The sequence below is a fragment of the Brevundimonas kwangchunensis genome, from assembly GCF_039523815.1.
GTDB lineage: Bacteria > Pseudomonadota > Alphaproteobacteria > Caulobacterales > Caulobacteraceae > Brevundimonas > Brevundimonas kwangchunensis.
In genome coordinates this window covers 645127-691895 of record NZ_BAAAGA010000005.1, presented here as the reverse complement: position 1 = coordinate 691895, position 46769 = coordinate 645127, and the positions used below count along the sequence as shown (strand labels likewise).

Genomic DNA, 46769 nt, shown 5'->3' with positions numbered 1-46769 from the left:
AGGGCGTGCTCGGCTATACGCGCGCCTCGCCCGGAACAGGGCGGCGCAAGCGATTGCGTAAATCCGTGGGAGGCAGCCATGCCAGACCACGGCTCACCGGTCCCGATTGAGTTCGGGATCACCGTTTAGGAGAGACCAATGGCCAAGAAGATTCTCGGCTACATCAAGCTGCAGGTGCCCGCGGGCTCCGCCACGCCTTCGCCCCCGATCGGGCCGGCGCTCGGTCAGCGCGGCGTCAACATCATGGGCTTCTGCAAGGAGTTCAACGCGCGCACCGAGAAGGAAGCCAAGGGCACCCCGCTTCCGACCGTGATCACCGTCTACCAAGACAAGTCGTTCACCTTCGTCACCAAGACGCCGCCGGCGACCTGGTACCTGAAGCAGGCCACCGGCCTGAAGTCGGGCGCCAAGCTCACGGGCCGCGAGACGGTCGGCAAGGTCACGCGCGCCCAACTGCGCGAGATCGCCGAGAAGAAGATGAAAGATCTGAACGCCAACGACATCGAGGCCGCGGCCAAGATCATCGAAGGCTCGGCCCGCGCGATGGGCCTGAACGTGGTGGAGGGCTAAGACCATGGCCAAGCAAGCCAAGCGCATCAAAGCCTGGACCGGCGACCGCGAGTCGCTGATGCCGTTCGCCGACGCCATCAAGGCCGTCAAGGACAACGCCAAGGCCAAGTTCGACGAGTCGATCGAGATCGCCGTCAACCTGGGTGTCGACCCGCGTCACGCCGACCAGCAGGTCCGTGGCGTCGTCAACCTGCCGTCGGGCACGGGCCGTGACGTCAAGGTCGCCGTCTTCGCCAAGGACGCCAAGGCTGATGAAGCCCGCGCCGCCGGCGCCGAGTATGTCGGCGCCGAGGATCTGTACGAGCAGATCAACGGCGGTCTGATGGACTTCGACCGCGTCATCGCGTCGCCGGACATGATGGCCCTCGTCGGCCGTCTGGGTAAGGTGCTGGGCCCGCGCGGCCTGATGCCGAACCCGAAGGTCGGCACCGTGACCCCGAACGTCGCCCAGGCCGTCAAGGACGCCAAGGGCGGCGCCGTCGAGTTCCGCGTCGAGAAGGCCGGTATCGCCCACGGCGGCATCGGCAAGGCCTCCTTCACCCAGGAAGCCCTCGAAGCCAACGTGAAGGCCTATGTGGACGCCCTGAACCGCGCCAAGCCGTCGGGCGCCAAGGGCACCTACATCAAGCGCATCAGCCTGTCCTCGACGATGGGCCCGGGCTTCAAGATCGATCCGGCCTCGCTGGGCGCCTGATCGAACTTCGACAGTCGAAAGACACGGAAACGGCGGGGAGCGATCCCCGCCGTTTTTGCTTGTGTGGTTGTCAGTACGCCGCGGTGAAGCGGGCGCGGCTGTGCCGGTGCTGTTCCAGCTCGTCGACCATGGCGGTGGCGTAGTCGGCGAAGCTGATCCGGCTTTCGCCCTTGTCGTCCACTACCAACTGGTCATCGCCCAGACGGAAGCGGCCAAGTCGAGGGCCTTCCTCAATGACGGCGGCGGGAGAGAAGAAGGTCCAGTCGACGTCCGAGACGCCGCGCAGGTGGTCGAGGAAGGTCAGGCCGCCCTGGGCGAACGGTTTCCATTCGGCGGGGAACTCCGGCGTGTCGAACAGGCGGCGGCCGGGGGCGACCTCGAGGCTGGCGGCGCCGCCCGTAACCAGCAGGCGAGGCACGCCGGCGTCGCGGATCGCCGTCAGAAGGGTCTCTGCCGTCACATCGAAATGCAGGGCGCTGATCACCGCGTCTGCGCCCTTGAGCAGGGGCGTGAGCGCGGCGGGGTCAGAGGCGTCTCCGGCGACGGCTGTCACGCCGTCCAGTGACGGGATGGCTTCGGGCTTGCGGGCGATGGCGGTGACGGCGTGGCCCCGCGCGGCGAGTTCGCGGGTGATCTCCGAGCCGGCGCGACCACTGGCGCCGAGGACGACGATATTCATGGACTGACTCCTGTGGTATCCAATGGGTACCAAGTGCGTTCAGGAGATCAGGCGTGCAAGAAGGCACCGAAACCTCACCCGGTTACTCCGGGGTGACCCTGCGGGGTGACGTGTTCTCGGCGCAGTGCCCGACGCGGGAACTGCTGGACCGGATCGCGGACAAGTGGACCGTGTTGTTGCTGACCATGCTGGAGCGCGGGCCGTCGCGGTTCAACGCGCTGAAGCGCGAGGTCGATGGCGTCTCGCAGAAGATGCTGAGCCAGACCCTGAAGCAGCTGGAGCGAGACGGTCTGGTCAGTCGCTCGGTCGACGCTGCGGCGATGCCGGTGGCGGTGACCTATGCGCTGACGCCCCTCGGAGGAACGCTGGTGGCGGCGATCCAGCCAATGATCGACTGGGCGGAGAGCCGGATCGGTGAGGTGCGGGAAGCACGCTCGCTTTACGACGAGCGTGAGGCAGCCGTGATTTCATTTGCCTCCTGAGGTTGCGAGAAGGACTATGACGTCCATCGCACGGGGGGCGTCATGCGTAAACTGGCCATCATCATCGCCATGGCTCTGGCCTGGACCGCGCCGGCGGTTGCGCAGGAGACTCCGAGCCCGGAGCGGGAGGCCCATCTTGCTCTGGCTGATCGTTATCTTGAACTGACCCAGGGCGGGGATCTGGTGAAGCAGATGCGGAACCAGATCGGTGCTCAGTTCGAGGAGAGCGAAATGCCGGCCGACCAGCGAGAGTGGATGACCGACCAGATGTCATCCATCCTTGAGGAGGTCATGGACCTCACCCTTGTCGAGCTGCGCGATGACGTCGCGGACTCGTTCACGGTGCAGGAACTGGAAGCGGCCATCGGTTTCTTCGACACGCCGATGGGACGCGCGATCGTGCTCAAGCAGGGCGAAATGAACTTCGAGATCCAGCAGGTCATGATGCCTCTCATCGTCCCTCGCTTCACCTCGATGATGGAAAAGTTCTGCATGCGCTTCGACTGCGACGCCTTGGGCGCGTCAGCGGCGAAGAACTGATTTTCTTCCGTCCCCGGAGGGCTTGACGCAAGGCCGCCGACGTTCGACGGAACGAAGATGTCGAACACCGTCGTCCGGACAGAGCGAGCGGAGCGCCGTCAGGTGGCGGCCCTGCCGTGGCGACGTGGTCCGGACGGCATCGAGATCCTGCTGGTCACTTCGCGCGAAACCCGTCGCTGGGTGACGCCCAAGGGGGGGCGCATGCCGGGCAAGACGGATGCCGAGGCCGCCGCCATCGAGGCGCTGGAGGAAGCGGGGGTGCATGGAGAGGTCGCCGCGCATCCGATCGGCGTTTTCCGGTATCTGAAGGTTCTGAAGCGCCGCGCCGCGCGCTGGTGCGTCGTCGCCGTCTACCCGCTGGAGGTCTACATCCTGCAGGGCGCGTGGAAGGAACAGGCCGAGCGCGAGCGGGTCTGGATGTCGCAGGAGCAGGCAGCAGCCTGCGTCAGCGAGCCGGATCTGGCGGAGATCATCCGGAGGTTCGCGCCGGAGCCGTCCTGAACGCTGCGGCGAAGCGACATTCCGGCTGGGCGGCGGTTGCGTCGCCGCGTCCTCATCCCCACAACCAAGGGCATGAACGCGCCCTTCAAGAGCCCCGCCGATCCGCTGGACGCCCCCGTCTGGGACCTGTCCGACCTGTATGCCTCGCGTGACGACGCCCGGGTGGCGGCCGATCTTGAGCGCGCCCGCGTGCTGGTCGGCGAGCTGAATGCCCTGCAGGGACAGCTGGTCGCCGCGCGGGCCGAGCCGGCGACGCTGGGCCAACGGCTGGATCGAACGGTCGAGCTGTATGAACAGGCGTCGGACGTTCTGGGCGGGTTGGGCGCCTACGCCTTCCTGGCCGCCTCGACCAATCGCAATGACGCGGCGGCGCAGGGCTTCGAGGCCACCGTCCGCGAGAAGCTGACGGCCATCGCCACCCCGACCATCTGGGTGACGCTGGAGGTCAATGCGCTGGAGGACGCCGAGATCGAGGCTGCGGTCGCCGCCCATCCGGCCGCTTCGCGCTGGTCGCCTTGGTTCCGCCGGGTGCGGGCGATGAAGCCGCACGAGCTGAGCCAGGAGCTGGAGACCTTCCTCGCCGAGCGTGGGCCGATCAGCGCCCAGTGGCCGCGTCTGTTCGACGAGACGCTGGCGGCGATGAAGGTGAAGTCGGGCAGGGATGAACTGACGCTGGCGGAAGCCCTGAACCGTCTGTCCGATCCGAAGCCGGCGCAGCGCAAGGCGGCAGCCGAGGGACTGAGCACGGCTCTGGGCGAGCGGGCGTCGACGATGGCGCTGGTGCTGAACACGGTGGCGGCCGACAAGGCGCTGGAAGACAAATGGCGCGGGTTCAAGCGCCCGGCCGACAGCCGGCACCTGTCGAACGAGGTGGACGGCGAGTCCGTGGACGCCATGGCCGAGGCCGTGGCCGCCGCCTATCCGGTGCTGTCGCATCGCTACTATGCGCTGAAGGCGAAGGTGCTGGGCAAGCCGGTGCTGGACCAGTGGGACCGCAATGCGCCGTTGGTGACGACCGCCCCGCGCGGTTACGACTGGGAGGCCGGCAAGGCGCTGGTGCTGGAAAGTTTCGGTGATCTGGGCGGCGACTTCGCCGACCGGGCGCAGGGCTTCTTCGACAAGCCATGGATCGACGGCAAGGCGCGCGCGGGCAAGCAATCCGGCGCCTATGCCCACCCGGTCACCGCCGACCGCCACCCCTATGTCTTCCTGAACTGGATGGGCGAGCGTCGCGATGTGCTGACGCTGGCGCACGAGCTGGGGCACGGCGTGCACCAGACGCTGGCGGCGGGGCAGGGCAGCCTGCTGGCCGATACGCCTCTGACCCTGGCCGAAACGGCCTCGATCTTCGCCGAGGGCCTGACCTTCGACCGCCTGCTGAAGACCGCACCGGCGGACGAGCAACGTGGACTGCTGGCCGGTCGGATCGAGGACGGGCTGAACACCGTGGTGCGCCAGATCGCCTTCCACCGCTTCGAGACCCGCTTCCATGACGAGCGGGCGGCGGGCGAGGTCCCGGTCGAGCGGATCGGCGAGATCTGGCTGGAGGAAATGGGGGGCTCGCTGGGACCGGCGATCACGCTCAATCCCGGCTATGAGCACTGGTGGAGCTATGTCAGCCACTTCGTGCACTCGCCCTTCTACGTCTACGCCTATGCCTTCGGCGACCTGCTGGTGGCGGCGCTGATGGAGACGCGGGCCAAAGATCCGGACGGCTTCACGCCGCTGTATCGCGAGCTGCTCGCGGGCGGCGGATCGAAGGGCTACGTCGAGGCCTTGGCGCCGTTCGGGCTGAACCCGCGCGACCCGGCGTTCTGGACGATCGGCACGAAGCGTCTGGAGCGGCTGGTCGACCAGTTCGAAACCATGGTCTGAGTTGACGCTCTGGCGTGGGCGGGCGACCGTCCGGCCATGCGCACCATGATCGTTGCGGCCGCCGCCGCCATCGCCTTTCCCGCCATCGCCCAGAGCCCGCCGCCGGCCACCATCCCTCCGGCGTCCGTGCGGGCCATGGCGGCAGGGTACAAGGCGCTGACGGTCTGCAGCGCGTTGAAGACCGCCGAGGCCGCGGGTGGCCAGCGGACGCTGGAGAGCGTGCAGGCCAATGAACTGGTCGGCGTCTATCCCGAGATCGACGCGATCGTCCGCGAGGTTCCTGCAGACGTTTCTCAGAACCGGGTGTCCGTCGCCTGGGACGGCGTCATGCCGGCCCGGGTCGCGCTGTGGAGCGAGCAGGGCGGATGCCGGATCATGCCGGTGGGTTGGGTCGGCGAGGAGACCTCGCCCCCGGCCTCATCGCCGCGGACGCAGACGCCTTTCGCCGTCGGAGCGCCGGACGACGCCGCGGCGCTGGAGCCGGTCTTCCGGCGGGCGGCCGTGGGCGGGTTTGGAGACGGCAGCAACACGACGGCCCTGCTGGTGTTGCGCGACGGCCGGCTGGTGTCCGAGTGGTATGCGGAAGGTTTCGGTCCCGACACGCCGCAGCGGACCTGGTCAGTCGGCAAGTCGATCGCCGGGACCCTGATCGGGGCCGCCGTGCAGCGGGGCGAGGTCGATGTGAACGCGCCGGCGGCGATCAGCGACTGGAGCCGCGAAGGCGATCCGCGCGCGGTCATCACCGTCGATCAGTTGATGCGCATGGCCTCCGGACTGACCAGCGACACGGCGGGCAATCGGACGGACGGGCTGTACTTTGGCGGCGTGGGCATCGACGAGCAGGCCACGACCTGGCCGCTGATCGCGACGCCGGGCCGGCTGTTCCGATACGCCAACAACGACACCCTTCTGGCCGTGCTGGCGATCGCGCCGACGTTCGAGCGACATCCGCCGGCCGAGCTATTCCGGCGTCTGGGCATGACCCACACCTGGGCCGAGACGGACTGGCGCGGCAACTACATGCTCTCCAGCCAGGTCTGGACCACGGCGCGGGATCTGGCCCGGTTCGGGCAGCTGTATCTGGACGACGGCATGGTCGGGGGCGAACGCATCCTGCCCGAAGGCTGGCTGGGCTACGTCTCGGCCCCGACCGGACCCCAGCCGACGGGCGAGCAGGGCTATGGCGCGACCTTCTGGCTGATGAACACGTCCAACGGCGTGCCGGCGGACACCATCTCGGCCAACGGCAACCGCGGGCAGTACGTCATCATCGTGCCAAGCCGGAACATCGTCATCGTGCGTCGCGGCGAGGATCCGACCGGCAAGCGGTTCGAGCCGGTCGCCTTCACGCGCGAGGTGCTGGCCGCGCTGGACTGACGGAAATGTCGGCGGCGACTTGAGCGGGGCGGCGGGGCCGGTATAAGGGCCGACGAACCGACTTCAGATTCCCGGACCCGACCCTCATGGCCGACAACCACGCTCACGACGACTACGTTCGCGGCTCGATGGAAATCAGCGAGCAGAAGTCGACCTTCGACCTGTTCATGGGCATGTCGAAATACGGCTCGCTGGCGATCGCCGCGTCGCTGGCCTTCCTGACGATCTGGTTCATGCCGAAAGGCAGCTTCTTCGGTGGCCTGATCGTGTTCGTCGTGATGATGGCCGCAGGGATCTTCTTCCTGCGCAAGCCCAAGGCCCACTGAGGCCTTTCGGCGTGGATCCGTCCACGCCACTTTGACGCATCCTCTGCAACAGGCCTAACGTCCCTTCGTCGAGACAAGACGGAGGGATTCGCTTGGCTGTCGCTATCGCCGTCACCCGTGAACGCCGCGAAGGCGAAACGCGCTGCGCCGTTACGCCGGAGACGGTGAAGAAGCTGATCGCGCTGGGCGCGGCGGTGACGGTCGAGGCGGGGACTGGCGTCGGATCATCCATTCCCGACGACGACTATGCCGCTGCAGGCGCGTCGGTGAAGCCGGATACCAAGGCAGTGCTGGCGACCGCCGACATCCTGCTGAAGGTGCGGGGCCCGACGGCGCAGGAGATCAGCGCTCTGAAGCCCGGCGCGGTCGTCGTTTCCATGCTGGACGCCTATCGCGAGAAGGACACGGTCCAGGCGCTGGCCGGCGCCAACGCGACCGCCTTCGCCATGGAGTTCGTGCCGCGTATCACCCGCGCGCAGGTGATGGACGTGCTGTCGTCACAGGCCAACCTCGCCGGCTATCGCGCGGTGATCGAGGCAGCCGCCGCCTATGGCAAGGGTTTCCCGATGATGATGACGGCGGCCGGCACCGTCGCCGCCGCCAAGGTCTTCGTCATGGGCGCGGGCGTCGCCGGTCTGCAGGCCATCGCCACGGCGCGCCGGCTGGGGGCGGTGGTGACCGCCACGGACGTGCGCCCGGCGTCGAAGGAGCAGGTCGAAAGCCTCGGGGCCAAGTTCGTCGCGGTCGAGGACGAGGAGTTCAAGGCCGCGGAGACGGCCGGCGGCTACGCCAAGGCGATGTCGGACGAGTATCAGGCCAAGCAGGCCGAATTGACCGCCTCGCACATCGTCAAACAGGACGTCGTCATCACGACGGCCCTGATCCCCGGCCGCCCGGCGCCGCGGCTGGTCACGGCGGCCCACGTGGCATCGATGAAGCCGGGTTCGGTGCTGGTCGATCTGGCCATCGACAACGGCGGCAACGTCGAGGGCGCGAAGGTCGGCGAGATTGTCACCACGCCGAACGGAGTGCAGGTCGTCGGCTGGTCCAACCTGCCGGGCCGCATCGCGGCGGACGCTTCCGCCCTCTACGCCCGAAACCTCGTCGCCTTCCTGGGGCTGATGGTAAAGGATGGCGCTCTGGGCGTTGATCTGGAAGACGAAATCCTGAAAGCGTCGGTAGTGACGCACGGCGGCGCCGTGGTGCATGAGGGAGTGAAGGGCTGATGGAACACGTCGATCCCACCGTCTTCCGGCTGGCTATCTTCGTGCTGGCGATCTTCGTCGGCTACTACGTCGTCTGGTCGGTGACGCCGGCGCTGCACACGCCGCTGATGGCGGTGACCAACGCCATCTCCTCGGTGATCATCGTCGGCGGCCTGATCGCCTCGGCGGCCCTGACCAGCGGTGACGGCTGGATCGCGCGGGGCGCGGGCGTCGCGGCGGTGACCCTGGCCAGCGTGAACATCTTCGGCGGCTTCATGGTCACGCGGCGGATGCTGGCGATGTACCGCAAGAAAGAGCGGCCGAAGTGACAATCGGCGTCGAGCAGTTCGCAATCGGTATCTCCTGGGCCGCGTCGGGCGTCGGCCTGGCGATGTGGCTGTGGAGCTGGTTCGCCGAGAAGAATCCGTTGCGTCGCCAGCGGCTGCTGGACTGCGGGCTGGTCCTGATCTCGTCGGCGATCCTGTTGCGGATCGTGACGCAGACCAAGCCGCTGGGCGTGCTGGACTGGACGATGGCGATCCTGTCGCCGTTGTTCATCGCCGCGGCGCTGTGGCGGCTGTGCCGGACGGCCTGTCCGCCTGCCGACGGGGCGAGGTGAGGGCGACGATGACGGGAATGATTTCGGGGGAAATGGCGTGAACGCATCCATCGCGGCCCTGGCCTATCTGGTCTCCGGCGTCCTGTTCATCCTGAGCCTCAGGGGGCTGTCGAGCCCCGAGACCAGCCGGCAGGGCAATACCTTCGGCATGATCGGCATGGCGCTGGCGGTCGGCGTGACCCTGCTGACGCTGTGGTCCAGCGGACTGGTGGATGCGGTGACGGCGGGTCTGATCGCCGGGGGCATCGTCGTCGGCGGCGCGGTCGGGGCGGTGATTGCCGGGCGCGTTCAGATGACCCAGATGCCGCAACTGGTTGCGGCCTTCCATAGCCTGGTCGGTCTGGCCGCCTGTCTGGTGGCGGTCGGCGCGGTCTATGCGCCGGAGAGCTTTGGCATCGCTACGGCTGAGGGCGGGATCAAGACCCTGTCGATCATCGAGTTGAGCCTCGGCGTTGCGATCGGCGCCATCACCTTCACCGGTTCGGTCATCGCCTTCGCCAAGCTGAACGGCAACATGAGCGGCGCGCCGATCCTTCTGCCGATGCGCCACCTGATCAACATCGCTTTGGCGCTGGTGATGGTGCTGCTGATCGGCCTGCTGATCGGCTCGGGCGGCACGGCGACCTGGGCCTTCTGGGGCGTGTTCCTGATCGCCCTGGTGCTGGGTGCGACCCTGATCATTCCGATCGGCGGGGCCGACATGCCGGTCGTGGTGTCCATGCTGAACAGCTACTCCGGCTGGGCCGCGGCGGCGCTGGGCTTCACGCTGGAGAATATCGCCCTGATCATCACCGGGGCGCTGGTCGGCAGCTCGGGTGCGATCCTTAGCTACATCATGTGCAAGGGCATGAACCGCAGCTTCTTCTCGGTCATCCTCGGCGGGTTCGGCGGCGACGCCGCGGCCTCGGCGGGTGGCGGGGCGGTCGAGACGCGGCCGGTCAAGCAGGGCTCGGCCGAGGACGCCGCCTTCATCATGAAGAACGCCTCCAAGGTCATCATCGTGCCCGGCTACGGCATGGCGGTGGCGCAGGCCCAGCATGCGCTGCGCGAGATGGCCGACAAGCTGAAGGAGGAGGGCGTCGAGGTGAAATACGCCATCCACCCGGTCGCCGGTCGCATGCCCGGCCACATGAACGTGCTGCTGGCCGAGGCCAATGTGCCCTACGACGAGGTGTTCGAGCTGGAGGACATCAACAGCGAGTTCGGCAGCTGTGACGTCGCCTTCGTCATCGGCGCCAACGACGTGACCAATCCGGCCGCGAAGACGGATCCGACCAGCGCCATCTACGGCATGCCGATCCTGGACGTCGAGAAGGCCGGCACCGTGTTGTTCATCAAGCGCGGGATGGCGGCAGGCTATGCGGGCGTGGAGAACGAACTCTTCTTCCGCGACAACACCATGATGCTGTTCGCCGACGCCAAGAAGATGGTCGAGGGGATCGTCAAGTCGATCTAGGCACCCATGACGGGGGTGCCGGGGCGGCTGCTCGGACGCTGAAGCGGAAAGTCCTTGCAACCACCCCGACTGAACGACCCGGCAGGAGAACCGGACCGCTCGCGGACAGACGACGACGTCGGGTGGAGGGCGTCGCCTGCCCGATTTCGATCAGCGCGCGGCGCGCGCCGAATCCGTCCGGCCTTCGACCATCAGGTGATCCAGCTGGGTACGGGCGCGACGCATGGCGTCGGTGACGCAGGCCCGGCGGCTTGTGACGGGATTGGCGTCGTAATCGGGGCGGCAGGCGGCGCGCGCGGCGGCCTGGATCCGGGCCTCCAGCACCGCGCGGTCGGCGGTACGCGACAGGTTCAGATCGATATGCGGGACGCGCAGCAGGCGTGCGTCGTCGGCGACGGCCGGAATGGCGACGACGGCAGCCGCGGCGATCGTGGCGGCGAAGGTGGCATGCGCCAGGGTTTTGAAGGCGGGCATCGGGCGGTTCCGTAGAAGACGTTCAGCCTGCGTTTCGGTGGGCCATCGGGGTCCGCCGGGAATGCGTTGAAGGCTGCGGGGAGTGAAGGGGGAGACGCGTGTTGTTTACAGGCCGGCATTTTGTTGCGGTCCGCTGCGGTCCGGCCTTCCCCATCGCGGCATTCGGCTCAAAGGCGTTCGGGTTCGTCGCAACAAAGCGGCAGCCGGACGCGGCCGTGTGATGGAAACCGGGGCGATCGCGAGAACGCTGAAGCGGAAAGTTCTCGCGACCACCCCGGCATTGGTTGGCTCGGCAGGAGAACCGGAACCAACCCGGCGAAACGACGACGTCGGGTGGAGGGCGTCGCTGCGCCGTTTTCAGCTCGAGGGGCGCATTTCCACGCTTATCCGACCCTCTCCCGGGTCGCGAACCTCGACAAAGTAGTGGTCTGCCGTCGTGACAGGCGCAGGCTGAGCCGGCGTGGTCCTGACCAGGGATGGCAGGGCGACGAGCGCGCCCTCGACGGCGACGGCGCCAGCGATCATCAACACCATGTAACCGACCGATGTACGCAACCGGACCACCGCGAACTCTCCTGAACGGCAGTGAAGCTGGAGAGCGAATGCCGTTGGCCGCCCCCTGTTGACGACGACGGTGCGTTACCGATCCGCCCAAAGTCCTGACACGGCCGTAAGGGATTTCTGATAGTTTTCTGAGGAAGCGCTGCGGACGGGCTCGGGCGCTGGCTCCGCACGTCTTCGCTGGCTAGCGTCGGTGTTGTGGTCGGTTCACGCATCGCAGGGAGAGGTCAGCGTCGATGAAGGAGAGGTATCTCCTCGCCGAAGGGCTGTGCCTGGATCGCCAGGACGCCCGCGTGCTGGTGGACGGGAAGCCTGTCCGCCTTGGGGCGCGTGCGTTTGACCTGCTGACCGTGCTGATGGAGCGGCCCCAGGTTCTCGTCACAAAGGACGAGCTGTTCGCGCGCGTCTGGTCCGGCGTCACGGTCAGCGATGCGGTGCTGACGACTGCGGTCAAGGAACTGCGTCAGGCCATAGGTGATAATGCCCGACAGCCACGCTACATCGAAACCGCGCACGGACGGGGCTATCGCTTTCTGCCGGCGGTCGAGGCCCTTTCGATCCTGCCCGGTGTGGTCGACCAGGTCCCGCCCGATGCGACGCGTTGGCCGCCTCAACGGCTGCTGGCCTTAGCCGCCGTGTTGGCCAGTCTGTTCATCGCCGGGGCATTGATCGTCTGGCCGCGGATTTCACCTTCGCCCGCGCTGGCGCCGCGCTCGATCGTGGTCATGCCGTTCGAGGACCTGTCGCCGGGCGGCGACCAGCGGTGGTTCGCGGATGGGCTGGCGGAGGAGCTTCAGACCACGCTCGCCCGAACGCCCGACCTCCGGACCGTGTCGCGGTTGTCTGCCGCAAGACTCGTGCGGTCCGGATCGTCGGAACAGGAGGCGGCGTCGCAACTCGGCGCAGACCAATTCCTCGAGGGCGCCGTGCGTCGCTCCGGAGACCGGATCCGGGTGACGGTCAAACTTCTGCGCGCAGAAGACGGTTCGCAAATCTGGGCCAACAGCTATGACCGTAGCGCCAGCGACGTGATCGAAATTCAGGAAGACATCGCGTTCCACGTCGCCTCCAGCCTCAGCCCGGCCGCGCCCCGCCGTCAGATCAGGGCGCTGGTGGGTGCCGGCACCCACTCGTCCGAAGCCTACGAGGCCTATCTGCGCGGTCTGGCCATGGACCAGCGGCAGTTCGAGGAGGGGGATCTGGACTTCGCCACAGCGGCGGCGGACGCCTATGAACTGGCGCGGGTTCTGGATCCGACTTTTGCCGCAGCGCACTGGAAGGCGGCGGACACCTGGTTCGGCAACCAGACCCGGCTGGATGCCTCGACGCGCGGGTCCGTTTCGGACGAGGTCCGTCTGGCGCGGCATATCGAGCGGCTGGACGCGGCCATCGCCAACAGCCGTGATGATGTCGAGCGTCTGAAGTACCGCGCAGCCCGCGCCGCCATGGATCTCGAGCTCGTGACCGCCCGTCGGCTGATGGAGCAGTATGTGCGGGCTCGACCGCGCGACACCGATGCCTGGGAGGAACTGGCCGACCTGTCAGCCTATTCCGGCGACCGGGCGGGGATGCGTCGCGCCGCCGGTCAGGTTCACCAGCTCTCGCTGGAGGAAGGCGAGCCCAGGTCTCGCGCGATCACGATCTCTGTCATGGCGATGGATCTGGATGTCGCCGTGCGCTACGCGCGGGAGCAACTGGCGCAGCGGCCGGAGCAAGCCGTGACGCAGTACCAGGCGCACCGGGCCTATATCTGGGCCGGCCGGTTCGATGAGGCGCGCCGTCTGCTGCCGCCGATCCGGACGTCGGGGCTGGCCCCGGCGACACGTCTGCTGGCCGAGATGCGTCAGGCCTGCGCAGAGGGTCGGCAGGCCGAGGCTTTGCGTCTGAAGTCGCAGATCGATGCGACAGGCAATCTGAACACCCGGTGGCTGGCGGCGGCGCTGGCCGGGGACGCGCGCGGCGCGGTCGCGCTCCTTCGTCCGCTGGATCGGGAGGGCAGCCTGCCGAATCTGATGCAGTACATGATCAACCCCGGCTTCGACGCCCGTCAATTTCCGGTTCTGCACGATCGCCTGACGCGAAACGGCGTCAGGCCGCATTTGCCGGCGCCCATACCCCATGCCTGTCCGCCGAGGGCGGCCGGGGCCAGCCTTGCAGCCTGATCCGGACGGCCGCACTGTGTAGCCGAAGGGGAGGGATCATGGCCAGCGAACCCAAGACGAAGCCGACGGATGTGCCGGTCGCGAACTTCATCGCCACGGTGGAGCATGAGGGGCGGCGCGAGGACGCGAAGGTCGTCGACGCGATCCTGACCGAGGTCAGCGGACAGCCGGCGGTGATGTGGGGACCATCCATCGTCGGGTACGGCGTCTACAAAGGAGCCACGGGCGACTGGCCGGTGCTGGGCTTCTCGCCGCGCAAGGCGAACATGGTCCTGTATCTGATGCCCGGGTTCGACAAGGACGACGCGGACCTGCTGGCCCGGATGGGCAAGCACAAGACCAGCGTGGCCTGCCTGTACCTGAACCGGCTGAAAGACGCGGACCTCGACGCCCTGCGTGAGCTTGCGGAGCGATCGCTGGCGCGTACGCGAGCGAAGTATCCGGACGCGGCCTGAGCGATCTCAGGCGGCGATGCGGAAATCCTCGGCCGGGTCGAACAGCGGGCGGGCCTCGTCCCAAAGGGCGTCCTCGTCGGCGTAGCGGGCGCTGGCGCGGGCGTCGATGACGTCGATCACCTGTTCTTCCAGACGGTCCCAGATGACGGCCAGGTCGCCGCAGCCGTCGGCGTCGCACGGGACGATCAGGTAGCGGTTGGCGGCGACGTGGGCGGCGGGAGCAAAGCGGGCCATCAGTGAACTCCGAAGCGGTGTTTCATTCGATGGTTGGAGCTTGAAACAGTGTTGCGTCATTTTTTGTCGTATGATTTTCTGAACGCATGAGACATTCCAAGGCGGCCGATGTTCTGGAGCTCGCGCGGCGCATGGCGGCCAGCGCCGAGGGCGTCTCGATCGCCGAGATCATGGCCGACTACGACATGCAGCGCCGGACGGCCGAGCGGCTGCGGGACGCGGTGGTGGCCCTGTTCCCGCAGACCGAGGAAGTGTCGGAGTGGCCGGGCAAGCGCTGGCGCATCCGCGGCGGCCTGTCGGCCTTCGAACAGGCGCCGACGACCGAGGAACTGGTCGAACTGACCAAGGCGGTGCAGTTGCTGCGGGCGCAGGGCGAGCCGGTGCGGGCGGCGGCGCTGGAAGGGCTGGAGCGCAAGCTGAAGACGGCCATCCGCTCAACGACCCTGAACCGGCTGGCGCCCGATCTCGAGGCGCTGGTGCGGGCCGAGACCATCGCCGTGCAGGCCGGGCCGCGGCCGACGGCGGACGAGAGCCAGTTGGCCCAGATCCGGCAGGCGGTCCTGGCCGGTCAGCCGCTGGGCTTCATCTACAGCCGTCCGGGGGCCGAGCCGCGCCGACGCAGCGTAGCGCCGTGCGGCGTCATGTTCGGCCGCGCCAACTATCTGGTCGCCGCGGACCGCGAGAGCGGCCGCATCCAGACCTTCCGGCTCGATCGAATGAGCGCGGTGAAGGCCGAGGAGGGGACGGCCGCGCCGCCAGTGGACTTCGACCTGCAGGTCTTCGCCAGCCAGTCGTTCGGCATCTATCAGGATGAGATCGAGGATGTGGTCCTGCAGATCACCTCCGAGGGCGCCGACGAGGCCCGAGCATGGCGCTGGCACCCGACCCAGACGGTGGAGGATCAGGATGACGGCTCGGTGATCGTCCGCTTCCGCGCCTCGGGCATGCGTGAGCTGGCCTGGCATCTGTTCACCTGGGGCGAGCAGGTGCGGATCATCCAGCCGACGCGTCTCAAGGCGGTGATGGCCGGGGAGCTCGACGCCGCCGGCCGCGCCCTGAAAGCGGTCGAAGCCTGACCAAAGCGTAACGAGACGCCCGCTGCTCGCCACGGCTAAGCCTGTGGCACAGGAGAGTTTCGAGCATGCGTACCGCCTTCGCCGCCGTTCTGGCGTCCGTCGCCCTGCTGACCGGGTGCGCCACGATGTCGTCACCGGCAGAACGGGATCCAAACGCTCCGGACGTCACGGTGACGCGTGACGGAGACCATTGGAGCGCGGACTATGTGCTGCCGGCCGATGCACCGGCCTGGGCCTTCCTCCGCTCGGCGTTGGCGCGGGAGAACCGTCAGCCGTGGCGGCTGGGCCAGTGGACGCTCGAGACGCCGGGTGTGGTTCTGGAGCGGCGAGGCCATCTGGACGTGATCCGTTCGCTTGACGGTGGCCCTGTTCCCCGTCGCCTGCGCTTCCGGCTGACGCCGAAAGCCGAGGATCTGGAAGCTGATTACGATCCCGCTTTGGTCTTCACCGACGGTTCGGTGGCGATGTTCTCCGGGCATTTCGACGTCATTCCGCTGACGTCCGCCGAACAGGCGGATTCGCTGCCGCTGGATCTGAAGGACGTGGACATCCAGAAGTCGAATGCCCGGATCATGTGGCAGGATCGCGCGGGGCCGGTGTTGTTCGAGGGCGAGCGACGGCGCAATCCCGTCTCCGACACCGGCACGATCTATGTGCTGTTCGGGCAGGCGGATCTGGTCGACAGTCCGCGTCTGGCGACGGTCATCGATCCCGGCCTGCCGGCATGGATCGGAACTGAAATTGGCGAGTTCGCTCCGAAGGTCGCGGACTACTATGCCCGCAGGCTCGGGCCCGGCCAGACCGACAAGCCGACGATCATGGTCAGCTGGAACGGACCCACGCCGCATCTGCGCAGCATGGGCGGCAGCGTGCTGCCGGGGCTGATCATCATGGCGTTCGAGGGCGATAGCGTTGTCGAGCCCTCCACGGAGGTGGCTGACCATACGCGCTGGTTCATCGGCCACGAGAGCGCCCACTTCTGGCTGGGGCAGACGGTGCGTTACGAGCGTTCGCGGGACTCGTGGATCACCGAGGGCGGGTCGGACCTGATGGCCATGCGGGCCATGGCGGAGATCAGTCCGTCCTACGACGTGCGCAGCGCCCTGCAGGAGGAGGTCGACGACTGTATCGATCTGGCCGACGAGCCCGTGGGGGAGGCGAACAGCCGTGGGGAGCATCGCGCCTACTACGCCTGTGGCGCCGTGTTCGCTCTTGTGGCCGAAGGTTTCCAGAGGCGGGCGACGGGCGGCGACTGGTTCGATTTCCTGAAGCCGCTGATCGGCGCCAATCGTGAGGACGGCGTTCTGACGCGTCAGGAGTGGTTCGAGGCGCTGGACCGGCTTTCAGGCGATCCGGCCGTGCGGGCGGACGTGGAGACCCTGCTGGATCGGGGCTCGGATGAAGCGGCGACGCTGGTCGCACGTCTGCTGGATCGGGGCGGGATCGGCTACCGTCTGGAGGATGGAAAGGTTCGCCTGACCTGAAAGCTTTGCGACAAGTGCTGGTTAAACGCAGACGAAATCCGCGATCGACGGATGAAGGCTGATCGTCGAGCGTCGGATGGTCCCGTCGCTGACTAGGGTGCCGCAGGCCCGGATCAGGGCGGGGGAGCCAGTCACATGCATCTGAAACGGCTATGCGGCCTTGTCGCCTGCGGGTTGATTCTCGCTCAGCCGGTCAGCGCGCAGGAGTTCGACCGTACCGGCTGGTTCGCTGATCTGGAGCAGATGCGGGACGTCATGTCCCACAGCTACGCCAACCTGGAATGGGCGGCGTCGGAGCGGCAGAGCCTGAAGACAGCCTGGGATACGGCCTACGCCGCGGTCGGGGCCGCAACGGACGATGCATCGGCGCGCACGGCCCTGACGCGCTTCGCCTCATCGTTCGCAGATGGGCATGTCTCGGTGCGCTGGCCGGCCGCGACTGCGCAGACCGGGGGCGCAGGTCCTGCATCGCCATGCGCCGGCCTGGCGCCAGGCGGGGCCGGCGACCGGCAGGGCGCGTTCCCGGGCATGCCGGGCTTTGAACCGATCCCGGGAGATGATTCGGCCATTCTCGCCGCCGGTTTTGTGACAGTCGACGGAAAGCGGTTCGGCGTGCTGCGCATCCCCGCCTTCGGCCAGTTCGCCTTCCCTGAAATCTGCAACGGGATCGCCGCCGAGAGAGGTATCGGGAACGACTGCGATGACGCCTGCGTCGAAGCTCTCGAGAGGGAGGGCCACGCGGCCTTCGTCGCGATCGCCACACGGCAGTTGCGGGCTCTTTCCGCTCGACGGCCTGACGCCCTGATCGTCGACCTCGCCCGTAACGGCGGCGGCGACGACAGTTCTGAAGCGATTGCCCGGATGGTGACCCGCCGACCGCTCCGTTCGGCTCGTGTCGGTATGATGCGGACACCTGCATGGACGGCGAAACTCGACAGCGACATAGAGGAACTGACGGCCATGCGCCCGAACCTCGCTGCAGCGGATCGAGCCACGGTGGATGGCCTGATTGCGCAGATGAGGGCCGCGCGCGATGAGACCCGAACGCCCTGCGACCGCTCGCCGATGTGGCGGGGCGAGCCTGTCTCCTGCTCGCAGCTTGTCGAGACCGGCCTGTCGGCGACAGGCTGGATCAATGGTCATGACGCCGATCAGGTGCGGGGAAAGCCGTGGGAGGGGCTGACCTTCTCGCTCGTGTCCTATCCTTATGAGGCCGGCATCTGGGATGGCCCGCTGTACGTGGTCGTCGATCAGGGCAGCGCCTCCTCTGCCGAGCAGTTCGCCTCGGTGCTCAGGGACAACGATGCCGCGGTGATCATCGGAGCCCCGTCGTTCGGCGCCGGCTGCGGCCACTGGCTGGGGGGTGAACCGGTGCGCCTGAACCACTCGGGTGGCGAGTTCTCGATGCCGGATTGCGTGCGCTATCGCGCAGACGGCGCAAACGAGGTCGGCGGCATTGTGCCGGATGTGCTGATCCCCTTGCGGAACAACGACACGCGGCAACAGCGCACGGCGCGCATGCGAGCGGCTCTGGCTCGCCTGACGCCCGCACGGCCCTAGAACCGGATCAGCCGGCCGCGAACGGCCAGGGGCTGACGGACTTGGCCCAGTCGTCGACCGCCGGGGCGCGGTCGACGGGCGGGGCGGCGCGTTCGGCGCAGGGATGGCGGTGGCACAGGCGGCAGGCGGGGCCGATGGGCGTCACCTCCGGTGCGCCGAGGTCCAGGCCACGGGCGTGGATCAGGCGGTGGGCGTGCTTGAGCTCGCAGCCGAGCCCGATCGCCAGATCCTGTCCCTCACTGAAGCCGTCGTGGCCCTGGCGATTGACGGTGCGCGCGAGGGTGAACCAGCGCTGGCCGTCCGGCGTCTCGATGATCTGGGTGACGATCCGGCCGGGTGTGCGGAAGGTCGAATGCAGCCTCCAGCGCGGGCAGGCGCCCCCGAAGCGCGAGAAGGGGAAGCTGCCCGAGGCGAAGCGCTTGGAGACATTGCCTGCCTGATCGACCCGCATCAGGAAGAAGGGCACGCCGCGCGCCGTGGGGCGGGACAGGGTGGTCAGACGATGGGCGGCCTGCTCGAAGCTGACGCCGAAACGGGCCTGAAGCCGGGGAAGATCGTAGCCATTGGCCTCGGCCGCCGTTTGGAAAGCGGCGTAGGGCATCAGGATGGCGGCGGCGAGGGTGTTGGTCAGGGAGACCTTCAGCAGGCGGCGTGCGGCCTCGTCGGGCGCCCCGGAGCCGGCGATCAGGGTCTCGAGATCGGCCGCGTGCTCGACCTGGGCCAGTTGATAGGCGACGGCGAAGGCGCGGGAGGAGGGGCCGAGCGTCTCGGACAGCAGCAGGCGCTTGCGGTGCGGGTCGTAGCGGCGGGTCCATTCGACCATGACCTCGGCCGGGAGGGTGCGGACGGTCAGACCGTGGGCGGCGGACAGGCGGGCGCGGACACGGATTTCGAAGGGCTCGCCTGGAGCGTCGGCCTCGAGCGAAGCAGCGAGGGCCTCGCCCAGCGCGTCGAGCTCGGGGAAGTGATTGCGGCGGGCCTGCACATACTCGCGCACCCAGTCGGCCGGGCCGTCGTCGGTTTGCGGCCCGGTCTGCGCGCGGGCGCGCTGGTCGGCGAAGGCGCGATAGAGGCGCAGGAACGCGTCCGCGACCGTGGGCTGATCCTCGGCCAGCTGGACGATCTCGTGCCGGGGCGCGGCGAGGCCCTGAAACACCGGATCGGCGAGCGCCTCGGCCAGTTCGGCTTCCGTCGCCGGGCCGCCGGTCTGGCCCAGGGTGCGCAGATCAACGTCATAGGTCTCGGCCAGACGCAGGAGGAGCTGGGCTGAAACCGGCCGCTGATTGCGCTCTATGTGGTTGAGATAGCTGGGGGAAACGCCCAGATCGCCGGCCATGGCGGTCTGAGTCAGGCCGAGCTCGCGCCGGACCCGCTTGAGGCGGCCTCCCAGAAACAGCTTGCGATCGGCGACGTCCATCACTGCACGTTGTCATAAAATGACTTAACAGCAAGTGTCATGATATGACTCAATGACGCGAAATGTAGGCTTGCGTCTGTGTCATTCGTGACTTGTGCGTGTTGTCCTTCCGTCGAACCGCCGCACTCCCGCCGGCGACCTGACGGATGACGACGATGACCACCTTCGCCGACCTGGTTCCTTCGCCCACCGGCCGCTTCGACGGCATCGAGCGCCCCTACACGCCGGAAGACGTCCTGCGACTGCGCGGTTCGGTGCCGGTGACCCATACGCTGGCAGAGCGGGGCGCCAATCGTCTGTGGGAGTTGCTGCACAGCGAGCCCTATATCAACGCTCTGGGCGCCGTGACCGGCAATCAGGCCATGCAAATGGTTCGTGCGGGCCTGAAGGCCATTTACCTGTCCGGCTGGCAGGTCGCCGCTGACGCCAATACGGCCGGCGCCATGTACCCGGACCAGTCGCTGTATCCGGCCAACGCTGCGCCGGAGCTGTGCCGCCGCATCAACCGCACCCTGCAGCGCGCCGACCAGATCGAGCACGCCGAGGGCGGGGCGAAGCGGGACTGGTTCGCCCCCATCGTCGCCGACGCCGAGGCCGGCTTCGGCGGGCCGCTGAACAGCTTCGAGATCATGAAGGCCTTCATCGAGGCAGGCGCCGCGGGCGTCCACTTCGAGGACCAGCTGGCCTCGGAAAAGAAGTGCGGCCACCTGGGCGGCAAGGTGCTGATCCCGACGCAGGCGCATGAGCGCAACCTGATCGCCGCCCGCCTTGCCGCCGATGTCTGTGGCACGCCGACCATCACGGTCGCCCGCACCGACGCTGAAAGCGCCCAACTGATCACCTCGGATATCGACGAGCGCGACCAGCCCTTCATCGACCGCGAGAACCGCACACCCGAAGGCTTCTTCCGTCTGAAGCCCGGCACCGGTCTGGACCACTGTATCGCGCGTGGCCTGTCCTACGCCAACATCGCCGACCTGCTGTGGTGGGAGACCTCGCATCCGGATCTGGACGACGCGAAGAAGTTCGCCGAGGCGGTCCAGAAAGAACATCCGGGCAAGCTGATGGCCTACAACTGTTCGCCATCATTCAACTGGGAAGCCAAGCTGGACAAGGCGACGATCGCCAAGTTCCAGCGTGAGCTGGGAGCCATGGGCTACAAGTTCCAGTTCGTGACGCTGGCCGGCTTCCACAGCCTGAACAACGGCATGTTCGAGCTGGCCTCGGGCTACCGCGACCGCGGCATGGCGGCCTACTCCGAGCTGCAGCAGCGCGAGTTCGCCAACGAGGCCATCGGCTACACCGCCACGCGCCACCAGCGCGAGGTCGGCACCGGCTACTTCGATCAGGTCGCCACCGTCATCTCCAATGGCCAGTCCTCGACGACCGCCATGAAGGAGTCCACCGAAACCGCCCAGTTCGTCGCGGCTGAATAAGGAGAGAGATCATGCAACCGCTGAACAATCCCGAAGCCATCATCGACTTCTGCCTCGCCCCCCTGAACCTGGACACCCGGACGGAGGCCGAACGCGAGGTGCGGCGGCGCCTGGAGCATGTGATCAAGACCTTCCGAGCCAGACTGGCCCAGCCGGTGGCGGTCGATTTCTCGGAGATGCCGCTTCAGGTGATCAACGAGGCCGCGCACGGCCAGGAATAGGCCGTCGAGGCTCCGCGTCAGGCCGCCAGCGAAGCGGCGGCCGCGCGGGGCAGGGTATCGATGAGGCCGAGCAACTCGGCCGCATCGAACGGCTTGGCCAGATGGCGATCGGCGCCCGCAGCCTCGGCTGCAGTCACGTGTTCCACCAAGGCGTTGGCGGTCAGCATGATCACCGGCGTACGGGGCAGGCCAAGGGCCGCCTCGTGCAGGCGGATCTCCTTCGTCGCTGTCAGGCCGTCCATGACGGGCATCTGCATGTCCATCAGGATGATGTCGAAGTCAGAGGCGCGGGCCGCCTGAAGCGCTTGCGAACCGTTTTCTACCTGCGTCAGTTCGATGTCCGCCTGCATCAGGATCATCTCGACAACCTTTCGGTTCACCGGGTGATCGTCGGCGAGCAGGACCTTCATGCGGCGGGCTTCGGTGGTTTCCACCGTCGTTTCCGTCACCGCCTTGAGCGCCGGGGCCTCGGCACGGCGGAGCGGCACGGTCAGGATGAAGGCCGAGCCGCCGCCGGGCTCGCTCTCGCAATCCAGATCGCCGCCCATCATCTCGGCCAGTTGGCGGGAGATGGACAGGCCAAGGCCCGAGCCACCGAACTTGCGGGTGATGCCGCCGTCGGCCTGCTCGAAGCGGCTGAACAGGCGGGCGCGAGTCTCGCTGTCGAAGCCGATGCCGGTGTCCTCAACCGAGAAGCGCAGGGTCTCGACGCCCTTCAGGATCGGCCCCGGGGCAACTGTCAGGCAGACGAAGCCCTTGTCGGTGAACTTCACAGCGTTCGAGACGAGGTTGGTCAGCACCTGTTTCAGGCGGACCACATCACCCTCGATCCAGCAGTCGACCTCGGGAGCGATCTCGACGAAGAACTGAAGGCCCTTCTCGCTGGCCTGCGACTCGTAGAGCTGTCCCGATTCGCGGACGGCGCGGCCGAGATCGAAGGCTTCCTCGTTCAACTCGAGGCGTCCGGATTCGACGCGGGCGAGGTCGAGGATGTCGCTGAGCAGGACCTGAAGCGTGTGGCTGGACGAGCGGATCAGGTCCAGCATCTCGGTCTGACGGGCCGACAGTTCGGTACTGCGCAGAGCCTGGGCCACACCAATCACGCCATTCAGGGGCGTGCGGATTTCGTGGCTCATATTGGCGAGGAATTCGCTCTTCGCTCGGTTGGCGGCCTCGGCGGCGTCACGGGCTTCGGAGAGGGCGTCGGCGTGGTTCTTCAGTTCGGTGATGTCGGTGCAAACCGTCACGATGCCGCCGGCTCGGGTGCCGCGATCCGAGACGCGGATCCAGCGGTTGCCGGCGAAGCGCTGCTCCATTGTGGCGGACAGGCTCTTGCGCATGGCCATGCGCTCGGCGACGAACTCTTCCTCACGCCCGTGGGCCTCCGAGTAGAGGCCCTCATCCAGACCGACCTGAAGCAACTCGCGGAAGGTCATGCCGACCTGCAGACGCGAGGCCAATTCGGGGTTCACCTCTCCGTAGCGGCGGTTCCAGAGCACCAGCTTGTCGTCGGCATCGTAGAAGGCGAGGCCGTCGGACATGGCGTCGATGGCGTCCCGGATCTGGTGGGTGGCGCTGGCGCGGGAGAACCAGGCCATGGCGACGAGGAGCGCGGCGACGACGGCCATGCCCAGCACCATGGCGGCGATCACGAGGACCATTACGCCCGGCGACATGGTCCAGCCCAGCGCTGGCGCCGGGGCGGGCGTCAGCGTCATCGCGCTCATCGCCGTGAAGTGGAGGATGATGACCGAGAGTGCGCCGCCGATGCCGGTCACTGTCATCCGGAAGGGGCTCAGGCCGTGCAGCAGGCCGGCGCTCAGGGCGGCGACAGTCATCCCGGCGATAATCCCGCCTGCGATGTATCCCGGGTGCCAGGCGATCATGCCCGGCATCTCGATGGCTGACACCCCGAGGAAATGCATGGCGCTGACGCCGGCAATCGCCACGGCTCCAGCGATCGCGCGCATGACGGGGCCCGGGCGTGACAGGGCGATCAGGCAGGCGAGGGCGATGCTGCCGAACGCCATGAAGAAGGAGCTGACCGTCAGCCAGACGCCGAATCGGATCGGTGCGCCGGCATCGAATCCTAACATGGCGATGAAGTGAGTCGAGAACACTGCGAGGCCGCACACGAAGGCCGAAAGCACGGCCATACGAAGCTGACGGGGCCCCGTCAGCCCGCGAGCCCGGCACAGGGCGCGATAGGCGACGCCGACGCCGAAGAAGCACACCAGGCCGGCCGCGAGCGTCCAGCGCCAGTCATGCTGCAGAGCGATGCAGGAGATGATGCGTTCCAAGACGCCCCCTTTCAGCGTTGCAGTATCGCTTCAAGGGGTGAAGAAAGAGTGCGCGTTTCCGTACCGATCAGGCGGCGGCGACCTCGACTTCGAAGTCCCGGCCGAGGACCTTGGTCGGATTGACCTGCTGATGGCCGCGACGGACCTCGAAATGCAGGTGAGGACCGGTCGAGCGGCCAGTACTGCCGACCAGACCGATGCTTTCTCCCTCGACCAGTCGCTCACCGGAAGCGACATCGACCCGGCTGAGGTGGCCATAGAGGGTCGACATGCCGTTGGGATGGAGCACTTCGATGAAGCGGCCATAGCCGCCCGCATCGTAACCCGTGCGCAGGACCCGGCCTTCGGCGGCGACGTAGACGCTGGTCCCGCTGGGGGCAGCGATGTCGACGCCGTCGTGGTGGCGGGCGGCGGCGCCGGGCAGGCGGCGCATGCCGAACGCCGAGTTGATGGCGTAGCCCCGCACGGGTTCGGCAAAGACGATCTGTCGAGTGACTGGACCGGCTGGCTCGGCCACGGCGGCGACCGGCGGCGCTTCGGGCGTGGCGTAGCCTTCAATTGGTGGGATATCGCCGGCGACGCTCAGCGGCGCGGCGGCCATGGCCAGCAGGGCGACGCCGGCCATGGCGGCGGCTTGTCCGGAGTGGGTGAGGAACGACCGGGCGGTCGGCAACAGGCGTCGCATGGGCGGCGTCGGCTCCGTCTTCGGCTCGGAAAGAGCAGGGAGGGAGCGCCGGGAGCGTCGCCTTCATGGCGTCCGGTCCGTGCTGTACGCTCCGTGATGAGGAGCGTCTTTCTAAGACTCGATGGGACCGGAATGGGGCGCACGGGGGTGGCAGGTCGTCGCAGGGCGGGAACGAAGAAGGGCGCGCGGCGAACCGCGCGCCCTCCAGTGCTTCGGAGCTCCAGGCTCAGTTCAGCGGGATCGTGTAGCTGACGCCACCGACATGGCTGTCCGCCGCGTCGCCGAAGCGGCCGCGGTAGGCGATGGTGAGCTTGCCCGGTCCCATGTCCGCCTCGATACCGGCCTGGGCCAGCATCGAGCCGCCGAACGGATCCTCGACCTCGCGGTAGAGCACTTGGGCAGGATTGCCGGCAATGCCGACGCCGACCGCATCGCTGCTGTCGGCGAAGGTGTCGCGGTAGCCGCCTTCGATGAAGAAGGTGAAGCCGTTGCCGCCGCCTTCTGCTCGCAGCGAGACCTCGCCCGATGCCGACTGCAGGGTGCGATCCATGTAGCGATACTCTGCGGCCGTGCCGGTTTCCGAATAGCCATTGACGTCGGTCGACACCCAGCTGATCGCCGCGCGAGGCGACAGGGCGATGCCGCCCATGTCGAACCACATGCCGCCCTGGACCCGTGCGCCGAGGCTGCCGCCGTCGGTTTCGCCCGCATGGACGATCGGCGCCAGCGACGTCAGGCGTCGGATGTCGTCATACTGATCGATCGAGCCGCCGACGGCTGCGTTCAGGAACATGTCGCCGGATCGCATGCCCGCCCACATGTCGAACGCGTAGGTCTCGACGTCGAAGGTCATGGCGCCGGCCTCGACGTCGGCGGTGCGGAAGACGCCGGACAGGCCGAACCGGAAGCCATCGTTGACCACGTGATCGAGCGCGAGGCGACCGCCCCAGCCATTGGCCTCGGATGCCGCAACGGAGCCGCGAGCGTCCGTCTCGACGCTATCGACGATGGCGCCGAACGTCATGCGCGTTCCCGACTGCCAGGCGTCACGTCCGGCCATAGTTTCGGACGCCAGATCCAGCAGATCCTCGCGTTGGCGGAAGGCGGTCTCGCCCTGAACAGCCGACTGCGCGCCGATGTCCCCGTAATACAGATAATCGTTGGCGAGGCGCGCGATCAGGCGATGGCCAGCCGCCGTCGGATGCACGCCGTCCCAGTACAGATAGGTGTCGGGCGTGGCGCAAACCGTCACGCCGTTGAAGCAGGGCGCGGTGACGTTGGTCAGCCCGAAGCGTCCCGGACTCGACGCCAGCACGTCGCTGGTCTTGTACAGGTCCATAAGGATGATGTTCGTGCCCGGACGCGCCGCCGCCGTGGCGTTCAGGCCGGCGGCGAGCGCGCTGTTGAACGTGGTGCCCGAGAAGTCCGCCAGCGTCGAACCGGCGGCGCCGACAAGCGGGTTGTTCGGGGAGAACTGGGGCGTGATGCCAAGGCGCGGCAGGTTGGTGACCAGAATGGTCCCTGCCCCGGCGCCGGCGATCGAGTTGACGATGGTGTTGATGTCGGCGGCCGCGGCCGTGGCGACCGAGCCCATCACGCCCTGGGCCGTGGTGGGCGAGGCTGCTGCAGCGGGGAAGGCCTGGAAGATGTTGTTGGCGCCGCCCAGAACGCTGACGAGATCGCTGCGTCCGAAGGTCCCGCCTGCGCCCTGATAGGCGGCCAGCTGGGCACGCATGCCCGGAGGGCTGGCGGTGAAGTCGGTTCGGGCTCCGCCGAAGGCGTAGTTGACGCTGCCCGTTACGGGCGCACCGGCGGTGAAACGCCCGGCGTTGAAGCCCAGCAGTTCCGTGAACACCGGCCCGTTCGAGAATCGACCCTGGAAGTAGGGTGGCGAGAGCGGCTGGGCGCCGGCGGTGGCGGCGTACAGATTGCCGTTGTCGCTGAGGCTGTCGCCGAAGACGACGAGGCGGCTGTAGCTCTGGGCGCTGGCGGCCCCGGCAGTGGCCCCAAGGGCCGCGACGGCGAGCGCAGTGGCTGCGACGGTGCGCAGGAAACGAGACATTGGCGATCCTCCCTCGGTCGTCAAAACGCGACCGTTGGGGGCACTCTGCGCCCGTTTTGCGCGTGCGCAAGATGCCGTCGGGTAAGGATTCAGTACAGGCTTCGGAAACGAAGCGTGCCCGCAACACTCCTCAGCACCCGGAGCGCTTCCGGATCGTAGCCGCTCTCAACGTCGATGATGACGTAGCCGGTGCGTTCGTCCGTCTTCAGATGTTGTCCCAGGATGTTCAGGCCGGCGCCCGCGATGGCCCGGTTCAGATCGGCGAGGACGCCGGGCTGGTTGCGGTGGATGTGCAGCAGGCGGTGGGCGCCCGAGACCTCGGCTAGCTGAACGTTGGGAAGGTTCACGCAGAAGGTCGTGTCGCCGCGGTTCAGATAGGCCAGCAGGCGGTCGGCGGCGAATTCGCCGATGGCTTCCTGCGCTTCCTCGGTGGACCCGCCGATATGTGGCGTCAGGATGACGTTCTTCAGGCCGCGGAGCGGGCTGTCGAACGGATCGGCGTTGGTGGCAGGCTCATCGGGGAAGACATCAAGAGCCGCGCCGCCGATGCGGCCCGAGCCCAGCGCCTGGGCGAGCGCCCCGATGTCGACGATGTGGCCACGCGACAGGTTGAGCAGCAGGGCGCCGTCCTTCATGCGCGCCAGCTGTGCCGCGCCGAAGATGTTGGTGTTCTCGACCCGGCCGTCGACATGGAGGGTGACGACGTCGCTCTCGGCCAGCAGGGCGTCCAGCGAGGACATCCGGCGGGCGTTTCCGAGGGCCAGGCGCTCGGTCAGGTCGTGGAAGATGACCCGCATGCCCAGCGCCTCGGCCAGCACGGACAGCTGGCTGCCGATCGCGCCATAGCCGACGATGCCGAGGGTCTTGCCGCGCAGCTCGCGTGAGCCGGTCGCGGACTTGTTCCACTCGCCGCGATGCATGGCGGCGGACTTGTCGGACACGTCGCGCATCAGGGCGATGGTCAGGCCGACGGCCAGTTCCACCACCGAGCGAGTATTGGAGTAGGGGGCGTTGAAGACGGCCACGCCGCGGTCGGCGGCGGCGGCGAGGTCGATCTGGTTGGTGCCGATGCAGAAGGCGGCGACGGCCATCAGCTTGTCCGCGGCGTCCAGCACACGGTCGCTGACCTGGGTCTTGGAGCGGACGCCCAGAACGTGGACGCCCTTGATGCGCTCGATCAGTTCGTCCTCGCCGAGCGCGCCCTTGACCGTCTCGACCGTGTAGCCGGCTTCCTCGAGCCGATCGACGGCGGCTGGATGGACGTTCTCGAGCAGCAGGATGCGCATCCGGCTGCGCGGGTAGGACCAGCGCCCCGCCAGACCCTCGGCGTGGAGGAGTTCGTCGATGGAGGCGGCTTCGGCGTCGGCGGCGGAGACCACGGGCTCGCGACGGACGATCTCGGTGAAGGCGTAGAAGCGGTCGGCCGCGCCGGCCTGTTTGACCTCGGCGTCGTTCCAGCCGTCGCCGACCATGACCACCGGTCCGGTCAGGCCCAGGGCGCGGATGACCGCAGGCTTGCCGCCGGCCTCGGACAGGGGATTGGCCGGGTCAACGCCGGCGACGCGGCCCTCGGCGTCGTAGAGCAGGTCATTGGCCAGAACCCGATCCGGGGCGACGCCCAGTCGCTCGGCGACGGGGGCGATGATCTCGCGGAAGCCGCCTGACAGGATGACGATGCGGTCCGCGTGGGCGCGGAAGAAGGCGAGGTTCTTGCGGAGGGACGGCGTGCCCTCGTCGAGGATGCGGTCGGCCAAGGCCTGCACGTGGTCACGGGTCAGGGGCAGCAGGGCGAGACGGCGGCGCAGGGCCTCGCCGAAGGCGACCTCGCCGGCCATGGCCTGATCGGTAAGGCGGGCGATCTCGGCGCGGACCTCTGCCGCATCTGGCGATCCGGCCAGGGCGATGTCGGCCAGGGCCTCGAGCGTCTCGATCCGGACGAGGGTGGAATCGAAGTCGAAGATGTAGGTGGCCGCATCGTTCATACCGTGACCTTGGCCCACCTTCGCAGTTGCAGCAATCGAGTGATTTCCGGACTCCGGGAAAACGCGTGTGAGTCGTCCGGAAGTACGAAAAAGGCGTCGGCCGCATGAAAGCGACCGACGCCTGTCTAACGCCGTGATGCGTCAGAAACTGTCGTGTCAGAATTTGCCGAGGCTGCGCAGGCGGCTGTCGGGGCGACGGGCGTCGAGGGCTGCGGCGCCGACGGCGGCGGCGATGGTCGCCAAGGCGATCAGGGCCCCGCCTTCCCTGGCGTGGTCGCGGGCGTAGTCGCCGGCGTCACGGGCATATCGGCGCGCCTGCTTGCCGTGTTTCTTCAGAGCTTTACGCGACGACTTTCGCGTATCGCGGAACCAGCGGCGCGAGCGGTCGCGGGCGTCGTCGGTGAACTCGTGCGCGCGGTCACCGGCCTCTTCCAGACCGTGGCGGGCGGTCTCGACGATGTCGTCGAAACGGCCGCGCAGGGACTGGGTGTCGATCCAGTCGCGCGGGTCGATGCGGCTGCGGATGGCCTGCAACCGGGTCGGGCCGGTCCGCTGGTTCAGCAGCAGGGTGGCCAGACCGACGCCGGCCAGCACCGCGACGACGCCTGTGGCGATGCCGGGGTGTTTGCGGACTTCGGCGAGGGCGGAAAACTGTCGAACCATGGGATAGTGAACCTCTTCATCGAGGCCGTCCTCGGTCGGGTCGTACAGCCCGTCGTCATACGGCTCATAGGCGGAACGACGGTCCCGCATGAGCTTAGGAGCGAACCGCGCGAAAAGAGGTTCCGCCAGACCGGGCAGGGCCGCGTAGAAGCTGGCGATCAGACGCCCGCCGCCACCCACGGTGATCTCGCGGATCGGATGGCTGGCGCAGTACAGAATAGTGTCGGCCACCACATGGGTCGCATAGACCGGCTGGGGGTTCTGCACCGCCTGACCGGTCAAGTTGCGGGCGTGGCGGCTGTAGGGGCTGTCGACCGCAGACGGTTTGACCAGCGACAAAGTGATGGGCGCCTGCTCGCGGATCAGCTCCATGCGCAGGGCGTTGGTAAAGCCCTTCACCGCATGTTTGGACGCCGAATAGACCCCCTGAACCGGCACCGGGGCGTCGGACAGGGTGGAGCCGACATTGATGATCGCCCCGCCGTCGTAGCGTTTGCGAAGATGCTCCGCGGCGACGAGGGAGCCGTTCACAACGCCCCAGTAATTGGTCTCGAACAGGCGGCGCTGGTCCTCCAGCGTAGTCTCGCGGATCGGGCCGAAGATCGAGACGCCGGCATTGTTGATCCAGGTGTCGAAGCCGCCGAACAGGCGACGACATTTGTCGGCGGCCTCGGACAGGGCGTCGAAGTCGGCGACATCGGCGACGGCCCAGGCGGCGCGGGCTCCGGTGGCCTGCAGCTCCTCGCACAGGGCCCTCAGGTCGTTCTCACCACGGGCGATCAGGAAGACGCAGGCCCCGCGCTTCGCCGCCCGGCGCGCAACCGCCAGCCCGATCCCGGAGGTCGCGCCTGTGATGACGATCGACTGTTTGTTCAGGGGCTTGAGGTTGGCTCTGGTCATGGGAATCCGGGGTGCTTCGCGCCGCCCGGCCACTATCCTCGCCATTCCGGGGACGGGCAAGCCGGGCCGGAGAGGTCGGGGCCTTACCAAAGCCGTGGCGGACGCCTATCTAGCGGCGCTTCCGTATCATTGTCTTATCGAGGACCGCCCGTGACCGATCACGCGCAAGCCGCGCCCACGCCTTCCGACAACCTCGCCGCCGCCTTCCAGATCGAGGGCTGGCCGGTGCGGGGTCGTCTGGTGCGTCTGGGCGAGGCCATCGACAAAATCCTGTCCGCCCACGCCTATCCCGAGCCCGTCGCGGCCCTGTTGGGCGAGGCCTGCGTGCTGGCCGCCATCCTGGGCTCCAGCCTGAAGTTCGAGGGCCGTCTGCTGGTGCAGGCGCAGGGCGATGGGCCCGTGCGCTACGTCGTGGCCGACTACGGCACCGACGGGACGCTGCGCGGCTATTGCCGGTTCGATCCGGACGAGGTCGCGGCCGCGTCGGAAGGCTTCGCTCGCCCGGGCGCCAAGGCGCTGCTGGGGCAGGGCATGTTCGTCATGACGCTGGATCGGGGCGCGGACTTCGAGCGCACCCAAGGCATCACGCCGATCGAGGGTGAGAGCCTGTCGCTGGCGGCCGAGCACTATTTCCAGCAGTCCGAGCAGATCCCGACGCGGGTGCATCTGGCGGTCGGCGAGATCATGACCGACAGCGGCCGTAGCTGGCGCGCTGGCGGCGCCCTGATCCAGCTGATCGCCGGCGACGCCGCGCGAGGTTCGACGGAAGAGGCCTGGGATCGCAGCCGCGCGCTGTTCCAGACCCTGGCCGACGATGAACTGCTGGATCCGACCATCTCGCCGGAGACCCTGCTGTTCCGCCTGTTCCACGAGGACGGGGTGCGGCTGGAGGATGCGCGTCCGCTGACGGCCCAGTGCCGTTGCTCGAAGGATCGCATTGCAGCCGTGCTGGGTTCGTTCGACCCGGCCGAGCGCGCCGACATGGTCGAGGACGACGGCAAAATCCGGGTGACCTGCGAGTATTGCGCGACGGTCTACGCTATCGATCCGGAAGAGGCGGTCGCCGCAGCGGCGGCGGCCGACTAGGCTCCGCTGGACCGGACGAGGGCGCCGTCACCGATCACCAGGGTGGCGCCCTTGCCCGCCGTTCCGACCGCCTGAAGCATCCGCAGGTTCATCAGCTCGGGATTGTCCTTGAGCAGCCGGGCGGCGTTGGCCAGCGAGCGCAGGGCCGCGTGCTCTCCGCGCGCCCGCTCCAGCGTGGCCTGTCCCTCAAGCCGGGCGCGCTCGACCTCGGTCACGGCGCGACGCAGCTCGGGCGGCATGATGACGCCGGCCAACACCAGTCCGACGATCTTCGCCGGACCGACGAGGGGCTCGACCTCAAGGCGCAGCGGCTCTTCCGTCGCGGCCGTGCGGGTGAGGAGCTCGTCCAGAGTGTGCCGCGAGCCCAGCGCGATCAGCGACTGGCTGACCGAAAGGCGGACGGCCTCGGACGCCGGGTGGCTGAGCGAGGCCTGTATGTCCGTGATTTCATAGACGACGGTCGCCGACAGGCGGATGGGGAGGCGGTCGGAGGTGACGGCCTCGACTGGCCCGATCTGCATGTAAATCGGCCCCGTCTGTACGCGGTGAACGTACAGCTTGCGCCCGAGGCCGACGATCCGGTGCCGGCCGGGCGGCAGCATCCGCTCGAAGCCGTCGTCGACATACAGGACGCCCTGTTCCCACGGGCTGACGCGGATGGTGCGGAAGGAGGCCAAGGCGATCAGGACGGCGACACCGACGACGCTGGCGATAACGATGAGCACCATTCTATCTCCAGTCAGAAGTCCCGGCGCCACGGGGCCGGAGGCGGGGGCGCGTAGCCCGCAGGGCCTCCTGTCCGTTTGCCTCTCGGCGAGCGCCGGGAGCTTCCTTTTCTGTTCCGTGACAGGGAAACGCTCCCCTCATTGCGGCTGGCCGCGCCCCACTGGAGCGTCGCGCCTGAGGGAGGCGTTGGTGCGGGACTGACCGCAGGCCGAGGCTATGCGGGGCCGGTCCGGAGGTAAAGCCGGATCAGGGTGCGGGGCGTATCGGCGGCGAGGCGGTCGATGGACCCAGCGCCAGACGGCCGTCGTAGGCGCCGTCCCCGTCCGGTTCGAGGATCACGCCGAAGCGACCTTGATCCTCCACGCCACGCGAGACGTTCACCCCGCACTCTGACTGGCAGTTCCATTCCTCGCCGCCCTGCTGGGATACGCGCAAGGTCAGGACATCAGCGGAGGGGAGGTGGCCGGCGGCCGGGACGCCGACCTCGGGCCAGCGTGCGAACGCCGTCTTGCGGGCATGCAGGTTGCCGACGATGGCCAGAACCTTGGCGTCAGGGCGTTCGTGGATGGCGCTGGCGAGGGCATGGCCCATGTCGAGCTCGTACCAGGCCTGGCTGAAGCCTTGCGGGCGTGACCGGGTCGGCTGGAAGGCGTGGAAGGCGACGTCGCGGCCGGCGATACGCAGCTCTCGCACGGTGTTCAACATCGCCAGCATGGCCACGCTGCTACGTCCGTCGTTCATGCGCGGATTGAGGAAATGCGTGCCCTCCAGCGCTGCGAGCGCGGATGCCTCGTCGGGCGCGGCGAGGAAGGCGTCGAGTTGGGGCTGCATGACGACGGGAAGCTCCAGCGCCACCGTGACCGGGCCTTGCTCGCTGGCGGCGCAGACCATCTGCGCAAAGGCCGCCGGCGCCTCGGTGGTGCCGTGGGCCTTGCCAATGGCGATGTAGGATTTCGGCATTTCCAGCAGGGCGGCGAAGCCCTCCGGCGGAGCGCAGGCGGGCTGGGCGGCCAGAAGGCTGACCGTCGCGAGCAGTTCGAGCATCGTATTCCCCCGCTTACAGCGCCGCTCGACCGGCGCGTGTCGAACGCTCGCCGGTCAATATGGCGACGCTGTGGCTCAGACGACGAGGAAGATGGCGTTGCCGAAGTTGTGGAGCAGAACCGGCAAAAGGACGCTGCCCGTCTTCTCGCGCAGCCAGACCAGCAACAGCGCCGCACCGCCGGTGGTGGCCATCAGCAGGGGCTCGAAGGTGAAGCCACCGTCGTCGTAGCCCAGCGCATGGGTCAGGCCGAAGGCGACCGAGGTGACCAGCGCGCCCCAGCCCATCTGTGCGCCCAGCAGGCGGACGGGGCGGCCGAACGCCTCGTTGAACATCAGCAACAGGACGCCGCGGTAGAAGAGCTCCTCGTCCAGCCCCGGCATGGTCATCTGGAAGGCAAGTTCGTCGACGTCCAGCGGGGGCGTCGGGAAGTAGAGCGCCAGTCCGAGGAAGAGGGCGACGAGGGCGCCGGACAGGATCAGGGCCCCCGTCAGGCCCTTGCGGTCCTGCTTCAGCGTCAGACCCGCCTTCTTCCAGCCGATCATCGGCAGGCTGGCGACGATCAGGGACAGCAGGACGGCGAGGTTCTTGCCCTCCCAGTTCCAGCTGGACGGCCAGAAGCTGATCGGGATGTGGCCGTAGCCGCGTGTCAGCAGGGCGTCGTAGATCGCCATCAGGGCGAGCGCCGACAGCAGCCAGCCCCACTTCACCCGCCCCTTGCACGCGACGACGCAGACCAGCGCCGCCGCCGCCGTCAAACCCAGCCAGCCGGCCAGAACCATGATCGCATCCGGCATGTCGCCCTCCCGCTCCGTTCAGGACAGGAGGCGGCGAAGCGCGGCTGTGGATGCGGGCGAGAAGATGAAATCGCGGTAAGGCGGGCGTCAGTACGCCAGCGCCACGCCGTCCTTGCGCATCTCGGTGGCTGCGCCGTAGGTCCAGCGGCCGTCGGGGTTCTGTTGCATGACCACGTTCTGGTAGCCGCCGAAGCCGCCGTCGGGCGGGCCGAGGGTCCAGCCCATGGCTTCCAGCTGGCGCTTGCTGGCTTCGGGCACGCCGGATTCCAGATGCAGGCGGCCGACGCCCTCGGCGGCCTCGCCGGTGGGCTCGGACGAGCCATAGTGCTGCCAGCGCGGGGCGTCGCCGGCCTCCTGCGGATCCAGGCCGTAGTCGACCATGTTGATGATGATCTGGGCCTGACCCTGCGGCTGCATCCCGCCGCCCATGACGCCGAAGGCCATCCACGGATTGCCGTCCTTGACCGCGAAGCCGGGGATGATGGTGTGGAAGGGCCGTTTGCCCGGGGCGTAGACGTTCGGATGACCGTCGGTCAGGGCGAACAGCTCGCCGCGATCCTGGAACATGAAGCCCAAAGTGCCGCCATTTCCGTCGTCCGGCACCAGACCCGAGCCCATGCCGCGGTAGTTGGACTGGATCCAGCTGACCATCATGCCGTCCTTGTCGGCGACGCTGAAATAGGTGGTGTCGCCCTGGGTCGGGGCGTCGCCCGGGAAGGCGCGGTCCATGACGCGGTCGGGGCGGATCAGGCGGGCGCGCTCGGCGGCGTAGGCCTTGGAGTTCAGATACTCGACGGGAGTGCGGCTGAAGCGCTGGTCGGCGAACCACTTGGCCCGATCCTCGAAGGCCAGCCGCTTGGCCTCGGCCTGGTGGTGGATCGATGCGGCGGACTGGAAGCCCATGCCGCGCAGGTCGAACTGCTCGCAGATGTTCAGGATCTGGTTGGTCGACAGGCCCTGTGTGTTCGGACCGAGGCCATAGACGTCGACGCCGCGATAGTCGGTGCGGATCGGCTCGACCCATTCGGTGGAGTGGGCGGACAGGTCGGCCTTGTTCAGCCAGCCGCCGATGCGGCGGAAATAGCCGGCCATGGCGTCGGCCAGCGGGCCTTCATAGAAGGCGTCGCGGCCTTGTTCGGCGATCATGCGATAGGTGCGGCCGAGGTCCGGGTTGGCGAACATCTGGCCGACCTTCGGCGTCGCGCCGCCGGGCATGTAGACCCGCTTGCGGTTGTCGTTTTCCTCGATGATCGCAGACGATCGGTCGAAGTTCGCCATGTTGCGCTCGAGGTACCAGGCGATCACCTGCGGCACGGGCACGCCCTGCTCGCACAGCTCGGCGACCGGCAGCAGGACCTCGCGCCAAGGCAGCTTGCCGTAGCGCTGGTGCGCCGCCCACCAGGCGTCGACCGTGCCGGGGACGTTGACGGTGACCGCGCCGTAGGAGGGCAGCAGGCCGTTGGGTCGGGCCTTCGAGCGGGCGCTCTCCAGCGACAGGCCAAGCGGGCTGTTGCCCGAGCCATTGAAGCCGACGACCTTCCGCTGGGCCGGGTCCCACAGCATGCAGAAGGCGTCGCCGCCGATGCCGTTGGCGACGGGCTCGAGGAAGCCCAGCGCGGCGTTGATGGCGATGGCGGCGTCGATGGCGGAGCCGCCGCGCTTCAGCGTCTCGATGCCGATCAGGGTGGCGACCGGATGGGCCGAGGCCGCGGCGCCGTTGCCACCCCAGGCCGTCGAGCGGCCGACGAATTTCGGACCGGTGATGCGATCGCCGATGCCCACGCCCGGGAAACGCTCGGGCGGGCGGCCTTGGGCGGCAGCAGCGGGTTGCGGTGCGGGCGGCGGGGTCTGTGCGCCGGCCGCTCCGGCGCCGGCCAGAAGCGCTCCGGCGGGCAGGGTCGACAGGAAGGTACGGCGGCGCATGGGCGGACTCCCTCTGAACTGAGGGAAGGGACCGTAGCGGTTTCGGGGGCGCTGTGAAGCCGTCGGGGGACGGAGCATGCGGCATGGCGCCTCTGGTCGCGTCAGAAATGTCGTGACAGGCTCGCCCCAACGGCGCGCAACAGCGCCGAGGGGGACACGCTCATGGGTTCAGCCATCACCGTCATCGGCCTGCCGATCGCGCTGGGGATCATCATGTTCGGGCTGGGGCTCAGCCTGACGCCCGGCGACTTCGCCCGCATCGGACGGCGGCCCAAGGCGGTGGCGGTGGCCCTGGCTTGCCAGCTGATCCTGCTGCCGGTGGTCTGCTTCGGGCTGGTGCTGGCGTTCAACCTGCCGCCGGTGCTGGCGGTCGGCATGATGCTGCTGGCGGCCTCACCGGGCGGGACGACGGCCAATCTCTACAGCCATCTGTTCCGCGGCGACGTGGCCCTGAACATCAGCCTGACGGCGATCAACTCGGTCGTGGCCGTGATCACCCTGCCGATCGTGACCAATCTGGCGCTGGCCTACTTCAACCCCGGCGAGGGGCAGGTCGGGCTGCAACTGGCCAAGACGATCGAGGTATTCGTGATCGTGCTGGCTCCGGTGGGGCTGGGGATGCTGGTGCGAGGGCTGAAGCCGTCCTTCGCGGCGGCGATGGACAAGCCGGTGCGCATCGCCTCGGTGGTGATCCTGACGCTGGTCATCATCGGCGCGGTGTCGGCCCAGTTCGACGTCTTGATGGCCAATCTCGGCGCTCTGGCCGGGGTGGTCGTGACCTTCTGCGTGCTGAGCCTCGCGATCGGCTTCATCGTTCCGCGCCTGCTGAAGATCGATCGGCCGCAGTCGATCGCCAGCGCCTTCGAGGTCGGGCTGCACAACGCGACGCTGGCGATCGTGATCGCCCGGTCGGTGCTTCAGAATGCGGACATGTCCCTGCCGGCGGCGGTCTATGGCGTGCTGATGTTCCCGCTGGCGGCGGCATTCGGCATGCTGATCACGCGGGGCGCGCCGAAGACCCCGGAAGCCTCATCGTAAGGCTTTCATGACCAGTCCGCGGGCGGTGTCCATGACGCCGGGGCCGTGCAGCACGTCGCCGTGCGAGGGGACGATCACGGCGGGCGGGAAGCGGGTCAGGCCGGCCAGAAGCTGTGACAGCATCCGCTTCCTGTCATGGGCGGTGGTCATCATGGCGAGGTGGAAGACCCTCAAGCCCGGGCCGCTGCTGGTCAGGCGAAACAGCCAGCGCATCAGCAGGGGCCCGGTGAGCCTTGGTATATTGGTCAGCAGGTCCGAGGCGAACCAGACCGCCCCCTGCCGCCTGCGGACGACGGTCCAGGTCTCGCCGATGCGCGAGGCGGGCATTTCGGTGACGATGATGGTGTCGCCCAGCAACGGCGTCAGTCCGGCGAGTGGTTCGAACCGTGGCGCGTTCGAGGTCTGCTTTCGGATGCGGTGCGCGGCATCGGCCGAGGCGAAGACGCGGGCGCGGGGAAAGCGGGCCTTCCACTCCTCCAGTCCCTTCCAGTGCATGCCGTTGTTGGCCAGCAGCGCGCCGACCTGGCCGTAGCGGCCGATCTCCCGGATCGCCGCCTCGGGCATGTCGCAGCCGGGGCTGATGACCAGCAGCTGGCCGTTGGCCATCCTCGCGATGAAGCAGTTGGCCGTCGCCTCGCCGTCGAACCGGTAGGGGTGTACCAGAATGCAGGCGTCGTCGTCGATCACCTGCCAGCCGCTGGCGGTCGTGCGCATGGAGAGCGTCCCGGTACGCGGACAACGCGCCGCCGGGAGCCACAGTGATCAGCGTCGGGCGCGGCTGTTCGTTCGACGGCGCCGGTTAGGCGCTTCGGTCGGTAGCCGGTCGCTGCAGAAGGGGCGTTGGTCGCCCGCGGGATCAGCCGCCCAGATCGAGCGAGTAGCCGGCCGAGCGGACGGTGCGGATCGGGTTGACCGTGCCGTCGACGTTCAGGGCCTTGCGCAGGCGGCCGACGTGGACGTCCACCGTGCGGGCCTCGACATAGACGTCCGAGCCCCAGACGGCGTCCAGCAGCTGTTCGCGGCTGAAGACCCGGCCCGGGTGCTGCATGAAGTGATCCAGCAGGCGGAACTCGGTCGGCCCGAGGTGGATCTCGTTGCCGGCGCGGCGCACGCGGTGCGCGACACGGTCGATGACGATGTCGCCGTGGCTGATGCGGTCGTCGGCCAGACCCGGACGGATGCGGCGCAGCACCGCGCGGATGCGGGCCGTCAGCTCGGTCATCGAGAAGGGCTTGGTCAGATAGTCGTCCGCGCCGGTGTCGAGGCCGCGCACGCGGTCGGTTTCCTCGCCGCGCGCGGTCAGCATGATGATCGGCAGATTGCGGGTCTCGGGCCGGCCACGGATGCGGCGGCAGACCTCGATGCCGGACAGCTTGGGCAGCATCCAGTCCAGCAGGACGAGGTCGGGCAGACGCTCGTCGATCTGGATCATGCCTTCCTCGCCATCCGAGGCGACGACGACCTTGTAGCCCTCTTTTTCGAGGTTGTAGGACAGCAGCGTCGCCAGCGCGTCCTCGTCTTCCATCACCAGAACATAGGGCTGCACGTCAGGGCTCTCCGGTCAGGCTCAGGCCGAGGGGACGTCGGTTTCGGAATCCGGGTTCCAGCGCGGGCGTTCGCCCGTGAACTCGGTGCCGGTGATCTCGTAGTGAATGGTCTCGGCGATGTTGGTCGCGTGGTCGCCGATGCGCTCAAGGTTCTTGGCCATGAACAGCAGATGGGTGCAGGCGCTGATCGTGCGCGGGTCGCCCATCATGTAGGTCAGCAGCTCGCGGAACAGGGCGTTGTAGTGCTCGTCCACCTCGTCGTCCGTGTTCCAGACGGCGATGGCGCGGTCGACCTCGCCCACGGCGTAGGCATCCAGAACGTCGCGCAGGCGCATCGACACCAGCCGGCCCATGCGCTCGATCGAGCGGGTCAGCGGCTGCATCGGCTCGCCTTCGGCGAGGATCAGCGCGCGCTTGGCGATGTTCTTGGCCAAGTCGCCGGTGCGCTCCAGATCCACCGCCAGCTTCATGGCGGCGAGGGTGCGGCGCAGGTCGGAGGCGACCGGCTGGCGCAGGGCGATCAGGCGGATGGCCTTCTTCTCGATCTCGCGGTGCATGCCGTCGAGACGGCCATCGCGTTCCACGACAGCCTTTGCGAGGGCCACGTCGCGACGGGCGACGGACTCGACGGCGTCGGCGACCTGGGCTTCGGCCAAACCGCCCATGCGGGCGACCTCGGCGGTCAGCTGGTTCAGCTCGTCCCCATAGGCCTTGACGGTGTGCTGGTTCATCAGCCGAAGCGCCCCGTGATGTAGTCGAGGGTGCGCCGCTCGCGGGGATTCGTGAAGATTTCCTCGGTGTCGCCGGTCTCGACCAGACGACCCAGGTGGAAGAAGGCGGTGCGCTGCGAGACGCGGGCGGCCTGGGCCATCGAGTGGGTGACGATGACGATGCAGTAGCGCTCGCGCAGCTCGTCGATCAGTTCCTCGATCTTGGCGGTGGCGATCGGGTCCAGGGCCGAGCAGGGCTCGTCCATCAGGATGACTTCAGGCTCGACCGCGATGGCGCGGGCGATGACCAGGCGTTGCTGCTGGCCACCCGACAGGCCGGTGCCCGGAGAGTGCAGCCGGTCGGCGACCTCGTCCCACAGGCCGGCGCGCTTCAGCGAGATCTCGACCACGCCGTCGAGCTCGCTCTTCGAGGAGGCGAGGCCGTGGATGCGCGGGCCGTAGGCGACGTTCTCATAGATCGTTTTGGGGAAGGGGTTCGGCTTCTGGAACACCATGCCGACGCGGGCGCGCAGCAGCACCGGATCGACCGACCTGGCGTTGATGTCCTCGCCGTCCATCTCGATCCGACCGGTGACCTTGGCGTGCGAGATGGTGTCGTTCATGCGGTTCATCGTCCGCAGGAAGGTCGACTTGCCGCAGCCCGATGGGCCGATCAGGGCGGTGACGGTCTTGTCGGGGATGTCCAGCGAGACATCGTACAGCGCCTGCTTGCCGCCGTAGAAGACGGAGACGTCGCGCGCGGCGATCTTGGTCGGGCCGACGGGCGCCGAGCCGTGGGTCACGGTCGGGGCGGCCACGACCGGAGCGTCGGCCGTCGGGGCTGCGCCGTTGTCGCCCTCGGGAGCGCGGAAAATCCTTGAGAACATGGGAGTTACCACCGGCGTTCGAAGCGCCGGCGCAGCAGGATGGCGGCGGCGTTCATGACGATCATGAAGGCGAGCAGGACCAGGATCGCAGCGGCGGTCCGCTCGTGGAAGGCGCGTTCGGACGCGTTCTCCCAGATGTAGACGAGCGAGGGCAGGGCGCCCGCGGGCTCGACGAGGCTGTGGGGCAGGCCCGGCACGAAGCTGACCATGCCGATCAGCAGCAGCGGAGCGGTCTCGCCCAAGGCGTGAGCCATGGAGATGATGGCGCCGGTCATGACGCCCGGCATGGCCAGCGGCAGGGTGTGCTGGAAGACGGTCTGGGTCTTCGAGGCGCCCATGGCCAGGGCGGCCTCGCGGATCGAGGGCGGCACGGCCTTCAGCGACGAGCGCGTGGCGATGATGATGGTCGGCAGGGCCATCAGGGCCAGCACCAGACCTCCGACCAGCGGGCTGGCGCGCGGCAGGTGCATCCAGTTGATGAACAGGGCCAGACCCAGCAGGCCGTAGATGATCGACGGCACGGCGGCGAGGTTGTTGATGTTGACCTCGATGATGTCCGTGATCCGGTTCTTCGGAGCGAACTCCTCAAGGTACAGGGCCGCGCCGACGCCCAGCGGAATGGCGATCAGGGCGGTGACCAGCAGCATCATGGCCGAGCCGATGACGGCGCCCAGCACGCCGGCCAGCTCCGGCTCGGTCGAGTCGCCGCGCTGGAACAGGCCGGCATTGAAGTGGGCCGAGACCTGACCGGCGGTCTTCATGTCGTCGAGCCAGGTGAGCTGCTCATCGCTCAGGCGGCGCTGATCCGAGGGCGTGTCGCGCTTGATCTTGCCCTTGAAGTACAGGTCGGCGTCGTCCGAGACCGGGGCGGCGATGGTCACCGTCTGGCCGATTAGCGACGGCTGGCGCTGGACCCGTTCGGCGGCGACGAACTTCAGCTCTGACGAGAACAGGCGGCGCATTGCCGAAGCCTTCGTGCCCTGCTCATCATCGACGATGTTCATGCGGCGCAGCTGTTGCTCGGCGACCAGCTGCTCGAAGTTGGTGCCCTGCGGGTAGGCGGCGTTCACGCGGGCCGGGTCCATGTAGACCGGCACGGTGACGGTGTTCGTATAGAATGCCGTGTGGCCCTGATCGATGATCCGGCCCAGCAGCAGCAGCAGGAAGCCGACCGCGATGCCGATGGCCAGGAGGCCGTACAGGCGGAAGCGGGTCTCGCGCGCATAGCGACGCTTCAGGCCTGAACGCAGGCGATCCACGCGGGCGGCGTCGGCGACGGGGGTGTCGTGGGCCGTATCAGTCATACTGCTGCCGATAGGTCTGGACGATGCGCTGGGCGACGATGTTCAGCAGCAGGGTGACCAGGAACAGGGTCAGGCCCAGGCCGAAGGCCGAGAGCGTCTTGGGGCTGTTGAACTCCTGGTCGCCGGTCAGCAGAGTGACGATCTGCACGGTCACCGTGGTCACCGTCTCGAGCGGGTTCAGGGTCAGGCGGGCGGCCAGGCCGGCAGCCATGGTCACGATCATGGTCTCGCCGATGGCGCGCGAGACGGCCAGCAACATGGCGCCGGCGACGCCGGGCAGGGCGGCGGGCAGCAGCACGCGGGTCACGGTCTCGGACTTGGTCGCGCCCATGGCGTAGGAGCCGTCGCGCAGCGACTGGGGCACGGCGTTGATGATGTCGTCCGAAAGGGAGCTGACGAAGGGGATCAGCATGATGCCCATCACGCCGCCGGCGACGAGGGCCATCTGGTTCTGGACCAGCATCAGATACTGGCCGAGGCCGTCCAGCGGACCGCCGACGAACCAGCTGCCGATGGTGTTGAAGAAGACCCGCATAGCCGGGCCGACGGTCAGGGCGGCGAAGAAGCCGTAGACGACGGTGGGGACGCCGGCGAGGATCTCGAGGATCGGCTTGACCGTCGCGCGGAAGGTCGGGCCGGCGTACTCCGACAGATAGATGGCCGAGAACAGGCCGATCGGCGCCGCCACCGTCATGGCGATGATCATGATCAGGAAAGTGCCGGCGAACAGCGGCAGGGCCCCGAAGGCGCCCGAGGAACCGACCTGGTCGGCGCGTATGGCGGTCTGCGGGCTCCACTGGGTGCCGAACAGGAATTCGGTGATCGGTACGGAGCTGAAGAAGCGCGTCGAGTCGTAGACCAGCGAGGCGATGATGCCGACGGTGGTCAGGACGGCGACGGCCGAGCAGAAGAACAGGACGCCGACGATCCAGCCCTCGACGCGGTTGCGGGCGCGCAGGCCCGGGCGGATCTGGCTGAAGACGAACAGGGCGCCGAGGACGGCGGCCAGCGCGGCGGCGACGATGCCGCCGAGGCTGAGCATCATGTCGATCCTTGCGGCGCGGCGGCCTTCGGACGGCAGGAGCTCGGCGTAGGGGGCGGCCCAGATCTGGACGGCCGGGCGACCCGCGCCGACGGCGTTGGCATCAGAGTAGAAGGCCTGGCGACGGAAGGGCTCGAGCTGCTGCACCGCTTCGGGCGCGCCGGAGGCCATCAGCTGGTGTTGGACCGGGCCGGAGAAGATCGAGGCGGCGAACAGAACCACGAGCGCCGGCACCGCGGTCCAGATCAGGGCATAGGCGCCGTGCTGGTTCGGACGCGAATGGGCGCGCTCACCCGCGGAACGACGGCGCGCCAGAGCGCGCGCGGCGAACCACGCGCCCACGGCGGCGGCGAGCAGGATCGGCAGGAAAAGCCAGGTCATCGCGATCCGGGAAGGGAGCCGGGAGGGAATCGGGACGGGTCCGGTCACCCGGTTCGCCCCGGCGCGGAAACTGCCCCGGAATGGTCTTCGGATTAAGACGGCTGCGTGACAGTTCTGTTACGGCGTCGGGCGCGCCGTCTTCCCGCCGTCACCAGTCTGTCGCGGACCGCTCTGACACAGCGGGAAATAGGCGGTGAAGGTCGCGCCCTGGCCCGGGGCGCTTTCAACGGTCAGACCGCCGCGATGGCGGTTCACGATATGCTTCACGATGGCCAGGCCGAGACCTGTTCCGGAACGTTCCCCGCTCTTCTGACCTTCCACGCGATAGAAGCGCTCGGTCAGGCGGGGCAGGTGCTCGCGCGCCATGCCCGGGCCGTGGTCGCGGACGATCAGGGCGGCGTAGCGCTGGCCGGGCTCACGATCGGGGGTGACCAGCGGCAGGCGGGTGACGCCCCCCTCGCGCGCGCCGCCGGACCATGGCGCCGATGCGGCGTCCACACCGACCTCGGGCTGGATGACGATCTCGACCGAATCTCCGGAGGGCGAATATTTGATCGCGTTGTCGACGAGGTTCTGGATGACCTGGATGATCTCGTCCCGGTCGCCGTTGATCGGAGCGGACAGGTCGCGGCCGTCGAGGCGCACCTTCACGTCGCGCTCGGCGGACAGGATGCTGACGGCGTCCATGACATCGACAGTCGCGCGGGCCAGATCGACGCGGCCGGACGGCGGGATATGCTCGTTCAGCTCGATGCGGCTGAGGGACAGCAGGTCGGCGACCAGACGGCTCATGCGGTCGGCCTGGATTGACATGATGTCGAGGAAGCGGTCGCGGGCCTTTTCGTCGTCGCGGGCGTGGCCCTTGAGCGTCTCGATGAAGCCGGCGAGCGAGGCCAAGGGGGTCTTCAGCTCGTGACTGGCGTTGGCGAGGAAGTCGACGCGCATCAACTCCATACGACGCACGTCGGTCTCGTCGCGGAGCACCAGCAAGGCCAGCGGCCGGTCGGCGCGCGAGGGCAGCGGACGGGTCAGCGCGCGCCAGTGACGGGTCTGGGCGCCGACGCCGGAATAGTCCGTGGTGCGGGCGATGCTGCCGAACAGGGCTTCGTCCAGGGCCTCCAGCACCGAGGGTTCGCGAAGGGCCGAGACCAGCAAGGCGCCCTCGCGCTGGATGCGGAAGAGGTCACGGGCGGCGGCGTTGGCCAGCACGATCCGGCGGCCCGCGATATCGTCCGCCTCGCCGCCCGAGACGACGATGACGGGATCGGCAAGCGCCTCGAAGGCGCTGTCCAGCAGGGCATGGTCGATGGCGTTGACCGGCTCGGCCGCCGTTTCCTTGAGGACAGAAGCTGGCCGACTCGCCGGGCGTCGACGGTTCACGGCCCAGGTCGCGAGTGACACCGCTGCGGCCGTTGTCAGCAGGACAGGGGCCAACTCCCAATGCAGAACCGACAGCGTGACCAGCACCGCCACTGAAACGCCTGCGCTGGCGCCCGCGGTCCACAGACGGGACGCGGCGGGCGGCGCGACGGGGGAGGGGGTCATATCGAGGGGCATGCACGCGTCCGGCGAGTTCGACTCGGCTCTCTCATGACAATGGCACGGATATCATGACAAATGATCCATATCCGTCATCGCGGGTTGTCAAACGTCCTTTACATCGCTTACCGTCCACACAAGCGGAAGTTTTAGTGGAGGGCATATGACGGCGGCATTGACGCTGGAGGGTGTGAGCAAGCGGTACGGCGAGTTCCAGGCCGTGCGCGATCTCAGCTTCCAGGTTCAGAAGGGCGCGATTTGCGGCTTTCTGGGACCGAACGGGGCGGGCAAGACCTCGACCATCCGGATGATCCTGGGCCTGCAGCCGGCGACGGCGGGGCGGATCGAGATCCTCGGCGCCGACGACGGACGCAAGGTGCGCGACCGCATCGGCTTCCTCCCGGAAGAGCGCGGTCTCTACAAGAAGATGACGCCGGTCGATGCGATCGCCTTCTTCGGTGCGCTGAAGGGCGTGCCCCTCAATGAGGGCCGCAAGCGGGCGAAGGAAATGCTGGAGGCCCAGGGCCTCGGCGGCTCCAGCCGCAAGAAGATGAAGGAGCTGTCCAAGGGTATGGCCCAGAAGGTCCAGCTGATCGCCTCGGTCGTGCATCGGCCGGAGTTCGTGATTCTGGACGAGCCGTTCTCGGGGCTGGACCCGGTGAACCAGCAGGGACTGGAGAAGATGATCCGCGGTCTGGCCGCGGACGGGGCCACGGTTCTGTTCTCGACCCACGTCATGCAGCACGCCGAGCGCCTTTGCGACCGGGTGGTGCTGCTGGCGCGCGGACAGAAGGCGTTCGAGGGCACGGTCGAGGAGGCGCGTTCGACCTCTCGCCGGTTCCTCGAACTGGAAGGCGCGATCTCGCCCGACCAGGTCGCAAGCCTGCCGGGCGTCAGCGAGGTGGAGATCGTCTCCGACCACGGTGACGGCGTGCGCGTGCTCAAGGCGGCGATGGGGCAGGGCGGTCGCGGGCAGGAGGCCCTGAAGGCCGCTTTCCTCGGCGGACTGGACGTTCGCCGCTTCGACCTGCGCGAACCCAGCCTGCATGACGCCTTCATCGATCTGACGGGCGTGCGTCCCGATGTCGACCAGTCCGTGAAACCGACCGGTCAGGAGGCCGCCCGATGAACCGCACCTTCCTGATCGCGCGCCGCGAGTACGGCGCCTATGCCAAGACGGTCGGCTTCTGGCTGTCCCTGCTGGCCTTCCCGTTGTTCGCCGTGCTGGGCGGCGCGGTGCCGCTTCTGATTCGCTCGTCCGAGCCTGTGCGCGCGGTGGCCATCATCGAGGAGGGGCCGCAGGCCGTGGGCCTCGCCGCTTCGATCCAGGACGCCCTGCGCCGTGACGCCGACCGGCGTCAGGAACGCGAGCGTCAGGTCGCCGAGGCGGCCGAGAAATCGACCGGCGTGCCGGCCGCTGCGGGCGGCGGCGCCACCAAGGGCGCGTTCGCGTCCCTGTCGCGTCCGCGCCTGCGGATCGTCGAGACGCCGGCGGATATCGCCAGCGCCGCACCCGGCGACGCGCAGGACGAGGCCGTCCGCCGTTGGCTGGGGGACGACACGCCCAAGGATCAACGTCTGGACGCCGTCGTCTTCCTGACGCGCGATGCCGGGGGACCGGCCGCCCGCGTCTGGGCGGCGCGCGCGACGGACGACACGGTTGAGGACTTCGTTCGCGACGCCCTGCGGGCTGCCAACCGCAAGACGGTCTTCGAAGGCGCCGGGATCAATCCGTCGGTGGTCGAGACGACCGAGCAGTTCCGGCCGAACATCGCGGTCTTCTCGCCGCGTTCGCAAAGCGGGGGCGAAGTGTCGTTTCGCGACAAGCTGCCGACCCTGATGGGTATGATCGGCGGGTTCCTTCTGTGGTCCCTGATCATTACCGGCGCCTCCATCCTTCTGAACAGCGTCATGGAGGAGAAGTCGAACAAGATCCTGGAGGTGCTGCTGTCCTCCGCCTCGCCCATGGAAATCCTTACGGGCAAGGTGCTGGGCGTGGCCATGCTGACGCTGACGGTGCTGATCGGTTGGGGTTCGATCGGCGCGGCAGGCCTGATCACGGCGGCGCCCGAGCAGGCTGGTATGGTCGGCGACATCCTGCTGAGTGGCGGGATGCTGGGCTGGTTCGTGGCCTTCATGGTCGGCGGCTACATGATGTACGCGGTGTTGTTCGCGGCCATCGGCGCCTTCTGCGAGACGCCGCGGGACGCCCAGACCCTGATGGGACCGATCATGATGATCCTGATCATCCCGATGATGACCATGTCGATGGCGATGAGCACGCCGGACGCGCCGGTCATCCGCATCCTGTCGCTGATCCCCTTCTTCACGCCCTTCATCATGATGGCGCGTCTGCCGTCCGATCCGCCGATGATCGAGCTGATCGGCGCGATGGGCGGGATGTTCGCCTTCGCCCTGTTCATGATGTGGCTGTCGGGCCGCGCGTTCCGTGCGGGCGCCCTGTCGGACGTGAAGCTGAGCTGGAAGAGCTTCGCCGGCGCGATCCGCGGCGGGGGGAACTAGGTCTGTGGCCCCTCTGCCGTCGGTCGGACGGTGGAGGGGCTTCGGCCTACCAGGGCCAGCGGGTGAAGCCCTCGCTGAAACAGTAGACGACCGGGATCGACACCACGCAGATGGCTGAGACCGCCAGAACCGCGCCGCCGATAACGAACAGGGCCTTCAGGGTCATGTCTTTCATGGCGCAATCTTCACGCGATGACTGCGATCTTGGCAATCGGAGATCGTGTCGCA

Annotated in this window: 44 protein-coding genes; 23 read left to right on the top strand and 21 right to left on the bottom strand. The window is 67.9% G+C overall.

Going from position 1 to position 46769, the window contains the following annotated elements; all coding sequences use genetic code 11:
- Window positions 1-138 precede the first annotated feature (138 nt).
- Window positions 139-570, top strand: coding sequence for a 50S ribosomal protein L11 (gene rplK / locus ABDZ95_RS12600; protein ID WP_343794260.1), 432 nt, complete (start codon window positions 139-141; stop codon window positions 568-570).
- Window positions 571-574: 4 nt separating this feature from the next.
- The gene (gene rplA / locus ABDZ95_RS12595) at window positions 575-1264 is read left to right on the top strand and encodes a 50S ribosomal protein L1 (protein WP_343794258.1); all 690 of its coding nucleotides are present in this window, start codon (window positions 575-577) and stop codon (window positions 1262-1264) included.
- 70 nt (window positions 1265-1334) lie between these two features.
- On the opposite strand, the gene ABDZ95_RS12590 is transcribed toward rplA, so the two are convergent.
- The gene (locus tag ABDZ95_RS12590; protein ID WP_343794256.1) at window positions 1335-1943 is read right to left on the bottom strand and encodes an NAD(P)-dependent oxidoreductase; all 609 of its coding nucleotides are present in this window, start codon (window positions 1941-1943) and stop codon (window positions 1335-1337) included.
- A gap of 53 nt (window positions 1944-1996) precedes the next feature.
- On the opposite strand from ABDZ95_RS12590, the gene ABDZ95_RS12585 reads away from it, so the two are divergent.
- The 10 genes from ABDZ95_RS12585 (at window position 1997) to ABDZ95_RS12540 (ending at window position 10324) form a co-directional block, all read left to right on the top strand.
- Window positions 1997-2425, top strand: a complete 429-nt coding sequence (locus ABDZ95_RS12585; protein ID WP_343794254.1) for a winged helix-turn-helix transcriptional regulator — start codon at window positions 1997-1999, stop codon at window positions 2423-2425.
- Window positions 2426-2467: 42 nt separating this feature from the next.
- Window positions 2468-2965: a DUF2059 domain-containing protein gene (locus tag ABDZ95_RS12580; protein ID WP_343794253.1), complete on the top strand. Its 498-nt coding sequence runs from the start codon at window positions 2468-2470 to the stop codon at window positions 2963-2965.
- Between the two features lie 57 nt (window positions 2966-3022).
- Window positions 3023-3466 (top strand): NUDIX hydrolase, encoded by a 444-nt coding sequence (locus ABDZ95_RS12575; protein WP_343794251.1) that lies wholly within the window; start codon window positions 3023-3025, stop codon window positions 3464-3466.
- 72 nt (window positions 3467-3538) lie between these two features.
- On the top strand, window positions 3539-5341 hold the full coding sequence (locus ABDZ95_RS12570; protein ID WP_343794249.1) for a M3 family oligoendopeptidase: 1803 nt from the start codon (window positions 3539-3541) through the stop codon (window positions 5339-5341).
- Between the two features lie 36 nt (window positions 5342-5377).
- Window positions 5378-6718 (top strand): serine hydrolase domain-containing protein, encoded by a 1341-nt coding sequence (locus tag ABDZ95_RS12565; RefSeq protein ID WP_343794247.1) that lies wholly within the window; start codon window positions 5378-5380, stop codon window positions 6716-6718.
- 86 nt (window positions 6719-6804) lie between these two features.
- Window positions 6805-7044 (top strand): aa3-type cytochrome c oxidase subunit IV, encoded by a 240-nt coding sequence (locus ABDZ95_RS12560; protein WP_343794245.1) that lies wholly within the window; start codon window positions 6805-6807, stop codon window positions 7042-7044.
- A 92-nt stretch (window positions 7045-7136) separates the two neighbouring features.
- Window positions 7137-8270, top strand: coding sequence for a Re/Si-specific NAD(P)(+) transhydrogenase subunit alpha (locus ABDZ95_RS12555; RefSeq protein ID WP_343794243.1), 1134 nt, complete (start codon window positions 7137-7139; stop codon window positions 8268-8270).
- Window positions 8270-8578: a proton-translocating transhydrogenase family protein gene (locus ABDZ95_RS12550; protein ID WP_343794241.1), complete on the top strand. Its 309-nt coding sequence runs from the start codon at window positions 8270-8272 to the stop codon at window positions 8576-8578. Before ABDZ95_RS12555 ends, ABDZ95_RS12550 begins: the two co-directional genes overlap by 1 nt.
- The gene (locus tag ABDZ95_RS12545) at window positions 8575-8868 is read left to right on the top strand and encodes a hypothetical protein (RefSeq protein ID WP_343794239.1); all 294 of its coding nucleotides are present in this window, start codon (window positions 8575-8577) and stop codon (window positions 8866-8868) included. Before ABDZ95_RS12550 ends, ABDZ95_RS12545 begins: the two co-directional genes overlap by 4 nt.
- Before the next feature lie 37 nt (window positions 8869-8905).
- Complete coding sequence (locus ABDZ95_RS12540) at window positions 8906-10324, top strand: NAD(P)(+) transhydrogenase (Re/Si-specific) subunit beta (RefSeq protein WP_343794237.1); 1419 nt, start codon at window positions 8906-8908, stop codon at window positions 10322-10324.
- 150 nt (window positions 10325-10474) lie between these two features.
- On the opposite strand, the gene ABDZ95_RS12535 is transcribed toward ABDZ95_RS12540, so the two are convergent.
- Window positions 10475-10798 (bottom strand): UrcA family protein, encoded by a 324-nt coding sequence (locus tag ABDZ95_RS12535; protein WP_343794234.1) that lies wholly within the window; start codon window positions 10796-10798, stop codon window positions 10475-10477.
- Between the two features lie 797 nt (window positions 10799-11595).
- Here ABDZ95_RS12535 and ABDZ95_RS12530 point away from each other — a divergent pair.
- The gene (locus tag ABDZ95_RS12530) at window positions 11596-13521 is read left to right on the top strand and encodes a winged helix-turn-helix domain-containing protein (protein ID WP_343794232.1); all 1926 of its coding nucleotides are present in this window, start codon (window positions 11596-11598) and stop codon (window positions 13519-13521) included.
- Between the two features lie 38 nt (window positions 13522-13559).
- A complete protein-coding gene (locus ABDZ95_RS12525; protein WP_343794230.1) occupies window positions 13560-13976 on the top strand; it encodes a DUF1801 domain-containing protein in 417 nt (138 codons plus the stop codon).
- 6 nt (window positions 13977-13982) lie between these two features.
- Here the strand turns inward: ABDZ95_RS12525 and ABDZ95_RS12520 are convergent, their stop codons facing one another.
- Complete coding sequence (locus ABDZ95_RS12520; protein WP_343794228.1) at window positions 13983-14210, bottom strand: hypothetical protein; 228 nt, start codon at window positions 14208-14210, stop codon at window positions 13983-13985.
- An 86-nt stretch (window positions 14211-14296) separates the two neighbouring features.
- Here ABDZ95_RS12520 and ABDZ95_RS12515 point away from each other — a divergent pair, with 86 nt between their 5' ends.
- From ABDZ95_RS12515 to ABDZ95_RS12505, 3 genes are all read left to right on the top strand, one after another.
- On the top strand, window positions 14297-15286 hold the full coding sequence (locus ABDZ95_RS12515; RefSeq protein ID WP_343794226.1) for a helix-turn-helix transcriptional regulator: 990 nt from the start codon (window positions 14297-14299) through the stop codon (window positions 15284-15286).
- Between the two features lie 65 nt (window positions 15287-15351).
- Entirely contained in the window at window positions 15352-16770 is a 1419-nt protein-coding gene (locus ABDZ95_RS12510) for a hypothetical protein (RefSeq protein WP_343794224.1), read from the top strand.
- Between the two features lie 135 nt (window positions 16771-16905).
- Entirely contained in the window at window positions 16906-18330 is a 1425-nt protein-coding gene (locus tag ABDZ95_RS12505) for a S41 family peptidase (protein ID WP_343794222.1), read from the top strand.
- A 7-nt stretch (window positions 18331-18337) separates the two neighbouring features.
- On the opposite strand, the gene ABDZ95_RS12500 is transcribed toward ABDZ95_RS12505, so the two are convergent.
- Complete coding sequence (locus ABDZ95_RS12500; RefSeq protein ID WP_343794219.1) at window positions 18338-19747, bottom strand: helix-turn-helix domain-containing protein; 1410 nt, start codon at window positions 19745-19747, stop codon at window positions 18338-18340.
- 155 nt (window positions 19748-19902) lie between these two features.
- On the opposite strand from ABDZ95_RS12500, the gene aceA reads away from it, so the two are divergent.
- Together aceA and ABDZ95_RS12490 are read left to right on the top strand one after the other, a co-directional pair.
- Entirely contained in the window at window positions 19903-21183 is a 1281-nt protein-coding gene (aceA, locus tag ABDZ95_RS12495; protein ID WP_343794217.1) for an isocitrate lyase, read from the top strand.
- An 11-nt stretch (window positions 21184-21194) separates the two neighbouring features.
- Window positions 21195-21404 carry a hypothetical protein gene (locus ABDZ95_RS12490; RefSeq protein WP_343794215.1) on the top strand — a complete coding sequence of 70 codons (210 nt, stop codon included), beginning with the start codon at window positions 21195-21197 and terminating at the stop codon, window positions 21402-21404.
- Between the two features lie 17 nt (window positions 21405-21421).
- On the opposite strand, the gene ABDZ95_RS12485 is transcribed toward ABDZ95_RS12490, so the two are convergent.
- The 5 genes from ABDZ95_RS12485 to ABDZ95_RS12460 form a co-directional block, all read right to left on the bottom strand.
- Window positions 21422-23704, bottom strand: a complete 2283-nt coding sequence (locus ABDZ95_RS12485; protein ID WP_343794213.1) for an ATP-binding protein — start codon at window positions 23702-23704, stop codon at window positions 21422-21424.
- Between the two features lie 67 nt (window positions 23705-23771).
- Window positions 23772-24389, bottom strand: a complete 618-nt coding sequence (locus ABDZ95_RS12480; RefSeq protein ID WP_343794211.1) for a M23 family metallopeptidase — start codon at window positions 24387-24389, stop codon at window positions 23772-23774.
- A 226-nt stretch (window positions 24390-24615) separates the two neighbouring features.
- Window positions 24616-26451, bottom strand: coding sequence for an autotransporter domain-containing protein (locus tag ABDZ95_RS12475; RefSeq protein ID WP_343794209.1), 1836 nt, complete (start codon window positions 26449-26451; stop codon window positions 24616-24618).
- 89 nt (window positions 26452-26540) lie between these two features.
- Window positions 26541-28433, bottom strand: coding sequence for a phosphoglycerate dehydrogenase (gene serA, locus ABDZ95_RS15345; RefSeq protein WP_425542989.1), 1893 nt, complete (start codon window positions 28431-28433; stop codon window positions 26541-26543).
- A gap of 156 nt (window positions 28434-28589) precedes the next feature.
- The gene (locus ABDZ95_RS12460) at window positions 28590-29996 is read right to left on the bottom strand and encodes an SDR family oxidoreductase (RefSeq protein WP_343794207.1); all 1407 of its coding nucleotides are present in this window, start codon (window positions 29994-29996) and stop codon (window positions 28590-28592) included.
- A gap of 150 nt (window positions 29997-30146) precedes the next feature.
- Here ABDZ95_RS12460 and ABDZ95_RS12455 point away from each other — a divergent pair, with 150 nt between their 5' ends.
- Window positions 30147-31082, top strand: a complete 936-nt coding sequence (locus tag ABDZ95_RS12455) for an Hsp33 family molecular chaperone (protein WP_343794205.1) — start codon at window positions 30147-30149, stop codon at window positions 31080-31082.
- Here ABDZ95_RS12455 and ABDZ95_RS12450 read toward each other — a convergent pair.
- The 4 genes from ABDZ95_RS12450 to ABDZ95_RS12435 form a co-directional block, all read right to left on the bottom strand.
- The gene (locus tag ABDZ95_RS12450) at window positions 31079-31810 is read right to left on the bottom strand and encodes an SPFH domain-containing protein (RefSeq protein ID WP_343794203.1); all 732 of its coding nucleotides are present in this window, start codon (window positions 31808-31810) and stop codon (window positions 31079-31081) included. The two genes, ABDZ95_RS12455 and ABDZ95_RS12450, sit on opposite strands and share 4 nt — an antisense overlap.
- Window positions 31811-32054: 244 nt before the next feature.
- Complete coding sequence (locus tag ABDZ95_RS12445; RefSeq protein ID WP_343794201.1) at window positions 32055-32852, bottom strand: hypothetical protein; 798 nt, start codon at window positions 32850-32852, stop codon at window positions 32055-32057.
- Between the two features lie 75 nt (window positions 32853-32927).
- Window positions 32928-33647: a CPBP family intramembrane glutamic endopeptidase, BDIM_20840 family gene (locus tag ABDZ95_RS12440; protein WP_343794199.1), complete on the bottom strand. Its 720-nt coding sequence runs from the start codon at window positions 33645-33647 to the stop codon at window positions 32928-32930.
- An 87-nt stretch (window positions 33648-33734) separates the two neighbouring features.
- Window positions 33735-35570 (bottom strand): gamma-glutamyltransferase family protein, encoded by a 1836-nt coding sequence (locus tag ABDZ95_RS12435; protein ID WP_343794197.1) that lies wholly within the window; start codon window positions 35568-35570, stop codon window positions 33735-33737.
- A 162-nt stretch (window positions 35571-35732) separates the two neighbouring features.
- Here ABDZ95_RS12435 and ABDZ95_RS12430 point away from each other — a divergent pair, with 162 nt between their 5' ends.
- Window positions 35733-36608 (top strand): bile acid:sodium symporter family protein, encoded by an 876-nt coding sequence (locus ABDZ95_RS12430; RefSeq protein WP_343794195.1) that lies wholly within the window; start codon window positions 35733-35735, stop codon window positions 36606-36608.
- On the opposite strand, the gene ABDZ95_RS12425 is transcribed toward ABDZ95_RS12430, so the two are convergent.
- From ABDZ95_RS12425 to ABDZ95_RS12395, 7 genes are all read right to left on the bottom strand, one after another.
- Complete coding sequence (locus tag ABDZ95_RS12425) at window positions 36600-37322, bottom strand: MBL fold metallo-hydrolase (RefSeq protein ID WP_343794193.1); 723 nt, start codon at window positions 37320-37322, stop codon at window positions 36600-36602. The genes ABDZ95_RS12430 and ABDZ95_RS12425 overlap by 9 nt on opposite strands.
- A gap of 142 nt (window positions 37323-37464) precedes the next feature.
- Window positions 37465-38154 (bottom strand): phosphate regulon transcriptional regulator PhoB, encoded by a 690-nt coding sequence (gene phoB / locus ABDZ95_RS12420; RefSeq protein WP_343794191.1) that lies wholly within the window; start codon window positions 38152-38154, stop codon window positions 37465-37467.
- A gap of 21 nt (window positions 38155-38175) precedes the next feature.
- Window positions 38176-38886, bottom strand: a complete 711-nt coding sequence (gene phoU, locus ABDZ95_RS12415) for a phosphate signaling complex protein PhoU (protein WP_343794189.1) — start codon at window positions 38884-38886, stop codon at window positions 38176-38178.
- A complete protein-coding gene (gene pstB, locus ABDZ95_RS12410) occupies window positions 38886-39752 on the bottom strand; it encodes a phosphate ABC transporter ATP-binding protein PstB (protein WP_343794187.1) in 867 nt (288 codons plus the stop codon). Before pstB ends, phoU begins: the two co-directional genes overlap by 1 nt.
- 5 nt (window positions 39753-39757) lie before the next feature.
- On the bottom strand, window positions 39758-41056 hold the full coding sequence (gene pstA, locus ABDZ95_RS12405) for a phosphate ABC transporter permease PstA (RefSeq protein ID WP_343794185.1): 1299 nt from the start codon (window positions 41054-41056) through the stop codon (window positions 39758-39760).
- On the bottom strand, window positions 41049-42479 hold the full coding sequence (gene pstC / locus ABDZ95_RS12400) for a phosphate ABC transporter permease subunit PstC (RefSeq protein WP_343794183.1): 1431 nt from the start codon (window positions 42477-42479) through the stop codon (window positions 41049-41051). Before pstC ends, pstA begins: the two co-directional genes overlap by 8 nt.
- Window positions 42480-42596: 117 nt before the next feature.
- The gene (locus ABDZ95_RS12395; protein ID WP_343794181.1) at window positions 42597-44036 is read right to left on the bottom strand and encodes a sensor histidine kinase; all 1440 of its coding nucleotides are present in this window, start codon (window positions 44034-44036) and stop codon (window positions 42597-42599) included.
- A gap of 145 nt (window positions 44037-44181) precedes the next feature.
- On the opposite strand from ABDZ95_RS12395, the gene ABDZ95_RS12390 reads away from it, so the two are divergent.
- Together ABDZ95_RS12390 and ABDZ95_RS12385 are read left to right on the top strand one after the other, a co-directional pair.
- Window positions 44182-45147 (top strand): ABC transporter ATP-binding protein, encoded by a 966-nt coding sequence (locus ABDZ95_RS12390; RefSeq protein ID WP_343794179.1) that lies wholly within the window; start codon window positions 44182-44184, stop codon window positions 45145-45147.
- The gene (locus ABDZ95_RS12385; RefSeq protein ID WP_343794177.1) at window positions 45144-46541 is read left to right on the top strand and encodes an ABC transporter permease; all 1398 of its coding nucleotides are present in this window, start codon (window positions 45144-45146) and stop codon (window positions 46539-46541) included. Before ABDZ95_RS12390 ends, ABDZ95_RS12385 begins: the two co-directional genes overlap by 4 nt.
- 46 nt (window positions 46542-46587) lie before the next feature.
- Here ABDZ95_RS12385 and ABDZ95_RS12380 read toward each other — a convergent pair whose 3' ends face one another.
- The gene (locus ABDZ95_RS12380) at window positions 46588-46716 is read right to left on the bottom strand and encodes a hypothetical protein (RefSeq protein ID WP_343794175.1); all 129 of its coding nucleotides are present in this window, start codon (window positions 46714-46716) and stop codon (window positions 46588-46590) included.
- Between the last annotated feature and the right edge of the window lie 53 nt (window positions 46717-46769).

Coding starts and splice junctions, on each gene's coding strand:
- ABDZ95_RS12530 (WP_343794232.1), top strand. CDS start 11,596: ATGAAGGAGAGGTATCTCCTCGCCGAAGGGCTGTGCCTGGATCGCCAG.
- ABDZ95_RS12445 (WP_343794201.1), bottom strand. CDS start 32,852: ATGCTCGAACTGCTCGCGACGGTCAGCCTTCTGGCCGCCCAGCCCGCC.
- aceA (WP_343794217.1), top strand. CDS start 19,903: ATGACCACCTTCGCCGACCTGGTTCCTTCGCCCACCGGCCGCTTCGAC.
- phoU (WP_343794189.1), bottom strand. CDS start 38,886: ATGAACCAGCACACCGTCAAGGCCTATGGGGACGAGCTGAACCAGCTG.
- ABDZ95_RS12575 (WP_343794251.1), top strand. CDS start 3,023: ATGTCGAACACCGTCGTCCGGACAGAGCGAGCGGAGCGCCGTCAGGTG.
- ABDZ95_RS12560 (WP_343794245.1), top strand. CDS start 6,805: ATGGCCGACAACCACGCTCACGACGACTACGTTCGCGGCTCGATGGAA.
- ABDZ95_RS12535 (WP_343794234.1), bottom strand. CDS start 10,798: ATGCCCGCCTTCAAAACCCTGGCGCATGCCACCTTCGCCGCCACGATC.
- ABDZ95_RS12425 (WP_343794193.1), bottom strand. CDS start 37,322: ATGCGCACGACCGCCAGCGGCTGGCAGGTGATCGACGACGACGCCTGC.
- ABDZ95_RS12590 (WP_343794256.1), bottom strand. CDS start 1,943: ATGAATATCGTCGTCCTCGGCGCCAGTGGTCGCGCCGGCTCGGAGATC.
- ABDZ95_RS12385 (WP_343794177.1), top strand. CDS start 45,144: ATGAACCGCACCTTCCTGATCGCGCGCCGCGAGTACGGCGCCTATGCC.
- serA (WP_425542989.1), bottom strand. CDS start 28,433: ATGAACGATGCGGCCACCTACATCTTCGACTTCGATTCCACCCTCGTC.
- ABDZ95_RS12380 (WP_343794175.1), bottom strand. CDS start 46,716: ATGAAAGACATGACCCTGAAGGCCCTGTTCGTTATCGGCGGCGCGGTT.
- ABDZ95_RS12440 (WP_343794199.1), bottom strand. CDS start 33,647: ATGCCGGATGCGATCATGGTTCTGGCCGGCTGGCTGGGTTTGACGGCG.
- ABDZ95_RS12515 (WP_343794226.1), top strand. CDS start 14,297: ATGAGACATTCCAAGGCGGCCGATGTTCTGGAGCTCGCGCGGCGCATG.
- rplA (WP_343794258.1), top strand. CDS start 575: ATGGCCAAGCAAGCCAAGCGCATCAAAGCCTGGACCGGCGACCGCGAG.
- pstB (WP_343794187.1), bottom strand. CDS start 39,752: ATGTTCTCAAGGATTTTCCGCGCTCCCGAGGGCGACAACGGCGCAGCC.
- pstC (WP_343794183.1), bottom strand. CDS start 42,479: ATGACCTGGCTTTTCCTGCCGATCCTGCTCGCCGCCGCCGTGGGCGCG.
- ABDZ95_RS12580 (WP_343794253.1), top strand. CDS start 2,468: ATGCGTAAACTGGCCATCATCATCGCCATGGCTCTGGCCTGGACCGCG.
- ABDZ95_RS12565 (WP_343794247.1), top strand. CDS start 5,378: ATGCGCACCATGATCGTTGCGGCCGCCGCCGCCATCGCCTTTCCCGCC.
- pstA (WP_343794185.1), bottom strand. CDS start 41,056: ATGACTGATACGGCCCACGACACCCCCGTCGCCGACGCCGCCCGCGTG.
- ABDZ95_RS12450 (WP_343794203.1), bottom strand. CDS start 31,810: ATGGTGCTCATCGTTATCGCCAGCGTCGTCGGTGTCGCCGTCCTGATC.
- ABDZ95_RS12550 (WP_343794241.1), top strand. CDS start 8,270: ATGGAACACGTCGATCCCACCGTCTTCCGGCTGGCTATCTTCGTGCTG.
- rplK (WP_343794260.1), top strand. CDS start 139: ATGGCCAAGAAGATTCTCGGCTACATCAAGCTGCAGGTGCCCGCGGGC.
- ABDZ95_RS12520 (WP_343794228.1), bottom strand. CDS start 14,210: ATGGCCCGCTTTGCTCCCGCCGCCCACGTCGCCGCCAACCGCTACCTG.
- ABDZ95_RS12570 (WP_343794249.1), top strand. CDS start 3,539: ATGAACGCGCCCTTCAAGAGCCCCGCCGATCCGCTGGACGCCCCCGTC.
- ABDZ95_RS12500 (WP_343794219.1), bottom strand. CDS start 19,747: ATGGACGTCGCCGATCGCAAGCTGTTTCTGGGAGGCCGCCTCAAGCGG.
- ABDZ95_RS12475 (WP_343794209.1), bottom strand. CDS start 26,451: ATGTCTCGTTTCCTGCGCACCGTCGCAGCCACTGCGCTCGCCGTCGCG.
- ABDZ95_RS12395 (WP_343794181.1), bottom strand. CDS start 44,036: ATGCCCCTCGATATGACCCCCTCCCCCGTCGCGCCGCCCGCCGCGTCC.
- ABDZ95_RS12525 (WP_343794230.1), top strand. CDS start 13,560: ATGGCCAGCGAACCCAAGACGAAGCCGACGGATGTGCCGGTCGCGAAC.
- ABDZ95_RS12390 (WP_343794179.1), top strand. CDS start 44,182: ATGACGGCGGCATTGACGCTGGAGGGTGTGAGCAAGCGGTACGGCGAG.
- ABDZ95_RS12480 (WP_343794211.1), bottom strand. CDS start 24,389: ATGCGACGCCTGTTGCCGACCGCCCGGTCGTTCCTCACCCACTCCGGA.
- ABDZ95_RS12435 (WP_343794197.1), bottom strand. CDS start 35,570: ATGCGCCGCCGTACCTTCCTGTCGACCCTGCCCGCCGGAGCGCTTCTG.
- ABDZ95_RS12430 (WP_343794195.1), top strand. CDS start 35,733: ATGGGTTCAGCCATCACCGTCATCGGCCTGCCGATCGCGCTGGGGATC.
- ABDZ95_RS12510 (WP_343794224.1), top strand. CDS start 15,352: ATGCGTACCGCCTTCGCCGCCGTTCTGGCGTCCGTCGCCCTGCTGACC.
- ABDZ95_RS12490 (WP_343794215.1), top strand. CDS start 21,195: ATGCAACCGCTGAACAATCCCGAAGCCATCATCGACTTCTGCCTCGCC.
- ABDZ95_RS12460 (WP_343794207.1), bottom strand. CDS start 29,996: ATGACCAGAGCCAACCTCAAGCCCCTGAACAAACAGTCGATCGTCATC.
- ABDZ95_RS12505 (WP_343794222.1), top strand. CDS start 16,906: ATGCATCTGAAACGGCTATGCGGCCTTGTCGCCTGCGGGTTGATTCTC.